Genomic DNA, 55,205 nt, shown 5'->3' on the forward strand with positions numbered 1-55,205 from the left:
TGTTCACTCATCTCTTCGCCTGTCATGCTTCCCGCCTCGCTTGAGGCTCAGAAAAGATACAGGCCCTACCTGAATCTGTCAACACCCCGCACCAGAGACTCCCTTGAGAGTCCGGGAAACGCGGTGGGGAAGTGGGTTGTGGGGAGTGGGAAGTGGATGGCCCCAACACCGAGATCAGACCACTGGGACGCCGGAGCAGAACAGACGCAACCTCAAACTCCTCTCTTCTCCCCTATCCGTCACGCGGAGCGAAGGCCGACCACCGAGCCCACTCCCCACTAACTGCAATCCCCGCCCCGCGCGCTGCGTCGCGCCTCCGTATACTGTTCTCTTGGCATATGAACCCGCGTCCCGCTCAACGGGAGTGCGCGGAAGGGAGGCACGCCCATGCAGGAACTGCTGGAAAAACTCGCGTCGCTCCGGGAGTACCTTTGACATTCCCGGAAAAACACGCCGCCTGAACGAACTGGACCGTGAACTGAGCGACCCGGAACTCTGGAACGACTCCGGCCGCGCCCGCAAGGTCACGCAGGAGGCCGGAACGCTCCGCCGTGTGGTGGAGGGGTACCAGACCCTGAACTCGGACGCGCAGGGCCTCAGCGAGATGCTGGAGATGGCCGACGCCGACGAGCGCGAGATGCTCATGGAGGAGCAGACGTCCATCGAGAAGCGCGTGGACGAGCTGTACAAGGAGACGCTGTTCACCATGAAGCACGCCGACACGGCGGCGATCGTGCGCGTGAAGAGCGGTGCGGGCGGCACCGAGAGCATGGACTGGGCCGGGATGCTCACGCGGATGTTCATGCGCTGGGCCGAGCGGCGCGGCTACAAGGTCGATCTGATCGATCAGGTGGACGGCGATCAGGCGGGCGTGATCAGCAGCGAGTTCATCATCCGCGGCGAGAAGGCCTTCGGGATGATGCTGCCCGAGCACGGCGTGCACCGCCTCGTGCGCGTGTCGCCGTTCGACAGCAACAACCGCCGCCACACGTCCTTCGCGTCGGTGGACGTCGTGCCGGAGGTGCCGGAGGAGGAGATCAACATCCACATTCCGGACAGCGACCTGCGCCGCGACGTGTTCCGCTCGCAGGGTGCGGGGGGGCAGGGCGTGAACACGACCGACTCCGCCGTGCGCCTCACTCACCTGCCGACGGGGATCGCGGTGGCGTCGCAGCAGACGCGGTCGCAGATCAAGAACCACGAGATCGCTCTGCAGATCCTCAAGCAGCGCCTCTACGACATCGAGATGCGCAAGCGCGAGGAAGAGGAAGCCAAGGCGCGTGGCGAGCAGAAGAAGATCGAGTGGGGCAGCCAGATCCGCTCGTACGTGCTCGACAAGCAGTACATCAAGGACCACCGCACGGGCGTCATGAAACACAACCCGGACGACGTGCTCGACGGGGACCTCGAGGACCTGCAGTGGGCGGGTCTGGAATGGATGGCCGGGAAGCGCGTCGCGGAGGAAAACAGCGACGACGAGTAACACGCAGCCGGTCAGGAGGCGCGCCACCCCTGGGGCCGCGCCTCCTTTCTGTTGACCCTGAGCTGGGGCTGTGGCGTTCGTGCTTGTCACGCGTAACGGAACGTGACACCCTGGGAAGTAAGCATGACCGAACCGAGCGCCATCACCGGGTACACCCTGCACCGCATACTCGGGCGCGGGAACACCTCGCTGGTGCGCCTGGCCACGAACAGCCAGGGACAACTGGTGGCCGTGAAGATCCCCCACCCGGAAACGCTGGCCGTGCAGGACGCCGCGGAACGCTTCGGGAACGAGGTCCGCCTGACGTTGCAGCTGCGCCACCCACATCTGGTGCGCGCGTATGGGGGCACGCCGTTCGGTCCGCATGCCTTCCTGGCCGTCACGTACTACCCGAAAGGCGCCCTGAATGAACAGCTGGCCGACCTGCCGGACCGGACCCTGCCGCTGAAGCAGGCGCTGCGGCTGCTGGCGGATGTCGCGTCGGCCCTGACGTACCTGCATCATCAGGGCGCGGTTCATCAGGACGTGAAGACCCAGAACGTGTACGTCACGGAGGAGGGCCGCGCGGCCCTGGGGGATCTGGGGAACACGTACTTCGTGGCGCAGGGGGGCAAAACCAGCGGCAGTCCGTTCTACATGGCACCCGAGGTCTACCAGGGAGAACTGACGAGCAGCGCCAGCGACGTGTACAGCCTGGGCGTGATGATGTACGAGCTGCTGGGAGGAGACCGGCCGTTCAACGGCAACAGCTACGAGGAGCTGATGGTGGCGCACATGACCCGCTTCGCCCCCTCGCTGACCCTGGTCAACCCCCTGGTGCCGCGCGCGGTCGGCCGCCTGGCAGAGCTGGCGCTGGCCAAACGCCCTGGCGACCGGCCCAGTGCCGATCAGATCCGCCGGGCGCTGCTCAGCGCCCTGGGTGAGGTGCCGGAGGACGAGGTGTACGAGGAGGACCTGAAGCCGGAAGCGGAGGTCGCGCGGCCCATGGGACGTCACGCACCCGCTCAGGTCCGTGCGGCCGCCCCTCCGGTGAACACTGAACCAGCCGAAGAGCCGGAAAAGAGCGGCCGCTGGAACCCATTCCGACGCCGCAAATAACGGCAGTCAGGGCAGCGGGCGGTGCATCTCGTACCGTCCGGGGAGCTGCTGGAAGCCCAGGCGGCGGTTCACGGCGATCATCGGGGCGTTCAGGGAGTGGTTGTTGGTGCGCATGGTGGTGAACCCCTCGGCCTGGGCACTCTGCACGGCCTGGAGTTTCATCGGCAGGGCCAGCCTGCGTCCGCGCGCGTCGGGGTGCGTGGCGGTCAGTTCGTTGTACACGAACGGCAGGTGCGCGAAGCGGACCATGGCAGTGGTGCCCAGCCACTCCCCGGCGGGGCCGACGGCGAGGATCAGCCAGTCGGGGCGGGGGTCGCGGTCCAGGCGCAGGGCCTCCCGCACCTGCGCGGCTGTCCAGCGGGGGTACCCGGCGAGATCGGGCGTCTCGGTCAGGCGGTCGGCGACGAATTCGATGTAACGGGCCATCGTGGCGTCGCCCTCGCCGCTCAGGTCGGTGAAGGTCACGCCCTGCGCGTGCGCGGCGTCCAGGGCCGGCTGGAAGTCGGCGAGGTTCACTCCGGTCAGGTTCAGTTCGGAGGCGTAGCGGTGGGTGCGCAGCGTGAAGCCGCGCCGCTCCGCCCAGGCGCGGTCGGCCGGGTCGGCATCTGGAACATCTACGCTCAGGCCCCGGGCACCCAGCTCCAGGGCCGCCTGCCGCGCCTCCTGCCACAGCGTCTCACCGGCCCCCTGGCCGCGCGCCTCCGGAAAGACCAGGACACTCAGGTGAAGGAAGTCCGGCGGGATGAACAGCGAGCGTTGCAGCTGCGAGCCGCCCAGCACCTGTCCGTCCGCGCCGACCAACAGGCGCCGCCGCGCGAGGTCGTCAGGGCCGAGCCGTCCGTCCGCAGCGATCAGGTCAGCGGCGTCGGTGCGACGGCCACCCAGGGACAGCAGCGCCGCAAAGACCCCGGCGTCCTCTGGAGTGTAGGGCCTCAGTCGGGTTCCGGTGTGGGTCACTGCACGCCCTTGATCAGCTGCCGGATGGCCCCCAGGTGGTACGCGACGTGTGCGACCGCGCCGGTCAGGCCGCCAGTCAACTCGCCGTCGGCCGGGCGGTCCTCGAAGGTGCGTGCGAACGTCAACAGTGCGTCGTAGGCGGCCCGCAGCCGTGCGCGGGCGGCGTCCCACGCGGCGTCGTCCACCTGCACCGGCTGGAAGCTGCCCGTCCAGTCGAAGGGCCCGCGGTCCCCGTCGCGCTCCCAGCGGATGATGACTTCAAGGTGGAAGGCGGTGTGCGCGGCGTGAGCGGCGACCGTGCTGCCCAGCACCTCCTGACTGGCCTGCGCGGCACTCAGGCCGTCCAGGGTGGCGAGCAGGCCGTGGTTGCCGCTGCCGTCGGCTTTCGTGCCGTCCAGGAAGGCGGTGCCCTGGCCGGGATGGCCGCCCTCCACGGCCTCGCGCAGGATGTCGAGGATGCCGCTGACAGCGGACTGCGGGGTGGGGGTGGGTTCGCTCATGCCTGCCAGCGTACGGTCCTGCACGGACCGGGGCATGCGTCATCTGACCGCTGGCATCCCCGGCCAGTCTCTGGTAATGTGGTGAGTTGCGCTGCCCGGCGAGGCCTGACCCTGTCAGGACACTGCGCCTGCGAGCGGCGACAGAGGAGGTGAACTATGAACCAGTACGACCTGAACCTGATCCTGAACCCCAACCTCAGCGCCGAGCAGGTGGGTATCGAGAAGGACTACATCGAGACCACCGTGAAGAACGCGGGCGGGGAAATCAGCAACCTGGACGAGCTCGGCAACCGCCGCCTCGCCTACGCCGTGAACAAGGACCGCGAGGGCTACTACCTGATGTACACCATCAAGGCCGCTGGCAACCCCGAAACGGCCATCGCCAGCACCCTGCGTCTGCGTGACCACGTGCGCCGCGTCCTGGTGGTCAAGGACCGCCCGGAGTGGAAGACCAAGAAGGCCTGATCTCCTTACGCTATTGACGTAACGAGATCGGGTTTGTTATCGTACGGTCACCCCGCAAGGGCCACACCCGCCAGCCAGCAAGAAGCTCAAGTACTTTCGCCAGCAACAAAGGAGACCCAGTCATGGCCCGAGGCATGAACCACGTTTACCTGATCGGCGCACTCGCCCGCGATCCCGAACTGCGCTACACCCCCAGCGGCACCGCCGTGTTCGAAGCCACCATCGCCGGTGAAGATCACATCGTCGGCAACGACGGGCGCGAACGCAAACTCCCCTGGTACCACCGCGTGTCCATTCTCGGCAAACCCGCCGAGTGGCAGGCCGAACGCAACCTGAAAGGCGGCGACGCCGTGATGGTCGAAGGCAGCGTGGAGTACAGCCAGTGGGAAGCCCCTGAAGGTGGCAAACGCAGCATGGTCCGCGTGAAGGCCCTGCGCATGGAACAGCTCGGGTACACCCCCGAACTCGTTCAGGACGCCGGAGGCGGCGTTCGCATGAGCAGCGGCATGAACGAAGTCATTCTCATCGGGAACGTCACCCGTGACCCCGAACTGCGCTACACCCCCGCCGGCGACGCCGTGCTCGGACTCGGCCTGGCCGTGAACGAGACCTGGAACGACCGTCAGGGCCAGCGGCAGGAGAAGACCCACTGGATCGACGTGACGCTGTGGCGCGAACTCGCCGAGAGCATGAAAGAACTCCGCAAGGGGGACCCCGTGCTCGTGCAGGGACGACTGGTCAACGAAGCGTGGACCGACCGCGACGGCAACAAACGCAACAGCACCAAAGTAGAGGCGACGCGAGTCGAAGCCCTGTCCCGAGGCGCAGGCACCGGTAACCCTGCAGCCACCCCCGCCGGACCTCGCACGCAGACCGCGAGCAGTGCGGCGCGCCCCCAGAGCGGCGGCTACAGCCAGCCGAACCGGGCAGCGAACACGGGGAACCGTTCGGGCGGCTTAGATATTGACCAAGGTCTCGACGATTTCCCACCGGACGAAGAAGACCTGCCGTTCTAACCCCGCTTGGGCACGGAACGCAGATTTCAAGGACTAACACATGACCCAGACCAACAGCGCCGAGCGTAAACCGCGCGGCAAGGGACCCAAGCGTCCCCGCAAGCCCAAGGTCGATCCGTTCTCCATCGGGGAACTGGAAATCACCGACTACAAAGACGTGAAGATGCTGCGCCGTTTCGTGAGCGACACGGGCAAGATCCTCCCCCGCCGCCGCACGGGCCTCTCGGCCAAGCACCAGCGCCGCATTGCGCAGACGATCAAGATCGCCCGCCAGCTGGCCCTGCTGCCCTACACCGAGAAGCTCGTCCGGAAATAAGGAGAATTGACATGCAAGTAATTCTTCTTGAACCCGGCAAGCTCGGCAAGACCGGCGACGTTGTCGCCGTGAAAGACGGCTACGCCCGCAACTGGCTGATCCCCCAGGGCATCGCCGCCCCGGCCACTGCCAGCAACATGAAGAGCCTCGAGGCCCGCATCCGCGCCCGCCAGAAGACCCTGGCGGCCGAGAAGGCCAGCGCCGAGGACCTCGCCAGCCGCCTGAACGGCGTCGCCGTGGAACTCAGCGTCCGCGCCGGCGAAGGCAAGATCTACGGTGCGGTCACGCACCAGGACGTTGCCGACTCCCTGGACAAGCTGGGCTTCGATGTGGACAAGCGCCGCATCACGATGCCGAAAACCGTCAAGGAAATTGGCGAGTACGACATCTCCTACCGCGCCCACCCCGAAGTGAGCATCCCCATGAAGCTCGTGGTGCACGCCGCGAAGTAAACGCCCCCGCGCGTTCAGACCCCCGCCCCCGTGGCGGGGGTCTTCTGCTTTCCTATCCTTTAACTGGTACATCCACACCTAGGGCAACATTCACCGGTCAGGGCAGATAGGGTCAGAGCATGCGTCCTGCCCTGCTGTCCACCCTCCTGATCCCTGCCTTGATCGGCTGCGCGCCGCAAGACGCACCTTGGCCCACGGAGCCCGCTGCGGCAGTCCTGACACTCAATCCTGCCGAACCCCAGGTCGGACAGACCCTCCAGTTCATCCTGCGCAGTCCAGTCAGCGGTGACGTCGCCCTGTTCGTCGAGTCCCCTGACGGCAGCGTCATCCAGCTGCTCCCTAACCGTCTGCCAGACGGTCAGGTACACCTGAATGCTGATCAAAACCAGCTGTTCCCGGCGGTCAGCAGCAGCTTCGCACTGCGTGCCAGTGCGCCCACCGGCGTCCACACGGCCCTGCTGTACATCAGCAGTGGCCCGCTGAACCTGAGTGGCGTCAGCGATTACACCAGTCCCAGTTCGGTGTTTGCGACGGTCCGTGCCCAGGGAGCGGGGGCACTGCTGGGCCCGGTCGCCGCGAAGGTGAAGCTCCTGAACCCTGGGGTGGCCGGTACCCTGACCTTCACCGTGCAGCCCTGAGCAGCGCCAACCTGCCGAAGCGGTTCTGAATAACCGTCGTTCCTGCCACCGACCCTGGCTGACGGGGCAGGCCTTCGCGCGCTGCCGGGCTTTCCCGCTACACTTGGGGCGAACGTCCCCACAGCGCAGTCACCGGAGGCGTTCGACCTCAGTTTCCCACCCCGGGGCGCGTGGCCACGCAGGCACGCTGCCTCATGCAACACACCATCAAAGGAGCGCACCGTGACGACCCCAGGACTTATCGGGATCATCGTGGCGCTGCTGTTCGGACTGGTCGGGGGGTTCCTGGCGGGGCAGAGTCGTGGAGCGCGGCAACGCGCCGAGATCGACAATCGCCTGCAGCAGGACGCCCAGCGCGACGCGGAACGCATCCGCGCGCAGGCCGACGCCGACGCCCGCACCATGCGGGCCGAGGCCGACCAGGACAGGCAGGACGCCACCCGCAGAATCAAGGAAGCCAGCGACCGCGAAGCCCAGCTGAGCGTGCAGGTCTCGCAGTTCGACACGCAGCTCGCGCAGCTGCAGGGTCAGCGTGAGCAGATCAGCGCGCTGCGCGCCGCGCTGGACCAGGAACGCGCGCAGGTCAAGCAGGACGCCGCCCGTGAACGCGAGGCGCTGAGCGGCGACCGTCAGGAGACCCGCCGCGAACGCGAGGAACTCAAGCGCGAGATCGAGCGGCTCAACCGCCGCGCCGAGCAGCTCGACGCGCGCGGTGAGAAACTCGACGCGCTGGAGGAACGCCTCGAGGACCGCGCGCGCCTCCTGGGCACACAGGAGCAGGAGATCGCGGCGCGCCTGCATCAGGCGGACCTGAAACTCTTCGAGATCGCCGGACTCTCCCCAGAGGCGGCCCGCGCGGACATCCTGACCCGCCTGGACGCCGAACTGGAAGAGGAGAAGGCGATCCGCGTGAAGGCCATGCAGGAACGCGCCACCGCCGACGCGAAACGCTCGGCGCGGCACGTGATCGCGCAGGCCATCCAGCGCAGCGCGTCCGAGACGAGCGCCGCCCTGAGCGTGTCGGTCGTGCCCATCCCGAACGACGCCATGAAGGGCCGCCTGATCGGCCGCGAGGGCCGCAACATCCGCGCCTTCGAGGCCCTGACCGGCGTGGACCTGATCATTGACGACACGCCCGAAGCGGTGATCCTCTCGAGCTTCAACCCGGTGCGGCGCGAGGTCGCCAAGCACGTCCTGGACGCTCTGGTCGCCGACGGCCGCATCCACCCGACCCGCATCGAGGAGATGGTGCACAAGGCGCAGGACGAGATGAAGGCCTTCATGCACGCCCAGGGCGAGGAGGCCGCCATCGAGGCGGGCGTGGTGGGCATCAAGCCGGGCCTCGTGCAGCTGCTGGGCCGCATGTACTTCCGCACCAGCTACGGGCAGAACGTCCTGAAGCACTCCATTCAGGTCGCGCACCTGACCGGCATCATGGCTGGGGAGCTGGGCCTGGACGCCGGGATGGCCCGCCGCGCCGGGCTGATGCACGACGTCGGCAAGAGCATCGACCGCGAGATCGACGGCACGCACGTCGAGATCGGCATCAACCTCGCCAAGAGGTTCGGGGAGCCCGCAGAGGTCATCGACGCGATCGCACACCACCACGACCCGGAGAACGGCGAGACGCTGTACTCCGTGCTGGTGGCCGCCGCCGACGCGATCAGCGCCGCGCGGCCCGGTGCACGCCGCGAGGAGCTGGAATCGTACGTGCGTCGCCTGGAGATGCTGGAGCAGATCGCCGTGTCGTTCCCCGGCGTGCAGCAGGCCTACGCCATCCAGGCCGGGCGTGAGGTGCGCGTGATCGTGCAGCCGGACAAGGTCACGGACGCCCAGGCGACCCTGCTGGCCCGCGAGATCGCCGGGCGGGTCGAGCAGGACATGGAGTACCCCGGCCAGGTGCAGGTGACCGTGGTCCGCGAGAGCCGCGCCGTGGAAGTCGCCCGCTGAGCGGAACCGGGCAGAGGAGGGCCGGGGCCATGCGCTCCGGCCCTGTTTGCTGCATACCGCCCGGAATACACTCGGAAAGGACCCGTCTGGCACGAGGTTTTTCAGGCCGCCGCGCGGGGATTGACACGCCCTGCATACCGCGCTATTCTTTCCTTATCACCGTCCGCGAAGGGCGGGTTTTTCGTTTTGGTCTGGGCCACCCTGCGTGAGCCACCACCGGGAGGCTCTCTCCCCTGCCGATCAGGCCCCCGCTGCGGCCAGTCCGACGCATAGCAGCTGCGACGGGGCGATCAGCACCGTGTAGGTGAACCCGGCTGCATACCTCTCGGCGTTGATTCCCGATGGAAGTTCGTCCAGCACGACAGGTTTCGGGTCGACGCGCAGGACTTGACCGGCCCTGCATACCGCGCTATACTTTTTTCATCACCGTCCGAGAAGGGCGGATTTTTCGTTTTGGCTCCCTGCGACTCCCCACAACCGGCTGTGCCCGTCGTCGGGTGCGCCGCCACCAACTCCTCCGGGAGCGACCGGGACTGCATACCCTCGCCAGAGCATCACCGAAGAAGCCTCTCCAAGACGGCGTTTTTCCAGTCATTCCGCGAGACTTGACGCCGCCTGCATACCGCGCTATATTGTTTCTATCACCGCCGAAGAAGGCGGGTTTTTTATTTTCTCTCCCCGGCCAGCCACGCGGCGGCACTCTGCGCGACGTGCAGGTCGTGCTCGGCGGCGCGCCCCGGGGCGGCCAGCGGGGTCAGGCGGGTGACGTCCGCCCAGACCTGCTGGCGCAGCAGCATGCCTCCCTCGCAGAGCAGCAGCGGGCCGTAGCGCAAGGCCGCCGCCTCCGGCAGGGCCGCGTAGGCCGGGTCGGGGCCGGCCCGGCGTTCCAGCCTCAACACCGGGTACCGCCAGAACCCCGGCGCGAGCACCTCCGCCGCGACGTGGTAGCCGCAGGTGCGCGCCCAGCGGCGCAGCGGTTCCGGACTGTCGTTGGGTTGCAGCACCAGCGCGTCCGGCACGCGATCCGGCGTGCGGGTCAGGACGCCCAGCATGGTCTGCGCGCCCATCCCGGTCATGCTCGCACTCTGCACCTCGCCGGGGGCCAGCGGGGCAAGGCCGTTCCCGGCGCGGACCTCCAGGCGATCCGTGAGGCCCGCGCGGGCGACGTTCACGCGGGCGTGTTCCAGCGGGCCGGGATTCACCTCGACGATCACGCCGCGCGTGACGCGGCCCAGCTGCGCCAGCCGGATGGGGAGGTGCGCGTGGTCACTGCCGATGTCCGCGTGAGTCTCGGCGCGGATCAGGTGCAGGGCCGCCTGGAGGCGCGCGTCAAGGTGCGGCATGCTGGTCATCGGGCGCGTCCGGGCGGTGGCCCTGGCGGGAGAGGATCACGGAGTACGCGCCCACGGCGAGAATCACGGCGGCGATGGCCGCGCCGTACACCAGGATGTCCGTCCCGCCCTTCCATTCCAGCGCGACGCTGAAGAAGTTCACGCTGAGCGCCACGATCACGATCCCGATCAGTTTCTGTTTCAGGTCGTCGAAGGAGTCGATGTGCAGCCAGCGGGGCACGTTCTGCACGCGGCCCACGAACAGCGCCTGCAAGCCGAACGAGATGATCAGCAGCGCCACGCCGACCAGCAGCGTGTCGGCCTGCTCGACCGCCGCGACGATCAGGGTCTTGGTGGTGTGCGCCTCGCCCAGGTCACCCAGCGCCGCGCGGATCGTGACGTACGCCTGCGCGATGGCGGCGACGAACAGCGCGAGGCTGAACGCGAAGGAACTCAGCACGCCCAGTTCCACGATCAGTCGCGTGAACCCGAACGCGCCGGCCAGCGTGACGCGCCGCGTGCGGCTCAGGGGCGGGGCGGGACGTTTGGGCATGCCGCCCAGCATACCGGGGCCCTTCAGGTGACGGGGCCGGGGAGGGGGCGCACCTCGTCCCCCAGGCGGATCACGCCGCCCCGGATCACGCGCGCCGTCAGGCCCCCGTGCCCGCGCACGGCGTTGTATCCGCCCTCGCCCAGCGTCTCCTCCATGCGGGAGCAGGGGTGGCACTCGCCGGTGCCTTCCAGGATCACCTCTCCGATCTGGAAGCGGCGGTCCTTCAGGGCCAGCAGGGGTATGCCGCGCACGGCGATGTTGCGGCGCAGCTGCTCCGGGCTCGCCTCGTCCAGTCCGGCCAGCGCGGCGATCACGGGCAGGTGCTCGGCCTGGATCAGCGTCACCTGCCGCCGCCCCGGCCCGCCGGGAATGGCGGGGGCGTTCGCGGGGCGCGCGGCCTCCCCGGCCTCGCCGGTCAGGGCAGTCAGGCGCGGCGGGGCGAGCTTGCCGTGATCGCCGACTAATCCCACCAGCGGGTGCGCCTCGACCTCCGTGACTGCCTGCACGGGCGCGCGGCGCGCGGGGCGCAGGCCCAGCCACTCGACGGCGCCGGGTCGGGGGAAGGTGTCACGCAACTCCTGAATGGTCTTCACAACGGGCATGCTAGCGGGCGGCGCCTGTTATGCTGGTCGGCATGAGGCGTCTGACCCGACGTGCGTATCCCTGCCCGCCGCCACCGGTGGGAGCAGGGTCAGTCACAGCCTGAAATCCAACCCCCGAGCGGCGCATCCGGACAGTCCTGGTGCGCCGCTCCCCTATGGAGTGAAGATGCAAGAACCCGCCCCCATCCGTTGGAACCTGCCCGTGGACGAACAGATCGACCTGCTGCGCCGCGGCGTCGTGGACCTGGTGTCCGAGGACGACCTGCGCCGCAAACTGGCGAAAGGCCAGCCGCTGCGCGTGAAGCTGGGCGCCGACCCGACCCGCCCGGACCTGCACCTGGGGCACGCCGTGATCCTGCGCAAGATGCGCCAGTTCCAGGACCTGGGCCACAAGGTGATCATGCTGATCGGTGATTTCACCGCGATGATCGGCGACCCCAGCGGTAAGAGCAAGACCCGCCCGCCGCTGACGCTGGAGCAGACCCGCGAGAACGCCAAGAGCTACCTGGAGCAGTGCCGCCTGATCCTGCGCCAGGAGCCCGAGGTGCTGGAAATCCGCTACAACGGCGAGTGGCTGGAGCCCATGGGCTACGCCGACGTGATCCGCCTCGCCAGCCGCTACACGGTGGCGCGCATCATGGAACGCGACGACTTCCGCAAGCGCTTCGAGGGCGGCGTGCCCATCGCCGTGCACGAACTCCTGTACCCCCTGACGCAGGGTTACGACAGCGTGGCGCTGGAGGCCGACGTGGAGCTGGGCGGCACCGATCAGCTGTTCAACAACCTGGTGGGGCGCGCGCTGCAGCGGGATTACGGGCAGGAGTCGCAGGTCGTGATGACCCTGCCGCTGCTGGTCGGCCTGGACGGCACCGAGAAGATGTCCAAGAGCCTCGACAACTACATCGGCCTGACCGACGAACCGCACGAGATGTTCGCGAAGCTGATGAAGGTCCCCGACCCGCTGCTGGACAACTACTTCACGCTGCTGACCGACCTGCCCCGCCCCCACATCGAGGAACTGCTGGCCGGGCACCCGGTCGCCGCGCACCGCGAACTGGCGCGCGAGGTCGTGGCGTGGTTCCATCCGGACGCGGACCTGGACGCCGCCGAGGCCCGCTTCCGCAGCGTCGCCAAGGGTGGCATTCCGGAGAACATCCCGACCGTGACGGTCCCGGCGGCGGATCTGGACGACAGCCTGGATACCGGGCGGATCAGCATGGTGAAACTGGTGGTGCTGGCGGGCCTGGAGCCCAGCAACGGCGCGGCCCGCAAGCTGATGCAGAACCGGGGTCTGAAACTGAACGGAGAGGTCTTCACGGACCCGCACGGCAGCCTGACCCGTGAGCAGCTGTCCCAGGAGGGCGGCGCGGTCATCCAGAAGGGCAAGGACAAGTTCGCACGGCTGGTGCTGGGGTCCTGATCCACCCGGCCCCTTCATGGGGCCTTCACGGGCCTCCCAGAGGCGCGGCGGCCCGGTCTTCATCCAAGCTTTAGTTCTGGAGAGGCTGGGAAAGTTATGCACAGGACGCTGTGGACAACTGTCCCAGCCTGTGGACGACCGCTGGGCGCCGATAAACCCTGTGTATAACCCAGCAGTTATCCACAGGGACGGTGTGGAAAAACCCCGTCCCTGTGGATAAAAATCTGACGCTCAGATGAAGTTTGCACCCGGACCAGCCGGAAACCGCCCGCCCCGGATCAGGGCTGCAGCAGGTCTTCACGCAGGCGCTCGACGCGCAGCATGTTCGTGGTGCCACGCACGCCGAACGGCACGCCGGCCGTGATCACGTACCGGTCCCCGACATCCGCCAGGCCGCTGCGGCGCAGCTCGTCGTTCGCGATGCGGACCATGTCGTCCGTGTTGCGCGGGTCCTCGCTCAGGACCGGCACGACGCCCCAGGACAGCGCCAGCTGATTGCGGGTCTGCTCGTTGGGCGTCAGTGCCAGGATCGCCAGCGGGGGACGGTTCTTGGCAATGCGGCCCGCCGCGCCGCCGGTGCTCGTGAAGGTCACGATCGCCGGGGAATCCAGCTTCTCGCCGATGCTGCACGCCGCCGACGCGATGGCGTCCTGGGCGAGTTCCGTGTCGATCACCAACGAGCGCTGCAGCATCTTGTAGTGCTCGCTGCCCTCGGCCTCGCGGGCGATGCGGGCCATCATGGCGACCGACTCGACCGGGTACTGCCCGGCAGCGGATTCCGCCGAGAGCATCACGGCGTCGGTCCCGTCGTAGATGGCGTTCGCCACGTCCGACGCCTCGGCGCGGGTGGGGCGCGGCAGGCTGATCATGCTCTCGAGCATCTGCGTGGCGGTGATCACGGGCTTCCCGGCCTCGCGGCACATGCGGATGATGCGCTTCTGGATGGTCGGTACCTGCTCGGGGCGCATCTCGACGCCCAGGTCACCGCGGGCCACCATGATGCCGTCCACTTCCTTCAGGATGTCCTCGAACCGGTCCACCGCCTGCGGCTTCTCGATCTTCGCCATCAGCTTGGCGCGGCTGCCGAAGCGGGACATGTAGTGGCGGGCCAGCAGCAGGTCGTCGCGGGAACGCACGAAGCTCAGCGCCACCCAGTCCACGCCCAGTTCCGCGCCGAACTCCATGTCCTGCACGTCCTTCTCGGACAGTGCGGGCACGCTCAGGTCCGCCTCGGGCACGTTGATGCCCTTGTTGTTCTTCAGGACGCCGCCGATCACGACGGTGGTCAGCACGTCGTTGCCACGCACGCCCTCGACGCGCAGGGCCATGTTGCCGTCGTCGAGCAGCAGGGCCATGCCGGGGTGCACGTCGCGCACGAGGTCCTTGTAGGTGGTGCCCACGCGGGTCTCGTCACCCTCGACGTCGTCCATGGTGATCGTGAACTTGTCGCCGGGGGCGAGGGTCACGCTGCCGTCCTTGAAGCGCGCCACGCGGATCTTCGGACCCTGGAGGTCCTGCAGGATCCCGATGGTGACGCCCTTCTTGGCGGCGAGTTCGCGGACCATCTGCACGGTCTGGCGGTGGTCCTCGGGGTCGCCGTGGCTGAAGTTCATGCGCACGACGTTCAGGCCGGCGTCGATCATGCGGCTCAGCACCTCGGGGGAGCGGCTGGCCGGGCCGACGGTGGCCACGATCTTGGTGGAACGGTCAATCTGTTTCATCTGGAATCCTTTCCAAGCGCGGGAAGAGCGGCGGGCGGTCAGGGTCTCCCCCGCCGCCCGCCCGCCGGGGTCAGCGCAGCGCCTTGCGGCCGGGGAACACCGCGCGGTCACCTAGGCTGTCCTCGATGCGCAGCAGTTGGTTGTACTTCGCGATGCGGTCCGAGCGGCTGGCCGAACCGGTCTTGATCTGCCCGGCGTTCGTGGCGACCGCCAGGTCCGCGATGAAGCTGTCCTCGGACTCGCCGCTGCGGTGGCTGATGATCGTGCCGTAGTGGTGCCGCTTGGCCAGTTCGATGGCGTCCATCGACTCGGTCAGGCTGCCGATCTGGTTGACCTTCACGAGGATGGCGTTGCCGACCTTCGTGTCGATGCCGCGCTGCAGACGCTCGGGGTTCGTGACGAACAGGTCGTCGCCGACCAGCTGCACGCGGTCGCCGATCTTGGCGGTCAGCTGCGCCCAGCCGTCCCAGTCGTCCTCGGCGAGGCCGTCCTCGATGCTCACGATCGGGTAGCGGCTGGCCCAGTCGGCCCAGAAGTCCACCATCTCGGCGGTGCTGAGGACGCGGCCCTCGGATTCGAGGTGGTACTTCCCGTCCTTGAACAGCTCGGTCACGGCCGGGTCCAGCGCGATGGCGATGTCCTTGCCGGGCTCGTAACCGGCCTTCTCGATGGCCTCGAGGAGCACGTCCAGCGCTTCCTCGTTGCTCTTGAGGTCCGGGGCGAAGCCGCCCTCGTCGCCGACGTTGGTGTTGTAACCCTTCTTCGACAGGACCTTCTTGAGGCTGTGGAAGGTCTCGGCGCCGTAGCGCAGCGCCTCGCGGAAGCTGGGCGCGCCGACGGGCATGACCATGAATTCCTGGAAGTCCACGCTGTTGTCGGCGTGCGCGCCGCCGTTGATGACGTTCATCATCGGGACCGGGAGGGTCTTGGCGTTGCTCCCGCCCAGGTAGCGGTACAGCGGGATGTTCAGTTCGGCGGCGGCGGCGCGGGCCGCGGCGAGGCTGACGGCCAGGATGGCGTTGCCGCCCAGGTTGCCCTTGTTGGGGGTGCCGTCGGTCGCCATCAGCGCGGCGTCGATGGCGGCCTGCTCACTGGCGTCCAGGCCGACCACGGCCGGGCCGAGGGCCTCGTTGACGTTCTTCACGGCCTGCTGCACGCCCTTGCCGAGGTAGCGGCTGCCGCCGTCGCGGAGTTCCAGGGCCTCGTGGGTGCCGGTGCTGGCGCCCGAGGGCACGATGGCGCGGCCCTGCAGGCCACTGTCGAGGTGAACTTCGGCTTCCACGGTGGGGTTCCCGCGCGAGTCCAGCACTTCACGGGCAATCACTTTCTGAATCTTCATCCCTGTTTCCTCCCGGATCACGGCCCTGTCGCCCGCAGGCGAGTAGGTGTACTTCAGACACTATAAGCGGGTGCCCCTGCAGAAAGATGCACCCGGTTCAACTTCCGGTGCAGACAGGTGAGGCCGCGCGCCCCACCCGCCCGCCGCCTCACACGCGCAGGGTCACCATCACGGCCATGTACCCGCCGCCGCCCGCCGCGCGAAAGATCGCCGGACTGGTCGAGCCCGAGAACAGCAGTTCCGCGTCCCCGTCGATCGGCCCCAGGGCGTCCAGGACGTGCCGGGCGTTGAAGGCGAGGCTCATGGCGGGCTCGCTGCCCCCCTGCACCACGTCCAGCGTGTCCTGCGCGCGGCCGTAGTCACCCTCGGCCGCCAGCCGCAGCTTGCCCTCGGACACGAGGAACTCCACGCGGTTGTTCGCGTTCTTGTCGGCCAGCACTGCCACGCGGTTTACAGCTTCCTTCAGGGCCGTCGCGGGCAGCGTGACCTGCAGGCGGATCTCCTTCGGGATCACGCGCTCGTAGTCCGGGAAGTCCCCATCCAGCAGCTTGAGGTTCATGTGCACGCGGTCGGTCGTGACGCTCAGCTGCCCGTCGCCGTACGTGAAGCGGGCCTCGCCGTCCTTGAGCACGCGGATCAGTTCGTCCACGCTGCGTGCCGGGATGATCAGGTTGCGGCCGTCCCCGCTGGCCGGGAAGTCCCGGATCGCCACGCGGTATCCGTCGGAGGCGACCACGCGCGCGCCCTCGGGCCGGTGCTCGAGCTTGATGCCGCGGAACACCGCCTGGAAGGCCTCGTTGCTGGCGGCGTAGCGGACGCTGGACAGCGCGCGGGCCAGTTCGGTCGCGTCGAGGCTCACGTCGGCCTGCGCGGGGAAGCTCAGCGGGGGATACGCGTCGATGTCGCCGGTCTGGAGTTTGAAGTCCGAGCCACCGGCCCGCACCGACAGTTCCGAACCGCTGAGCTCCAGTTCGACCAGTTCGCCGCCCAGGTTGCGCACGATCTGCGCGAACAGGTGGGCAGGCACCACGAAGTTGCGGGGGTCCTTGACCTCGGCCGGGACGAAGCACGACAGGTCGATTTCGAGGTTGGTGCCGGACAAGGTCAGGCCTGCTTCGCTGGCCTCGACCTTCAGGGCGGTCAGCAGGGGGTTGCTGCTGCGGCTGGGGATGACGCGTTCCAGAAGGCCCAGGCCTTCGCTGAGGATTTTCTTGGTGACGTGTACGTTCATGCGTGCCTCTCTGTTTGGTCCCTATCTTTTATCTGTCTTTATTCTAAAAAAAGATAGTAGTAGTAGTAATAGGTCCTGTGGAAACTGTGGATAAGTGCCTTGGGGCTGCGCTGGGCGCGGATGTGTCTTGTGGACAAAATTGTGGATAACTGGCACTTTCCTGTGGATAACCTGTGGACAACTTGGGGACTTATCCACAACCTCTCAGGGCTTCAGGTTATCCACAGACTTATCCACAGCAAAACTACCGGTTATCCACAGCTTATCCACAGGGTTATCCACAGCTCGTGAAATGCTGCACAGATGTTTGGAACGGAAAATGGAACTTATTCTGAGTGGGGAAGAAAGAACAGGAGGAATTACGCATCCGAATCCTCGTCTTCCTGACCCTTCATCCGGCGGCGCAGCAGCTCCACCGCCGCCGTCAGTTCACTGTCCTTCCCCATCTGCTCCGACACCTTGCTGATCGCGTGCATGACCGTCGAGTGATCCCGCCCGAAGAACTGCCCGATCTCCGGCAGGGAATGATCCGTCAACTCGCGGATCAGATACTGCGCCACCTGCCGCGCCTGCACCACCTCACGCACCCGCCCGGAACCGCGGATCACGTCGGGCGGCATGTTGAACTGCGCGGCCACCTGCCGCAGCACGTCCATCATCTCCACCTTCACTTCCTGCGGCGCGAACACGTTGCTCAGCGCCTTGGCCGCCACAGCCCGGCTAAAGGGCACGTTGTTCAGGCTGGAGAACGCCACCACCCGCATCAGCGCGCCCTCCAGCTCGCGAATGTTGCTCGTCACCTGCCGCGCGATGAGTTCCAGCACCTCCTGCGGGATGTCGATGCGGTTGTGCTCCGCGTTCATCTTCAGGATCGCCACGCGCGTCTCGTACTCCGGCGACTGGATGTCCGTGATCAGACCCCACTCGAAGCGGCTGCGCAGGCGACCTTCCAGCGTCTGGATGTCCTTCGGCGGCCGGTCGGAACTCAGGATGATCTGCTTGTGGCTCTCGTACAGCGCGTTGAAAGTGTGGAAGAACTCCTCCTGCGTGCGCTCCTTACCCGCCAGGAACTGGATGTCGTCCACCAGCAGCAGGTCCACCGAACGGTACCGGTTCCGGAACTGCGTCATCTTGTCGTCGCGGATCGCGTTGATCAGGTCGTTCGTGAACGACTCGGTGGACACGTACTCCACCCGCTTCCCGGGGAAGCGCTCGAGCATGTAGTGCCCGACCGCGTGCATCAGGTGGGTTTTCCCCAGGCCCACGTCCCCGTAGATGAACAGCGGGTTGTACGCCTTGCCGGGGGACTCCGCGACGGCCAGAGCCGCCGCGTGCGCGAGGTTGTTGTTCGGACCCACTACGAAGTTCTCGAAGGTGTACTTCGGGTTCAGCACCTTGCGGTTCTCGGTGAACGTCGGCGCGGCGCGCGGCGCGGGCAGGCTGGGCGGCGGGGGCGGGTCACTGGGCAGCAGCAGCGCGTCCTGCGCGGCGGGCAGCACCTGGAAACTCACCTGCGGATTCTGCGCGCCCAGGCTGCGCAGCGCGTCCTCGAGGAGCTTCAGGTAGTTCTTACGGAACCACTCCTGCGCGAAGGAATTGCGCACCCCCAGCACCAGCGAGCCGTCCTGCACGCCCAGGTTCTTCACGGGCGCGAACCAGGTGTGGTACTCGACCTCTGTAATGTTCTTGCGGACGTACCCCAGCACGTCCGACCAGATTTCCTGCGAGATAAGGCGCACCTCCCTTAAGGCACTCTTGAGCGGCAGCCAGCATACCACCGACCTCCTCTCTCCCGACGCGAGAAAAGGCGGGTCTCTCTCTCCCTGGTCTCAGGGCTGAGCGCGGATAGAAGCCAGCACCTCGGCCTCCCGCTCGGCACTCAACGCGTAGCTCAGGTCCGCCCGCTCACTCCAGGCCCGGGTGTCCCGCGCCGTGACCTCCGGCGCGGTCAGGGTCAGTCCGGCCGCCAGGGCTCGCTCGGCACTGATGTCCATCAGGCCCCCCTGCGGCGCGGCGTCCGGGATGAACAGCGGCAGCTCCCGGAAGCCCAGCTCCAGTGCCTCCAGCTGCGCCGCGTCCACCCACACCGGCTCCTGGATGCCCAGCACCTGCGCGAACTGCGCCCAGCTGAGGCGCGGCCCGGCCAGGTTGAACACGCCCCCGATCCCCTGCTCCACGACCTGCACCGTGAAGCGCGCCAGGTCCCGCCCGTCGATCACCTGCACGTGATCCGACCCGTCCCCCGGCAGCAGGGTCTCCCCTCCTCTGCTCGCCCGGTCGGGCCAGTAGGGGTAGCGGGCGGTGTGATCGAACGGCCCCGCCACGATCTGCGGCCGCAGGATCGTCGCCGCCTCTCCGAACGTGCCCTGCACGATCTGCTCGCAGCTGACCTTCAGCGGCCCGTACAGCGGCCCCGTCACCTCGGTCGTGTCCTCCGGCGCGGGCGGCAGCAGCGGATCATCCTCGCGCACCGGGTGCCGGTCCGGCTCGGCGTACACGCTGGCGGTACTGATGAACACGTAGCGGCCCACCCGGCCGCGCAGCGCCTCCGCGCTCGCCCGCACCGCGGACGGCAGGTACCCGCTGACATCCACGCAAGCGTCCCAGGAGCGGCCCGCCAGGGCGTCCAGCCCCCCCGCCTCGCCCCGGTCGCCGCGCAGCCGCTCGACGTTTGCGGGCAGCTCGTCGGCCGTGCGGCCGCGCGTCAGGATGCTCACGCGGTGCCCCGAGGCCAGGAACGCCATCACGATGTGCCGACCCACGAACTGCGTGCCGCCCAGAATCAGGATGTCCATGCGCCTATCCTGTCACCCATGAAGGTGAGGTTCACGCCGGGACGCGTCCGCGTCCGCATCGACGACCTGGAACTGGCCGCCCTGAACCGCGGCGAGCCGCTGCACGCCCGCGTGTCCTGGCCCGGCGGCGGCTGGACCCTGACCCTCGACCCGAACGGGCACGACGTGGCGGGCGGTGGGGGGACGCTCGCGGTGGGCCTCGCCCCACTGCTGGGGCAGCTGAGCGACCCCGCGCGGGAGGGCGTGACCCTGGGCGAGGGGCCGCGCGTCACGGTCGAGAAGGACTTCGGTCCGCAGCACGCGTAGACGCGCCGTCAGCGGCGCATCCAGCGGCCCCCGACCTCCTCGGCGAGGCCCAGCAGGTTCAGCATGACCAGCGCCGTCTGCACGTCCGGCAGCGGGAGGCCAGTGGCGGTCACGAGGTCGTCCAGCGTGACTGGTCCCGTCAGGGCCGCCAGCACCCGCGCCTGCTCGGGCGGGATGTCCGGCAGTGGGGCGTCCGGGACGCTGCCCCAGCCCAGCTCGGTCAGGACATCCGCCGCACTCTCGGTCAGGACGGCCCCGTCGCGGATCAGGGCGTGCGGCCCGGCGGCACGTGGATCCCCGGCGCGGCCCGGCACGGCGAACACCGTCCGCCCGCACTCCAGGGCGTGCGTGGCGGTGATCAGCGACCCGGACTTGCGTTCCCCCTCCACGACGACCGTCCCGGCGCTCAGCGCGGCGATCAGGCGGTTGCGGGTCGGGAAGTGATGCTGCGCGGGCCCGGTGTCCAGCGGGTACTCGCTGACCAGGGTCAGCTGCGCGGCCAGCCGGGTGTTCTCCCGCGGGTAGATGCGGTTCACGGCGCTGCCCAGCACGCCGAGACTGACCCCGCCCGCCTCGACGGCCGCGCCGTGCGCAGCGGTGTCGATGCCGCGCGCCAGGCCACTCACGACGATCACCCCGGCCCGGGCGAGGTCCGCCGCGAGCATCCGCGTGAACGCCTGCGCGTGCGGACTGGCCGCGCGCGTCCCCACAATGCCGATGGCGCGCGGCACGGTCGGCAGGTCCGGGAGCGGGCCGCGCACCCACAGGGCGGGCGGCGGGTCGCCCAGCGCGTCCAGCGCCGCCGGGTACCCGGGCAGGCCGCGCAGTAGCAGCGTCACGTCCTCCTGCGCCACCTTCGCCAGTTCCTGATCGGCGCGGGTCAACATGGCCGGATCACCGACCGCCTGCGCGGCGCGGGCGTCCAGGCCCGGCACCTCCCGCACCTGCCGCAGGGGGGCCTGCCAGGCGGCGCTCGCGGACCCGAAGTGGGCGCGGAGGGCCTCGATCCGGCGGGGGCCCAGACCCGGCGAGAACCGCAGGGCCAGGAGGGCCCGGCGCTCGTCCGGTGGAACGGGAACAGCGGGTTCGAACAGGGGACGGGTCACCCGGTCAGCATAGAAGCGGGGCCGGGCGGCCGTTGACTCAGCTGCCCGGCCCCCCGGCCGGGGTGAGGGGCGGTTCGTCCAGCAGGTCACTGTCGGCCAGGTCCTCGCCCTCGTCGTCGCTGAGGGCCACGCCCGGCAGCGTCAGCGTGAACAGGGCGCCGCCCTCCGGGTGCGTCGAGCCGGTCAGGTCCCCGCCGTGCATCCGCGCGATCTGCCGCGCGACGCTCAGGCCCAGGCCGCTGCTGCCTGCCCCGCTCACGAACGGTTCGAAGATCTGGTCTCCCAGCTCGGGCGGCAGGCCCGGCCCGGAGTCCCGCACGCGGAAGCACAGCTGCTCGGGCGTCTCGTGCAGGTCCAGCGTGACGGTGCCCTCGGCACCCGCGTGGCGGCGCCCGTTCGCCAGGAGGTTGCGCAGCGCCTGCGTCAGCCGGTCCGGGTCGCACAGGATGCCGCTGCCCCAGTGTCCGGTGAAGGTGGTGCCCGGCACCAGCCGGTCGAGCCGGTCGCGCAGCGTCTGCGCCGGGATGTAATGCCACGCGAGTTTCAGTTCCAGCTGCCCGCGGGCCAGCTGCATCAGGTCCTGCGTGGTGAACGTCAGTTCGTCCGCGACCAGCGCGGCCCGCGCGACCTCCGGATCACCCAGCCGCGCCTCGGCCCGCTGGAGGCTGGCCTTCAGCACAGTCAGCGGGGCGCCCAGTTCATGCACGATCTGGCCCAGCAGCTGCTTCTCGCGCGCCTGCTGCGCCTCGATGCGGCCCAGCAGGCTGTTGATGGCGCCCAGCAGGCGCTGCACCTCGTCCTCACGCGCCGGGAGGGGCAGCGGTTCGAGGCTGTGCGCCGGGTCCAGCCGGTCCGCCAGATTCGCCGCCTGCTCCAGGCCAGCTAGCGCGCGCCGTCCCACCCACCAGCCGGTCAGCAGCAGAATCAGCGGGGCGGTGACCAGCGCCAGCAGCAACGCGCTCAGCGCACTCTGCCGCGCGGCGATCAGGTCGTCCTCCGGCAGGCCGACCCACAGCGTGCCGAAGTTCCCCGCCTGGCGTTTCACGGCCCGCACGGTCGTATTCTGGATCGGCACGCGCGTCAGCGACCCGAACGGGTACCCGGCGTCGATGTAGTCGCGCAGCGCCGGGCTGGCGGCGATCACCTGTCCGTCCGGGTCGATCAGCAGGGTGTACGCGCCCGCGCCCCCTGCCGTACGGCCCAGCCCGCCAGAGTTGCGGGTAAAGGCCTCGGCCAGCGTGTCGGCGCGGTCGTTCAGTCGGTCCACGAACTGCTGGTCCATGCGGGACAGCAGCAGCGACACGACGCCCAGCGTGATCAGCATCAGCAGCACCGCACTCAGGGCGCTGTAGGTCAGGGCCAGCCGGAAGCGCAGGCTGTGTCGCCACGCCACCCGCGCCGAGTACAGGCCCGCGCCGGGCGTGAGCAGCGCGGCCCGCCGCGCCCCGGCCGGGGTCGTGACGGGCCGCGCCTCAGGCGTCATCAGGCCTGCAGCACGTACCCGACGTTGCGGATCGTGCGGATGCGCAGGTCACTGCCCGCCTGCTCCAGCTTCTTGCGCAGCTGCGAGATCCGCACCTCGACACTGTTGCTGTTCGGGGTCTCCCAGCCGTACAGGTGAGACTCGATGTCGGCGCGAGAGAACACCCGCTCGGGCGTGCGCATCATCAGTTCCAGGATGCGGGCCTCATGCTCGGTGAGGTTGATGTTCTTGTCGTTCACGCTCAGCAGCAGGCTGCTGGTGGACAGGCTGGTGTTGCCCAGATTCACGCCGGTTCCGGCGGCCGTACGGCGCAGCAGGGCCGAGATGCGCGCGTCGAGTTCCGGCATCGCGAACGGTTTGGTCAGGTAGTCGTCCGCTCCGGCGTTCAGGCCCGCCACGCGCTCCTGCACGCCACTGCGGGCCGAGAGGACCAGCACCGGAGTGGACGAGTACTGTCGCAGCGCCTGCACCAGATCCAGACCGTCTCCGTCGGGAAGGTTCAGGTCGAGCAGGATCAGCTGGGCGGTGTGGGTGCCCAGCCAGCCCTGCGCGTCTTTCAGCGTGGCGGCGTGATGCACCTGATAATCCCCGGACAGGTATTCCTTGAGCAGGGGGCCGAGGTGTGGATCGTCTTCAACAACGAGGATCTGAGCCAGCATGGGTCTCCTTGAAGGGCGGCCGTCACGGGGACGGACGCAATGACGTGATCCTACCGCCGCGCTCGCAGGACAGTCTTGATGAAATCTGGGTGCTTCCTGACGGTTCCCTTGCGTTGAAGTCGCCAGACTCAGCGGTTCTGGCCAGGCGCCGCGGACTTCCGCAGGCCCGGCAGACTGACCGCCGAGTTGGCCACCTGGACGTTGACGGTCAGCTTGAAGCCCGTCAGGAACTTCGTGATGGGCTGCGGCGCGGCTCGCTCCTCTGGCAGGAGGTTCAGCGTGCCGTTCGTCAGCGTGCCGACGTACCGGCTCTTCAGGCCGGGGAAGGCGCCGCGGGTCCGTTCCTCGTCACTGGGCGCGAACAGGACCACGACCGGTCCGCTGTAATCCCCGGCCAGTCTCACCGTGACGCGCCCGCCACTGCTCTCGCCGTCGCCCAGTTTGGTGGACAGGTCGCGGTCCCATACGATCAGTTGCAGGGCCGCGGCGGGCGAGGACAGCAGGAGGGTGGTCAGCAGGGCAGTCAGGTAACGCATGGGATCAGGCAGGCTCCGGGGGAAAGGGGGCGGAAGATGCAGAATCGGCAGGTCAGGGTTGACCTGTGATTGCCCAGCGTACCAAGCGCACCTGACGCCCGGCTGAACGCTCGCCGATCCTTCGTGACCTGAGCTTACCCCGGCCGCTCTTGCGCAGGTCTGACGCGTCCCACAGATGCGCGGGAGGCCGGGACGTGCGCACGCCCCGGCCTCCCGCGTCAGCTGGGCGCGGCTCAGCTGTGCGTCATGTCGAGCGGCACGACCCACTGCGCGAACTCGTCCTCGGTGACGTAGCCCAGGCTCAGGGCGGCCTCCTTCAGGCTGCTGCCCTCCTTGTGGGCCTTCTTGGCGATCGCGGCGGCCTTGTCGTACCCGATGTGCTTGTTCAGGGCGGTGACCTGCATCAGGTTGATGCTGAGGTTGTGCTCGATCTTCTCGTAGGCGGGCTCGATGCCGACGGCGCAGTTGTCGTTGAACGCGAGGCAGGCGTCACTGATCAGACGGATGCTCTCCAGCACGGCGTGCACCATGACCGGCTTGAACACGTTCAGCTGGAAGTTCCCCTGCGAGCCCGCAAACGCCACCGTGGCGTCGTTCCCGAACACGCGCGTGGCGACCATCGTCATCGCCTCGGACTGCGTGGGGTTCACCTTGCCCGGCATGATGCTGCTGCCGGGCTCGTTCTCTGGAATGACGATCTCCCCGATGCCGTTGCGGGGCCCGGACGCCAGCCAGCGCACGTCGTTCGCCATCTTCATCAGTGCGCCCGCCAGGGTCCGCAGCGCCGCGCTGGTCTGCACCAGGGCGTCGTGCGCACTCAGGGCCGCGAACTTGTTCTCCGCACTGCGGAACGCGAAGCCCGTCTCCTCGGCGTACTTCTTCGCGGCCAGATCACCGAACTGCGGGTGCGCGTTCAGGCCCGTCCCGACCGCCGTGCCGCCGATTGCTAGTTCCAGCAGCCCCTCGCCGGCGTGCCGCACCTCGGCCAGCGCGTAATCCAGCTGCGCGACCCAGCCGCCGATCTCCTGACCCAGCGTGATCGGCGTGGCGTCCTGCAGGTGCGTGCGCCCCACCTTCACCAGCCCTGCATGCTCCTGCGCCTTCGCGTCCAGGGTGTCGCGCAGCTTCCCGACACTGCCGTACAGCCGCTCGTTCAGTTCCAGCACCACCGCGATATGCATCGCCGTCGGGAAGGTGTCGTTGCTGCTCTGACCCCGGTTCACGTGATCGTTCGGATGCACCGGCTTCTTGCTGCCCAGCTCGCCGCCCGCGATCTCGATCGCGCGGTTGCTGATCACCTCGTTCGCGTTCATGTTGCTCTGCGTGCCCGACCCCGTTTGAAACACCACCAGCGGGAAGTGCTCATCCAGCGTCCCGGCGATCACCTCGTCCGCCGCCTGCACGATCAGGTCCGCCACGTCACGCGGCAGCTCACCCAGGTCCGCGTTCGCCTGCGCCGCGCCCTTCTTCAGGATGCCCAGCGCGCGGATCACGGGCCGACCCCACACGAACGTGTCCCGCCCGATCGGGAAGTTATGAATGCTGCGCTCCGTCTGCGCGCCCCAGTAACGGCTGGCATCCACGTCAAGGGTGCCCATCGTGTCCGACTCTCTGCGGTAGGTCGTCATACAGCGGCAAGTCTAAACGCCACCGGCTGTCACACGTCCGGGAACGCGGCCGCCCCGTCCGGCCCACCCCCCGGCAGCGGCTCGTCGCGCCACCCGTCCCGCCCACCACGCTTCGCGGCGTACAGGTGCTCATCCGCTCGCGCCACCACGCTCGGCAACGTATCCCCGGGCCGGGCCAGGGTCACTCCCGCACTGATGGTCACGATCCCCACCCCTTCCATGGCCTGCGTACGGAAGGTCTGGCACAGCCGCTCCGCCAGCGCCCCCGCCTCCAGCCGGTCCATCCCCGGCAGGGTCATCAGGAACTCCTCACCCCCCCAGCGGCCCACCCGACCACCCGGCGGCAACTGCGCCTCCATCAGCCGCGCGGCACGCTCCAGCACCTCATCCCCCACCTGATGCCCGAACGTGTCGTTCACGCGCTTGAAGTGATCCAGGTCCAGCAGCAGCGCTGCCCCCCCCGACGTCAGCAGTTCCTCCACCGCCGGGTACATGCCCCGCCGGTTCGGCAGATTCGTCAGCAGGTCCGTGTGCGCCAGCCGCTCCATGACCTCCACGGCGCTGCGCTGCGCCTCGAACTGCCCCCGGTACCACGACAGCGCATGCACGAACAGCAGCACGATCCCCAGCGTCAGCTGCACCCGCGGCAGGTCCGCCGACACCGGCCCACCATTGAGCGCCAACCCGGCCCACGGCACCACCACGGCCAGTACGAACAGCCCCGCGTTGTAGCGCCCCGCCACCCGGTTCGGAAACAGCAGATACGCCAGCATGACGTTCACGACCACCGACCAGTACAGCAGGTCCGACCCGCCCGTCAACGCCGGACGCTGCACCTCTTCCAGCAGCGCCTGCGCGAACACCTGCACATTCACCGTGAAGAACATCAGGCGTTCCACCAGCGGCAGCGGCTTCCCGAGCAGCAACCACACCAGACTGAACACCGCCGGGATCATCGTGACCGGCAGCACCACCTGCACGTACACATTCCGCACGCCCGAGGCATACGCCAGCACATTCAGCGTCAACGCCACCAGCAGCCCCAGAATCAACGCCAGCAGATACAGCGTCCGCCGCATCTGCTCCGGTGGACGCCACACGGGCGGCCCGGCAACTGGGCGCGACCGGGGCGGCGACATGAAGCCAGCGTACTCCTGGCCTCCCCGACCCCGTCAGCCCCCCAGTGGGGCCACCCCATACAATTTTGCTCAGGCGCGGGCACCTCGTCTCACTCTGCGCACCAAGGGCGCACGACGAACAGAAAAAGAAGAAGACGGCCACCTCTGAAAGTCAGCCGTCGAAAACGTCCGCAACACCGTTTCTGTGAATTGCACTCCTTGCGACGGGAGCGCATGTCCTCGCTGTTGCTCGCTCAATCTATCCTCTGCCCGGGCTGATTGAGTGAGTCTGGAGTCTCCACACGTATGACGGATACCCTCCCAATCGCACTTTTCGGACTGGTTGCCTTTCTCGCTGTCCTGCTTGCCCTGGGAACCAAGCTGCCCCTGACGGCTCTGCTGAACTTTCGGAGCTCCTCCGGGCATGAAATGGCCGTCGCCGCAGCATTCATCACGTTCCTGACCTTCCTCCTCAAACTCTGAATTCTGCGGCTAGAGCGGCGCTCCTCGGGTGAGGTAACGCCGCTCTAGACTGTCCATATGCGGCAGTACCTTGACCTGATGCGCCACGTTCTGGAGAACGGCACCGACAAGACCGACCGGACCGGCACCGGCACCCGCTCGGTATTCGGCGCGCAACTGCGCTTCGACCTCCGGGACGGCTTCCCCCTGGTCACCACGAAGAAGGTCCACCTGAAAAGCGTCATCTACGAACTGCTGTGGTTCCTGCGCGGCGAGAGTAACGTCACGTGGCTGCAGGAACGCGGCGTGAGCATCTGGGACGAATGGGCCGCCCCAGACGGCGAACTTGGCCCCGTGTACGGCGTGCAGTGGCGCAGCTGGCCCACCCCGGACGGCAGCAGCATCGACCAGATCACTCAAGTCATCGAGCAGATCAAACGCACGCCGGACAGCCGCCGCCTGATCGTGAACGCCTGGAACGTCGCACAGATCGAAAACATGGCCCTGCCCCCCTGCCACGCGATGTTCCAGTTCTACGTGGCGGACGGGCGCCTCAGCTGCCAGCTTTACCAGCGCAGCGCGGATCTGTTCCTCGGCGTGCCGTTCAACATCGCCTCCTACGCCCTGCTGACCCTGATGGTCGCGCAGGTGTGCGGCCTGGAACCCGGTGAGTTCATCTGGACCGGTGGGGACGTGCACTTGTACAGCAACCACATGGAGCAGGTGGAACGGCAACTGGCGCGGGAGCCGCGTGCACTGCCCGTCATGCACCTCAACCCCGAGGTCAAGGACATCTTTGACTTCCAGTACGAGGACTTCCGCCTGGAAGGCTACGACCCGCACCCCGGCATCAAGGCCCCGGTGGCCGTGTGAGCGGCTGCATCTTCTGCCGGATCGTGGCGGGGGACGCGACCGCCAGCATGGTCGCTGGAAACGAACTGGCCGTCGCGTTTCTGGATATCGGGGCATTCACGCGTGGGCACACGCTGGTCGTGCCCCGGCGGCACGCGGTGACCTTTACCGACCTGACACCCGAGGAGGCCGCCGCCATGACCGCACTGGCACAGGAGGTCGCGCGCGCTATCCAGAGCAGCGAGGTGCGGGGCGAGGGCTTCAACCTCTGGATGGCGAACGGCGCGGCAGCCGGGCAGGACGTGTTTCACGCGCACCTGCACGTCTTCCCCCGGCATGCGGAGGACGGCGTGAGGGTAGCTGTAGACGCCCTGTCCCCCACCCGCGCTGAACTGGACGAGGTGGCCGCCGGACTGCGCCGCGCTCTGGAGCCCCTGTGACCCGTCCGTCGTTCGATGAGCTGGGGCTGGCGACGGCGCGGCTCTGGGCGACGCGCAGTGCGGACAGCAAGGTGCGGGTGGGGGCGTGCATCCTGGACCGGCATCACCGGGTGGTGGGGGTGGGGTACAACGGGCGCGCGGCGGGTGAACCGAATGAACGCGAGAGCCTGTCGCAGGGGCACAGTGGGTTCATTCACGCGGAGGTGAATGCGCTGCTGGCCGCCAACTGGAACGGCGAGGGGCACACGTTGTACGTGACGCATGAGCCGTGTGCAGCGTGCGCGCGGCTGATCGTGAATTCGCGGCGGGTGGGGCGCGTGATCTTCGAGACGGCGTACCGCGAGACGAACCGCGTGGAATCGGGCCTGCCGAGCGGGGAGCAGATCCTGCGGGATGCGGGGATCGAGGTGCGGCATGTCCCGGCCCCCTGAACTGGGCGAGGCTGAGCGGGTTGGCCCGGAACTGGTCGGCATCGTCGCGGTGACCGAGAACGGCGTGATCGGGCGGGACGGGGGGATGCCGTGGCACCTCCCGGCGGATCTGGCGCATTTCCGGTCGCGCAGTCGCGGGAAGCCGAACGTGATGGGTCGCAAGGTGTGGGACTCGCTGGGGGGGCGGCCGCTGCCGGGCCGGGCGAACATCGTCCTGACCCGAAATGCGGCGTTCAGCGCGCCGGGCGCGCAGGTGGCGCACTCGCCGCAGGACGCGCTGGCGCTGGCCGGGGACGCGCCGGAGGTGGCGATCATCGGCGGGGCGGAGGTGTACGCCCTGTACCTCCCGCAGTTGACGCGGGTGGAACTCACGCTGATTCACGCGCGGCTGGACGGGGACACGTTCATGCCGGACCTGGGGGACGGGTGGGTCGTCACGTGGGAGACGACGCGCGCGGCGGACGACGCGAATCCCTTCGACCTGACGTTCCGCACGCTGACCCGCCACCCCTGATCGGCTCACCGTGCCTTGCCTGCAGACTCGGGCGGGGCGCGGCTGACAGAATGCCGCTCATGAGTCTGGTGGATGTCGCCATCGTCGGAGCGGGCCCGGTGGGCCTCGCCGCCGCCATCGCCTGCAAGCGTGCAGGCCTGAGTTACGTGGTGCTGGAGAAAGGTTGCGTGGTGAACGCGATCTTCGAGTACCCCACGTACATGTCGTTCTTCACGACCGCGCCGGAACTGGAGATCGGGAATCACCCCATGGTGACCGGGCACGACAAACCCGACCGCCGCGACGCGCTGATGTACTACCGGCTGGTCGCGCAGCGCGAAGCCCTGAACGTCGAGCAGTACACCGAGGTGACCCGCGTGCACGCCGCCCCGGCAGGCTTCACGCTGGAAGTCGAGAAGCGCGACGGCACGCCCGGCGTGGTCGAGGCGCGGCGCGTGGTGGTCGCCACCGGGTACTACGACAACCCCCTCGCGCTGGGCATCGCCGGTGAGGACGGCGAGAACGTCAGCCACTACTACACCGAGGCGCACCCGTTCATGGGCCTGAACGTCACCGTGATCGGCGCCGGGAACAGCGCCGCCGACGCCGCGCTGGACCTGTGGCGCAGCGGCGTGAACGTCACCATGGTCGTCCGCGCGCCCGAACTGAAGAGCACCATCAAGTACTGGGTGCGCCCGGATCTGGAAAACCGCATCAAGGAAGGCAGTATCGCCGCGCACTTTGGTTCCCGCGTGGTCGAGATCCACCCCGAGCATGTGGTCGTGCAGCGCGAGGACGGCACCACCTGGGAGCTGCCCACGCACTTCACGTTCGCGCTGACCGGGTACCGCCCCGACCTCTCCTTCCTGGACGGCCTGAACCTCGCCACGCAGCCGGACGAGTGCCTGGTGCTGGACGAGCACTACCAGAGCAGCGTGACGGGCCTGTTCGTGGTGGGCAGCGCGGGCTTTGCCGGGCGGACGAATCAAGTGTTCATCGAGAACGGCCGCTTCCATGCCGATCACGCCGTCGCGGAGATCGCGCGGCAGCTGGCCGAGCGGGGCGTGCAGCCCGCCTGACCCCCTTGCGGGGGCCGCCCGGTGAAGACTGCCGGGCGGCCCTTTCATGGAGCGGCCGGGGGGGGCGTGGAATACTCGCCGCATGATCCCCGCATCCCGGCGCGCCCTGACCCTGGGCGCTCTGCTGCTCAGTGGCCCCCTGCTGCCCGCGTCCGCCCAGACGGGCACGGAGCCCTCCCCTCCCCCACCGGCGCAGACCATCCCCGCGATCCCGCCCACGCCGCCCGCCCCGCAGCCCACGCCAATTCCGGAGCCTCAGCCGACCCCGGAACCCACGCCCACCCCGACCCCCGAACCCAGCCCGGTACCGACCCCGGCTCCTCAGCCCGCGCCGCCCACTCCCACCCCGGAGGTCACCCCTGCCCCGGCGAAGATCACTGCGCCTCTGCTGATCACCGTGGAGGCCCAGTGGCCCGCGCTCGTGAACGGCAAGAAGACGACCGTGCCCTTCAGCCGCACCCTGACCATTCCCGGCAAGCGAGTGGAGGTCATCCGAGCGCGCGGCGTGATCACCGAGAGCCTGGAGCAGGAACTGGCGAGCTTCCTGAAGGGACTGCCCACCACCGCGCAGGACGCCCGTTTCGAGCAGCTGTGGGATGGCTGGGCGGTCGTGCAGCGGAACGGGCTGAAGGTGGACGCCGCGAAGGCCCGCGCGAACCTGTTGGCCGCCATCCAGGATCCGAAGGGCCTCAAGGTGACCATCCCAGTGAGTGGGCAGGTCGCGCCGAAACGCACCCTGGAGTACTTCGCGTCCCGCGGCATCACCGCGCACCTGGGCACCGGGCAGACGAACTACTACGGCAGCAGCGCCGCCCGCGTCACGAACATCCATGTGGGCACCCGCCGCTTCCAGGACCGCCTGCTGGACGGAAAGACCGTGTCCTTCAACCAGATGGTCGGTCCGATCAGCACCGGCACGGGCTTCGTGACCGGACTGGTCATCGCCGGGGAACGCACGGCGAATGGCGTGGGCGGCGGCATCTGCCAGGTCAGCACCACCGTCTTCCGCGCGCTGTACGCGGCGGGCCTGCCCATCCTGCAACGCCAGAACCACTCCTATCAGGTGCACTACTACGACCCACAGGGCCTCGACGCGACCATCTACCAGCCCAGCCTGGACCTGAAATTCGCCAACGACACCGGGGGTTCGCTGTGGTTCCAGAGCGACTGGGACGACGCGTCCTCCACTCTGACCGTGACCGTGTTCGGCAAGGCCCGCGACTTCACGGTTGAGATCGGCGCGCCCCGCACCCTGAGCAGCACGCCCGCCCCCGCCGACCGCCTGATCCGCGACGCCAGCCTGCCCGCCGGGCAGCGCAAACAGGTGGACTGGGCCGCACCCGGCGCGGTCATTGAGGTCACCCGCAAGTTCATGCGGGACGGGAAGGCCTTCAAGCAGGACACCCTCAAGAGCAGCTACCGGCCCTGGCCGAACATCTACCTCGTCGGCACCCGCTGACTACGTGAACAAGAGGCGGCCCCGGTCACCGGGGCCGCCTCTCGCCTGTTGTGGTCTCCTGCTCCGTTATTCCTCGGCGGCGTAGCCCAGGATCTCCAGAATCCGGTCGAGTTCCTCACGGGACGCGTAGTTCAGTTCCACGCGGCCCTTGTCCTCGCCCGTGATGCGCACGCGGGTGCCGGTGCGGCGGCTCAGGTCGAGTTCCACCTGCCGGAACGCGCGCGGCGGATTCACCTTGATCGGCGTCGGCTCGCGCTTCTCGCGTTTCAGGGCCTCGGCCTCGCGGACGCTGAGGCTGCGGGCCGTGATCTGCTCCAGCGCCCAGGCGCGGTCCGTGTCGGGCTGCGCGAGGATCGCGCGGGCGTGCCCGGCACTGATCTGCCCGTCGTCCAGCGCCCGCAGCGCCGGGGCGGGCAGCGTCAGCAGGCGCAGGGCGTTCGACACCGCGCTGCGGCTCTTGCCGACCGCCTGCGCCACGCCCTCCTGATTCAGACCTTGCTCCATGAGCGCCTGGTACGCGCGGGCTTCTTCCAGCGCGCCCAGGTCCTCGCGCTGCAGGTTCTCCACGATCGCGATCTCCAGCGCCTCGCGGTCCCCGAGGTCGCGGATGATGACGGGCAGTTCGGTCAGCCCGGCCAGCTGACTGGCGCGCCAGCGGCGTTCCCCGGCGACGATTTCGAAGTGGTCGTCGCGCGGGCGGACCAGCAGGGGTTGCAGGACGCCCTTGTCGCGGATGCTTTGCGCGAGTTCCGCCAGGGAGTCCGGCGTGAACACCTGACGCGGCTGGTACGCGGCCTGCACGATCTTCTCGACCTTCAGGGTCTGCACCATGGCGGGGGCGCTCTCGGCGGGTTTGCCGAGCAGGGCGTCCAGGCCGCGGCCCAGGCTAGATTTTTTCGACACGCTGCATCACCTCCTCGCTCAGGCGCTTGTACGCCGCCGCGCCCGCCGACAGCGGCGCGAACGCGTTGATGGGCTTGGCGAAACTGGGCGCCTCGGACAGGCGCACGTTGCGCGGTACGACCGACCAGAACACCAGCTCCCCGAAGTGCTGCCGGACCATGCTCTCGACTTCCTGTGAGAGGTTCGTGCGCCCGTCGAACATGGTCAGCACGACGCCCAGCACCTTCAGGCGCGGGTTCAGGCCGCCCTGCACGCGCTCGACGGTCTCCATCAGGCCCGCGAGGCCCTCCAGGGCGTAGTACTCGGCCTGCAGGGGAATCAGCAGCGCGTCGGCGGCGGCCAGCACGTTCACGGTCAGTGGCCCCAGGCTGGGCGGCGCGTCGATCAGCACCACGTCGTACCCGCTGATGGACGCCAGCAGGCGCGTCAGGGCGTCCGGGTCCTCCGCGAGTTCCACGCCCGCCCCCGCAAGGTCGGGCGTGGCGGGCAGCAGGAAGAGGTTCGCCTGCACGGTCTCCACGGTGTACTCGGCGGCGCGGGCCGGTTCGCCCAGCGCCTCGTACAGGCCCTGCGTGGCGCCGCGCTGCCCCAGGCCACTCGTGGCGTTCCCCTGCGGGTCCATGTCCAGCAGCAGCACGCGTTTCCCACCCGCCGCGAGGTACGCGCCGAGGTTGACGGCGGTGGTGGTCTTACCCACCCCGCCCTTCTGATTGACGACGCCCAGGACCTTCACAGCGGCCCCCGCGTGTGTTCGTGTCGCATGCCGTTCACCGTGCCGTCCAGAATAGCGGCTGCTGGTTGGGAACACCCTCGCGTCTGGGGTACTTCTTCGGGGTGGGTCCGACCTTCTCGATCACAACCAGGGTGCGCGCGTCGCCCAGCACCGGCAGGGTGAAGGCGTCCACCTCGGTCACGCGGCCCCCGACCTCGTCCGCCGCGCGGCGACCGGCGTGCAGTTCCTCCTCGCTGATCGGGCCCTTTTGCGCCACGAGCAGCCCGCCGGGCTTCAGCAGCGGTAGGCCCAGTTCCGCCAGGATCGGCAGGGCCGCCACGGCGCGGCACACCACCCGGTCGTACGTCTCGCGGTGTTCCGGGTCGCGTCCCAGCGTCTCGGCGCGGCCCACCAGCGGCGTCACGCCCTTGAGGTTCAGCGTCTCGGCGGCCGAGCGCACGAAGTCGATCTTCTTGCGGATCGAGTCGAGCGGCGTGAACGCGGCGTCCGGGCGCACGATCGCCAGCGGCAGCGTCGGGAAACCAGCACCGGTGCCGATGTCCAGCACGCGCAGGCCCGCGCCGTCCAGGTGTTCGCCGCGCAGGCAGCTCAGTGAATCCACGAAGTGCTTCAGGACGATGTCCGATTCCGTCTTCAGCGCCGTGAGGTTCACGCGGCTGTTCGCCTCGACCAGCAGGTCCAGCAGCTGCTCGAACTGCGGCAGCTGTCCTTCGACGTTCAGGCCGAGTTCTGCCGCGCCCTGACCGAGGAGTGCCTGTCCCTCGGGCGTCACAGGCCGTACCTGACTTTCATATCCTGATACCTCTCGTAGACGTGTTCATCGATGTCCTCCAGCGGCAGCCGGTCCAGCAGGGGCAGCAGCGTCTCGCGCAGCACCTCGCCGCGCGCCATCCACTGAAAATAGCGCCTGCCACCGTGGTTGTACGGCCCGTACAGCTTCGAGCCGGGGCACAGGCGCAGCAGCGTCTCGAAGAGTTTCTGGTGGCGGGTGTGCATGCGCAGCGTGATCTGCGGCTGCTTGCCGTCCCCGCCGAAGTGGCCCTCGCCGATCAGGATGCCCAGCAGCAGGCCGTCCTCGAATGGGGTGTTGGTGGTGTTCACTGCTCCGGTCATCGAACCTCCATTGTTTCACCGTCAAGTTTCCCGTGAAACGCAGGTACGGTCAAGCGACGAAAAAATCGGAGGGAAGATCACCCTCCGATCCATATTGTTTCACCGTCAGGTTTCCCGTGAAACGTCCCCACCCCGCTGTTTCAGGTGCACCAGCAGCGCGCTGATATCCGCGTGTCGCACGCCGGAAATCCGGCTGGCCTGCTCCACGGTCCGGGGCTGCGCGCGGCCCAGTTTCTCGCGCGCCTCGTTAGACAGCGCCGCGATCCCGCTGAAATCAATGCCCTCCAGGCTCAGGCCACGCGAGCGGTCCTCGGCGCGCAGCTGCACCTCGGCCCGGCGGATGTACCCGGCGTACTTCACACGGATCTCCACCGCCTCGCGCTCGGCGGGCGACAGCTCGGGCAGGGTCACGCCCAGCGCCTCCACGTCCGGCAGGCTGAACTCCGGGCGGCGCAGCCACGCGTCCCCGGTCTGCCCCTGTGCCCGCTGCCCTTCCAGCGCCGCGATGCCGCCCTGCACCCGCGCATACTTGGCCTGCACCCGCGCCAGTTCCGCGTCGTCCACCAGCCCCAGCGCGTGCCCGATGGGCGTCATGCGCTCGTCCGCGTTGTCCTGACGCACCAGCAGGCGGTGCTCCACGCGGCTGGTCATCATGCGGTACGGCTCGTTGCTGCCCTTGAACACCAGTTCGTCCAGCAGCACGCCGATGTACCCGGTCTCGCGCCCGATGAACGCCTCCTGCTCACCCAGCGCGCGGCGGGCCGCGGCCGTCCCGGCGATCAGGCCCTGCGCGGACGCCTCCTCGTAGCCGCTCGTGCCGTTGATCTGCCCGGCGGTGAACACGCCCGGCATCAGCTTCGATTCGAGGTTCAGGGACAGTTCCAGCGAGTCCACCACGTCGTACTCCACGGCGTACGCGTACCGCTGGATGACCGCCTGCTCGAAGCCCGGCAGTGAGCGCACCAGCGCGTCCTGCAGGTGTGGCGGCAGCGACGAGCTGAACCCCTGCAGGTACACCTCGCTGGTCTGCACGCCGTCCGGCTCCACGAACAGCAGGTGCCGGTCGTGATGCGCGAAGCGCACGACCTTGTCCTCGATGCTGGGGCAGTAACGCGGCCCCAGACCCTCGATATCCCCGGAGTACATCGGGGATTCGTGCAGGTTCTCGTTGATCAGGCGGTGCGTCTCGGCGGTCGTGTGCGTCTGCCAGGTGGGGGACTCGGCGGCGCGCGGACCGGGCGTGCCGGTGAACCCACGCGGGTCGGGATCGGCGGGAATCTCCAGCAGCTCGGCGAAGTTCACCGCGTCCGCCCGCACGCGCGGTGGCGTGCCGGTCTTGTACCGCTTCAGGATGTGCCCGGCGCGGGCCAGCGGCGCGGACAGGAAACGCGCGGGCGGTTCGCCCTGACGGCCCTCGGCGCGGGACTGCCGCCCGTACCACGTCACGCCGCGCATGAACGTCCCCGCCGCGACCACGACGCTGCGAGCCGCCAGTCGGCGCCCGTCGGTCGTGACGACCAGCCAGCCGCCCCGACCGTCGCTTTCCAGATCGGCGGCCTCGCCGCGCAGGATGTCGATGTTCGGATGCCCGAAGATCACGTCCTGCGCGCGCTCGGCGTACGCGTCACGTTCGTTCTGCACGCGCAGGGACTGCACGGCAGGGCCCTTGCTGGCGTTCAGGGTGCGGGTGTGGATGGCGGTCTCGTCGGCCAGTCGGCCCATCAGGCCGCCCAGGGCCTGCAATTCGAACACAAGCTGGCTCTTGCCGGGGCCGCCCACCGCGGGGTTGCAGGGCATGCGGCCCACGGTGGCGGGGTTCCCGATCAGCAGGGCCACGCGGGAGAACTTCGCGGCGGCCCACGCCGCTTCCAGTCCCGCGTGCCCACCACCTATGACCAAGACATTCCAGCCGCTCATCAGCCCACCAGTGTACCCGCCCCGAGAATGGGAAACGGTGATCCCGTGCGGCACTGTGTGGACCCCGCCGGGGGTGACCGGCCCAGCCGATCAGGGCCGTTGAGCCGCGCTGACCGCCCGCCTACCATGGGGGGTATGAACTTCGAGCAGCTGCGCGCCGACCTGATCGGGACCGACACCGTGATCCGCACGCCCTTCGGGGAGCGGCGCGTCACGTACGCCGATTACGTCGCGTCGGGCCGCGCGCTGCGCAGCGTCGAGGAACGTGTGGCGACCCTGGCGCTGCCGCTGTACGCGAACACCCACACCGAGGACAGCGCCACCGGCGCGCACTCCACGCACCTGACGCATCAGGCGGCCGAGTACGTCAAGGGGCAGCTGGGCGGCGACGCCACCTGCAAGCTGGTGTTCTGCGGGTCCGGCAGCACGGCGGCCGTGCGGCGCATGCAGGACATCCTGGGCCTGACGGTGGGCGCACACCACCGCGCCGCGATCCTGGCGGGCATGGCGGTGGGGGAGAGGCCGGTCGTGTTCGTCGGCCCGTACGAGCACCACAGCAACGAGATCAGCTGGCGCGAGACACTGGCCGAGGTCGTGGAGATCCCCCTGTGCGAACGCGGGAACCTCGACCTGGACGCGCTGGTCGCCGCGCTGAAGGACCCGCGCTACGCGGGGCGGCCCAAGATCGGGTCGTTCAGCGCCGCGAGCAACGTGACCGGCCTGCTGACCGACACCCGCTCGGTGGCGCGCATCCTGCACGCGCAGGGCGCGTACGCGTTCTTCGACTTCGCCGCCAGCGGCCCGTACGTAACCATCGACATGAAACCGGGCCGCCCTGACGGGTACGACGCGGTGTTCCTCAGCCCGCACAAGTTCGTGGGTGGCCCCGGCACGCCGGGCCTGCTGTGTTTCCGCGAGGACCTGTACCGGCTGGCGGTGCCCAGCACGCCGGGGGGCGGCACGGTCCGCTTCGTGAACCGCGAGCGGCAGGTGTACGTGGAGGACATCGAGGCCCGCGAGGACGCCGGGACGCCCGCGATCCTCGGGAAGATCCGCACGGCGCTGGCCTTCCGCGTCAAGGAGGACCTAGGCGCCCGGCAAATCACCGACCGCGAGCACGAGCTGTTCGCCCGCGCCCTGACCCGCCTGGGCGCGAATCCCGGCATCCGGCTGCTGGGGAACCTGGAGGCGCCCCGGCTGGCGTTCCTGTCGTTCCTGACCTTCACGCCCGGCGGGCGGCAGCTGCACCCCCGGCTGGTCGTGCGGCTCCTGAACGACCTGTTCGGCATCCAGGCGCGCGGCGGCTGCGCGTGCGCCGGGCCATACGGGCACGTCCTGCTGAACGTGGACGACCAGACCAGCGAGCGGGTGCTGCAGTGCGCCCTGAACCACGTGGACAGCGTGAAGCCCGGCTGGACGCGACTGAACCTCGCGCCGTGGGCGACGGACGAGGAGGTGGAGTTCCTGCTGGACGCCATTGAGTTCGTCGCGGAGCACGGCGAGCGGTTCCTGCCTCTGTACGACTTCGACTGGGATTCCGGCGCGTGGACGCACCCGGCGGACGCCGCGCCGATGGACCTGTTCGGTGACGCCCGGCCCTGGACGGCAGCGGGCGCGGTGCCGTACGCGGACTACCTGCGCGAGGCGCGTGCCCTGGCGGCTGGCCTGAGCCCGGCAGGGGAGGGGAGGGCGGTGCCGCCGAACGTGCCGGAGGATCTGGTCTTCTTCGCTCACTGACACAGGAGATCGGGTAGCCCTCCGGCGTCCGGCTGGTCTGGACGCCGGAGGGCCTTCTGATGCAGTCGGCAGGGCTGGAACCGGTTCGGCTTGCGGGGCAGGATTCGCGCCTCATGGGTAAAGCGTCTAAAATGCCTAACGAGCGTTTGCTAGACAGATGAACTTCCGGTCCCTCCCCCGCCGCGCGGGTGGGGCGCACCGGTCAGGAGGCCCCAGCCCATGATTCAACCCTTCACCCCCGAACCCATCCGCTTCGTCGCGGAAGACGGGACGCCGGTCCAGCCCCTCCCGGAGCGTTACACGCCCGAGGTGCTGCGCGACCTGCACCGCCTGATGCTCCAGGCGCGTGAATTCGACCGCAAACTCATCACGCTGCTCCGGCAGGGCCGCACGACCTTCTACGCGCAGTCCAGCGGCATGGAAGCCACCCAGGTGGGCCTCGCCCGCTCGATCCGCGTCGGGCACGACTGGGTCTGGCCGTACTACCGCGACCACACCCTGGGCCTCGCCATGGGCGTCCCCATGGCCGAACTGATCAGCCAGTGCCTGGGCACGAACAGCGACTCCTGCCGGGGCCGCCAGATGCCGCACCACTTCGCCGCGCAGCGCCAGAACTTCGTGTCCATCAGCTCTTCCATCGCGTCGCAGGTGCCGCCCGCCGCCGGGAACGCCATGGCGCAGAAGTACCTCGGCGTGGACGAGATCACCGTCTGCACCTTCGGGGACGGCGCCACCAGCGAGGGCGACTGGCACGCCGGGATGAACATGGCGGGCGCCGCACAGGCCCCCGCGCTGTTCGTCTGCGAGAACAACCAGTGGGCGATCAGCACCAGCATCCGCGAGCAGACCGCCAGCGAAACCATCCACATCAAGGCCAAGGCGTACGGCATGCCCGGCTACTACGTGGACGGCAACGACATCATCGCCGTCATGGAAGTCTGCGGATACGCCGCCGAGCAGGTCCGCGGCGGCCAGGGTCCCGCCCTGGTCGAGTGCCTGACCTACCGCGTGGGCTCGCACAGCAACGCGGACGCGGACGCCGAGAAGCACTACCGCACCCGCGAGGAAGTCGACGCGTGGCTCGCCCGCGACCCGATCACCCGCCTGGAGAACCTCCTGGCGCACCTGGGCCACCCCGTCACCGCCGAGGACCGCGCCGCGATGATCGCGCAGACGCACCGCGAGGTGGACGAACAGGTCCTCGCCGCCGAGGCGACCGGGCAACCCGACTGGCGCATCATGTTCGAGGACGTCTACGCCGACTTGCCCGACCACCTGCGCCAGCAGGAGGCGTTCCTGCGCGCCGAGCAGACCGGAGGCCGCGCGTGACCGCCACCCAGACCCGCCCGGAGGCTGCCCCCATGACGACCGGCCGAACCATCAACCTCATCCAGGCCGTCACCGAGGCCATCGCCGAGGAGATGGAACGCGACCAGCGCGTCGTGCTGTTCGGCGAGGACGTCGGCGCGCGCGGCGGCGTGTTCATGGCCACCGCCGGACTGCAGGAACGCTTCGGTAGAAATCGCGTCTTCGACACGCCCCTCAGTGAGGCCAGCATCGTCGGCGCCGCCGTCGGCATGGCCGTGCGCGGCCTGCGCCCCATCGCAGAAATCCAGTTCGCGGACTACATGGGCCCCGGCTTCGACCAGATCATCTCGCAGGCCGCCAAGATCCGCTACCGGTCGGCCGGGCAGTTCACGGCCCCCATGGTCATCCGCACGCCCTCGGGCGGCGGCGTGAAGGGCGGGCACCACCACAGCCAGAGCCCCGAGAGCTACTACACCCACACCCCGGGCCTGAAGGTCGTCATGCCCAGCACCCCCTACGACGCCAAGGGCCTGCTGAAGGCCGCGCTGCGCGGCGAGGACCCCGTCATCTACTTCGAACCCAAACGCCTCTACCGCGCCGCCAAGGGCGAGGTGCCCGACCACGACTACGTCGTGAAACTCGGCGAGGCCGCCATCCGCCGCGAGGGGAGCGACCTGAGCCTCATCGGCTACGGTGGCGTGATGCCCGACCTGGAGAAGGCCGCCGACGCCCTGGCCGCCGAGGGCGTCAGCGTCGAGGTCATCGACCTGCGCTCGCTGGTCCCCTGGGACCGCGACCGCGTCCTGACCAGCGTCCAGAAGACCGGCCGGGCCGTCCTCGTCAGCGAGGCCCCACGCATCAGCAACTTCATGGGCGAGGTCGCTTACGTCATCCAGGAGCAGGCCTTCGATTATCTGACCGCCCCGGTTGGGCAGGTGGCGGGCTTCGACACGCCGTACCCGTACGTGCAGGACAAGGTGTACCTGCCCGGCGCGAACCGCATCGTCGCGGCCTGCGTGCAGGCCCTCAACTACTGACCCCACCCCCTGGCCCCTAAGCTGTCTCCATGCGACCTGACCTGCTGCGCCCCCTGCTGGGCACCCTGGGCCTGCTGATCGGCTTCACGCTGTACGCCCTCGCGGGCAAACTCGCCGAACCCTGGCAGAGCGTCGCCATCGGCGGCATGTTCGCCCTGCTGGGCCTGGGCGCCTGGGTGTATGCCCGCGGGGAACGCTGGATTCAGGGACTGGGCCTGCTGCTGCTCATCTACGGACTGCTGCGCGCCACCGTGCTGCGCTGAACCGACACACCACCGCGTTTCTCCGTTCCGTGGCCGTGAGGAAAGCACTCCCGTCCACTCCACTCCAAACCGCTGTGCATCACGGTTTCTCGCTCCGCTCGGGTCAGGGGCTTTCGGGAACACCGCCCTCAAGACCCCTGACCACCGATCAACGAGGTATTCCATGAAAGAAGTGCTGCTGCCCGAACTGGCCGAGAGCGTCGTCGAGGGCGAAATCCTGAAGTGGCTGGTGCAGGAGGGCGACACCATCGCCCTGGAACAACCCCTGTGCGAGGTCATGACCGACAAGGTCACCGTGGAACTCCCCAGCCCGGTCGCCGGGGTGCTCAGCAAGCGCCTCGCGGGCGAGGGGGACGTCGTGGCCGTGCACGCCGCCATCGCCCTGATCGACGAGACCGGCGGGGCCGCCCCCGCTGCCACCGCACCCGCTGCTGCGCCGCTGAGCACGCAGGCGCAGGAGGAACGCGAGCAGGTGGGCGGCAGCATCGTCGAGGCCGGACACCTTCAGAACAAGGCGGATGACGATTCCACCAGCCTCTTCAAGGCGTTCTCCAGTGACGAGAAGGTGCAGGTGCAGGGCCTCGGCGCGCGCCAGCCCGCCGCGCCCGCCGCACCCACCCAGCCGACCCGCGCGGACGGCCGCGTGCTGGCCGTGCCCGCCGCGCGGCAGCTGGCGCGTGAACTGAACCTCGACCTGACGCAGGTGCGCGGCAGTGGCCCCAACGGCCGCATCCGCGTGAGCGACGTGCTGGCCCACCAGGGCATCAACCAGGGTCAGGCCGCCCCCGCGCAGACGGCTGCCTCGGCTCCGGCCCCCGCGCAGGCCGCCCAGCCCGCCGCTGCCCCCGCGAAAGCCCCCGCCGCGGGCGGCATGCCCGTCGCGCCCGTGCAGTACCGCACGCCCAAAGGCTACGAGCACCTCGAGGACCGCGTGCCGCTGCGGGGCATGCGCCGCGCCATCAGCAACCAGATGCAGGCCAGCCACCTGTACACCGTCCGCACCCTGACCGTGGACGAGGTGAACCTCAGCAAACTCGTCGAGTTCCGCGCCCGCGTCAAGGAAGACGCCGCCGCGGCGGGCGTGAAACTCTCGTACCTGCCGTTCATCTTCAAGGCCGTCGCCGTCGCGCTGCGCAAGTTCCCCAGCCTGAACACCAGCTTCGACGAGGCCACCCAGGAGATCGTCCAGAAGCGCTACTACAACATCGGCATGGCCGTCGCCACCGACGCGGGCCTGACCGTGCCCGTCCTGAAGGACGTGAACCACAAGAGCGTCTTCGACCTCGCCCGGGAAGTCAGCGACCTCGCCGCGCGCGCCCAGGGCGGCAAACTCCAGGCGGACGAACTGGCGGGCAGCACCTTCAGCGTCACGAACATCGGCTCGATCGGCGCGCTGTTCTCCTTCCCGATCATCAACGTGCCCGACGCCGCCATCCTCGGCATCCACTCCATCCAGAAGCGGCCCATCGTGGACGAGTACGACAACATCGTCGTGGCGCACATGATGTACCTCAGCCTGTCCTTCGACCACCGCCTCGTGGACGGCGCGGAAGCCGCGCGCTTCTGCAAGGAAGTCATCCGCCTGCTCGAAAACCCGGACCGGCTGATGCTCGAAGCCATGTAAGCGAACGTCTGACTCTGCTGTGGACTGAGGTGGCAGGGGTCGGAGAGTCTGAAAGTCCAAGGGTCTGAAAGTCGAAGGGTTTAGGAAGCGCGTGCGGCAGCTCCTGTTCTCTGGGCATTCAGACCTTTGGACCCTTGGACCTTTGGACGCCCGCCGCTCTCTTCCTCTCGCATGAAGGGCTCCTGAGGCGCCTCGCATCTTCCCGCTGGCCGGGGCGGCGCAAGCTGAGGGCATGAGCGACGAGCAGAAGACCGGGTACGACCCCGCCAACACCAGCCCCGCCGAGGGCCAGAGCCACGCGATTCCCGAGCAGGCGAAAGGCAAGGACCCGAACATCGACCCGGCCGCGAAACCCGAACCTGCCGAGGGCGGCCGGGACGAGGTGGAGGGCGACAGCACGTCCGGCCAGTCCTGAGGCTGTGACCGAAACGACGACCCTGAACGTGGCCCGCCCGGATGACGAGCGGGCCGCGCTCCTCGTGTGGATCAAGGACACGCTGCGGCCCGAGTACGGCGAGCGGCCCCTGAAGCCCCGCCGGGAGCCGCTGCACGAACTGATCAGCACGATCCTCTCGCAGCGCACCACGCACGCCGACGAGGAAGCCGCGTACCGGGAACTGCGGACGCTGGGCGACTGGAACGCCATCATCGCCGCGCCCGTGGAGACCGTGGCGCACGCCATCCGCCGCAGCAACTACCCCGACAGCAAGGCCCCGCGCATCCAGGCGACCCTGGCCGCGCTGCGCGACTCGCCCGGCGGGTACGACCTGAACTTCCTGCGCGCCCTGCCCGTCAGGGACGCCCTGACGTTCCTGACGGACCTGCCCGGTGTGGGCATCAAGACCGCCAGTCTGGTGCTGTTGTTCAATTTCGCCCGCCCGGTCTTCCCGGTCGATACGCACGTGCACCGCGTCACGACCCGCGTGGGCGCCATCCCGAAGATGGGCGAACAGGCCGCGCACCGCGCCCTCCTGAAGCTCCTGCCGCCCGACCCGGCGTTCCTGTACGAACTGCACGTGAACCTGCTGCGGCACGGCCAGCGGGTGTGCTCGTGGTACGACCCGAAGTGCGGCGCGTGCGTGCTGCACTCCCGCTGCGACGCCCACGCGCAGTACGGGGATGGGGTGCCCGCCTGGAAGGGGTGAGGCAGCAGGTCTCTATCTGCCGTGTCACGCTGGGGGCATGTGGCGATGGCTGCTGCTCCTGCTGATCGTCCCGGCGACCCTGTACGCCGTGACAGGTGGGTCGGTGGGGCCCCCGCCGCCGCTGGAGGTGCACCACGTGACCCCCGTGACCCTGCCGGAACCCCGTGACCTTCCCGAACTGCTGGCCCGCCTGGACGCCTGGGTGGCGCGTGAGGTTCCCCGGCACCACGCCACGCTGCGCCCCGGCGTGACGGACGCCGCGCTGGACGCCTTCGAGGAGCGGCAGGGCGTGACGCTCCCAGAAGCCCTGCGCGCCCTGTACCGCTGGCATGACGGGGGCGCCCTGTTCGGCCTGCAGTTCCTGCGCCTGGAACGACTGGCCTCGGATCGGGGCCTCTATGCGGAAGTGGCGGCCGATCACATGACCGATCTGGACGAGGTCGTGGTGTCGCACCCGCCCGGCGCGATCCGCCTGCTGTACGCCACGGGCGACTGGCTGCCGTTCCTGCACGATGGGGGCGGCAACCACGTGGCGATTGACCTGCATCCCGGCCCGGCGGGGCGGGTTGGGCAGGTCATCACGGTCGGCCCGGACGAGGACGACCGTTACGTGCTGGCGTCCGACCTCGACACCTTCCTGCGCGAGTACCTGCGCCGCCTGGAAGCAGGGCAGGTCACGGTGCGCCGTTTGGGCGGGTACGCGACCGAGACCTGGGAGGTGCGCCTGCAGGAGCCGGGCGGGCGTGCCCCGGACACGTACGGGTTGCTGGCCCACCTGTTCCCTGGATTCGGCGCGGCTCCCGAGCGTATGGGTGCCCGCCGCCACTGAGCCGTTCTTCTCACTCTGGGTCGGTGTACCGGCGGAGTTCCTGGGGGGTGTGGCCGGTCCAGGCTTTCAGGGCGCGGCGGAAGCTGCGGGCGTCGCTGAAGCCCAGGCGTTGCGCCACCGTCTCGGTCGAGTCCGGGGTGTGGGTCAGCCACTCGCGGGCCTCGTCGAGAAGGACCCCGGCCCGGACCTCGCGGAAGGTGGTGCCCAGGCGGGACAGGCGGTGGCGGACCGTGCGGGGGTGCAGGCCCAGCAGCGCGGCGACGGTGCCCAGGTCCCGGTCGTGGGGCGGCTGGAGGCGCAGGCAGTCGCGCAGCTGCGCGTCGAAGGTGTGATCCGGCTGCGGGGGGGCCGTGTGGGTCAGGCGGCCGCACCACGCCAGGGCGTCGCGGTGCGTGGCGGGGTCGGCGCGCAGCAGGGGCAGGGTCAGCCACGCGCCGGGCAGAACGACGGTGCTGTGCGGCGCGCCGAACGTGACGGGGCCGAACGCGGCGTGGTAGCGCAGGCGCCCGTCCAGCGGTGGGGGCGGCCCGGTCAGGTCGGTGCGGTGGGGGCGCAGGTCGCGCCCGGTCTCCTGGCGGAGGATGCCGAGCAGGCTGGCGATGAATTCCTCGGTCAGGAAGCGTTCCACGTCGGCGTGCAGTTCCGCTCCGGCGCGCAGGTGCAGGTGCAGTTCGCCCGCGTGCTGGGTGGCGCGCAGGATCAGCGGCGTGCCGATCAGGTGCTGGAAGCGCAGGCCGATGTGCAGGGCGTCCCCGACGGTGGGGGCGGTCATCATGGCGAACCCGGCGGGGCCGAAGGCGGTCAGGGTCTGCGCGGCGCCGATCTCGATGCCGGGTGCGTGGGGGGGCAGGCCGGGCAGGGCCGCGCGGATCAGGGTGTTCACCTGCGGGGCGTTCAGTTGCGGTGGGGGTTGCGCGGCGTCCAGTTCCGCCCGCCAGTGCCGCAGCTGCCGCGTCAGGGGGTGCGTGGGGGGGAGGTCGCGCGTGGCGCCGAGCAGGGCGCGCCACAGGACGGGCGCGAACCGCAGCGGGCGCGGCGGCGCCTGGACTGCTGATGGCGGGTGCGGCTGGCTGTCCGGTCCGGTCTCCCGATCATTGCCCATTCGGTCCCCCTGGCGCTCCAGTGTAACCCTGGGCGCGCGCTGGGCCGCGTGATTCCATACCGGCACCCTCGCCCGGCCGGTCCGGGGAGACCGGAGGCACACATGAACGAACCCACGTACCTGATCATCGGGGCCGGACCCTGCGGCCTGTCCCTCGCGCGCGCCTTCACGCAGGCGGGCCTGTCCTACGAGCAGGTGGAACGCCACACCGACGTGGGCGGCATCTGGGACATCGAGAACCCGGGCACGCCCATGTACCGCTCGGCGCATTTCATCTCGTCGAAGACCACCTCGGCGTTCCTGGGGTTCCCCATGCCCGCCGACTACCCCGACTACCCCACCAACCGGCAGATCCTCGCGTACCTGCGGTCGTTCGCGCGGACGTTCGGGCTGTACGGCCGCATCCGCTTCGGGGTGGGCGTCCTGGACGTGCAGGAGATGCCCGGCGGCTGGCAGGTGGCCTTCACGGACGGACAGGTCCGCACGTACGCCGGGGTGATCTGCGCGACCGGCACGAACTGGGAACCGCAGATGCCGGAACTGCCCGGCGTGTTCGGCGGCGAGGTCCGCCACAGTGTCACGTACACCAGCCCCGACGAGTTCCGGGGGCGGCGCGTGCTGGTGCTGGGCGCCGGGAACTCCGGGTGTGACATCGCCTGCGACGCGGCCCGCAGCGCCGACGCGGCGTTCATCAGCATGCGGCGCGGGTACCATTTCATTCCCAAGCGGGTGTTCGGACGGCCCGCCGACACCCTGGCCGAGAATGGCCCGCACCTCCCGGCGTTCATCGAGCGGCCCGTCATGCAGGGCCTGCTGCGCCTCGTGACTGGTGACCTGACGAAACTGGGCCTGCCGAAACCCGACCACCGCCTGTTCGAATCGCACCCCATCGTGAACGACCAGCTGCTGCACCACCTCGCGCACGGGGACATCCGCGTGAAGGGCGACGTGGCGCGCCTGGACGGCCCGGACGTCGTGTTCCGCGACGGCACGCGCGAGGCGGTGGACCTGATCATCTGCGCGACCGGGTACACCATGAACATCCCTTACGCCCGCCGGTACTTCGAGTGGAAGTCCGAACGCCCGGACCTGTACCTGACGATGTTCAACCGCTCGCACCACAACCTCTTCGGGCTGGGGTACCTGGAAACCGACGGGTCCCTGTACCCCCTGGCCGACTGGATGGCGCACCTGCTCACGCAGTACCTGCTGGAGCAGCGGGCGTACCCCGGCGGGCCGCAACCCTTCGACACCCTGATCCGCGAGGACCGCACCGACCTGTCCGGCGGCGCGCACGTGGACAGCCCCCGGCACGCGCTGTACGTGCAGCGCCGCGCGTTCCTGACGCACCTGCGCGCCCTGTGCCGCCGCCTGAACTGGCCCGAACCGGATGAGGCGGCCCTGAGCGTCCCCGCCCGCCAGGCGGTGAGCGCATGATCCGCGCCGCCCTCACCCCCCGCTCTGGCCGCACCCCGCAGGGCGCCGTGGCTGTCGTGACCGGCGCCGCCGGGGCCATCGGCACCGAGATCGCCCTGGCCCTCGACGCCGCCGGGGCGCACTTGGCGCTGGTGGACCTGCACCGCGACGGCTTGGAGGCCGTGCAGGCCCGCCTGAGCCGCCCCGCGCAGCTCATCGCCGCCGACCTGACCCGCGCGGCGGACATCACCCGCATCCGCGAGGAGGTCATCCACTGGCACGGCGCGTGCCACCTGCTGATCAACAACGCGGGCGTCGTGATCGTCGAACCCTTCGAGGACAGCCGGACCGACACCATCGAGACGGAACTGAACGTGAACCTCCTCGCCCCCGCGCTCCTCAGCCGTGAATTCTTCCCGTGGCTGCGCCTGGGCCGCGACCAGGGCGGCGCGTGGCAGCAGGGGCAGATCGTGACCGTCGTGTCCATGGCGGGCATCATCCCCATCGCCGAGAGCGCCGTGTACACCGCCTCGAAATTCGGGCTGCGCGGCCTGATGCTGGCCCTCGCGCAGCGCTTCGCCGGGCAGGGCGTGCTCGTGAGCAGCATCCTGCCGGGCGGGGTGGACACCGGCATGCTGCGCCACGAGGCCACGCACGGCGGCAGCCCACTGAACTTCCTGAGCGAACCCCAGACCGCCCGGCAGGTCGCGCAGGCCGTCCTGGCCAGCATCCACCGCCCACGCCTGGAACGCTACGTGCCGTACGGCGACGGACTGTCCGGCCGACTGGCGATGCTGTGGCCCGGCCTGCTGCCCCGCCTGACCCCCCTGATGAACGTCCTCGGGGAACGCGGCCGCCAGCGGTACCTGAAAACGCGCGGCCTGACCGAGGTGATCCCGCACGATTCCGCCCAGACCCCCTGACGCGCCCCGGCCCCGCTGCCGGGACCTGTTGAGGCAGCGGGGCCGGGGTGGCGTGCCGGACGCCCGTCAGCGCAGGTGCGCGCGGGCCAGCGCCTCGCCGTCTTCTCGTGCTCGCGCCACGGCGTCGGTCCAGTCCTGAAGAACTGCTGGATCGAAGGGCTCATCTACGCTGTCGAGTTGCAGGTCGCCCAGGAGCGCACCGATCTCGTCGGAACCAGTGCGCTGGGAGTACGCCTCCAGAAAGGCGAACATGGAGAGGTACGCCAGCCGGTCGGGAATGCTCATGCTTACCCGCGTTCGCGTTCGCGCAGGATCAGCTGGACGAGGCCCATCAGGACCAGTTCGTCGTCCTGCCCGGCGCGCGGCTGCAACTCCTCGACGGTGAAGCGGCGGGCCATGAAGCTGCGTTTCTTGTGCACGCGGTACGCCGCCTGCCCGCCCGTGTCGGTCACGGTGTACGTGGGGTTCACGAGGTAGTCGAAGCCCATGGCGATGAAGTCCCCGATGAAGGGAATGGCGTCCAGTGCGCCCTCGATCAGGCCGAGCCAGGGGTGGTCGTCGCGGATGGCGAAGCGCGGTTCGCCGTTCGGGCCGAGCAGGTCGTACCCGGCGGCCCACAGGGTCCGCATGCCCTGCGCCTGGAGGGCGCCGACGGGCGTGCCGTCCATCCGTTCGATCAGGCGTGACGCCTTCCAGTCGAGTGCGCCCGCGAGGAAGCCCTTGGCTTTCATGCGGTGGGTCTGCACCTGTTTCTGCTCGTCGCGGTAGATGCGGACCTCGTCGCGGACGCTGAACGTCTTCTCCTTCACGACCGCGACGAGCTGGCCGCCTGCGTCGGTGACGCGCAGTTCGGTGAAGAGACTGAATTTGAATTCCAGCGTCAGGGGGAAGGCGAGGCTCATGCCCCCGGGTACGGGCCTACTCGCGGGTCGGTTCCCAGATGTCGAGGCGGGTGCCGGGTTTGATCCCCGTCCCCTGCGCCCAGGTGTGCGCGGGCTGCGCCTTGCGCGCCTCGGGCTGCACGGTGCGGATCAGCACGGCGCCGTCGCGCGCGGCGACCGTCAGGCCGCCTTCAGTGACACCCAGCACCTCGCCCGGCTGGCCGGACCCGGCGGTGACGCTCAGGCCACCGAGTTTCAGGCGCGCGCCGCCCAGGAACGCCGTGGTCTGCGGCCACGCGGCCACGCCCCGGGAGCGGTTCACGATCTGCGCGGCGGTGTCGCCCCAGCGGACGAAGCCGTCCTCCTTGACCAGCATGGGCGCGTGCGTCGCCTGCGCCTCGTCCTGCGGGGTGGGGGAGAGGCCGTCCAGGTTCGACAGCGCCTGCACGATCAGCCGCGACGCCTGCGCACTCAGGGCGTCCGCGAGTTCGAGGCTGGTCCAGTCGGGCGCGACCGGCAGCGCCTCCTGCAGCAGGACCGGGCCGGTGTCCATGCCCTCGTCGGTCTGCATGATCGTCGTGCCCGTCACCGCCTCGCCGTTGATCAGCGCCCACTGGATCGGCGCGGAGCCCCGGTACGCGGGCAGCAGGCTGGTGTGGGTGTTCAGGAACCCATAGCGGGGAATGTTCAGCACGCTGAGGGGCAGGATCTTCCCGTACGCGCAGGTGACCGCCACGTCCGCGCCGGACTCGCGCAGCGTCGCCTCGAACGCCGCGTTCCCCCGCAGCTTCCTGGGCTGCGCGAGGGGCAGGCTCAGTTCCGCCGCGCGGGCCGCGACGGGCGGCGGCGTCAGTTTCAGGCCGCGCCCCACCGGCTTGTCCGGCTGCGCGACGACCAGCACCACCTCGAACCGCTCGCGGATCGCGTCCAGCACCGGCAGCGCGAACGCGGGCGACCCGAAGAACGCCACGCGCGGCCCGCCGCCGGTCAAAGGCCCGCCTTGCGCTGCCGCTCGTGCGCGGCCAGATCGTTCAGGAACGTCCGGGACTTCTGCTGGATCGCCAGCAGCTCCTTGCGGTAGTCCTCGGTCACCTCGGCCGGCAGGCGGTCCAGGAACAGCACGCCGTCCAGGTGATCCGCCTCGTGCTGGAACACCCGCGCCAGGAAATCATCCGCCTCGACCACACGGGCCACCCCGTCCAGGTCCGTGTAGCTGACCTGCACGGCGCGGGCGCGCGGCACGCCCTCCTCGTAGATGCCGGGAATGCTCAGGCACCCCTCCTGGTACGAGCGGTCCTTCTTCTTGTCGATGACCTTCAGCACCGGGTTCAGCATCACGAAATCACGCAGCACGCGGGACTTCAGCGGCCTGTCCTGGCCCTCGTTCTCCTCCTCGTCGTCCTCGTACTCGACCGCCACGAACATCCGCACGGGCAGGCCGATCTGCGGCGCGGCCAGCCCCACGCCGTGCGCCTCGAACATCGTCTCCAGCATGGTGTCCGCCACCTGACGCACCGTCTGCGGATCGAAACCCGGCACGGTCAGGGTGTCGGTCGCCTGGAGGGGCTTGGCCTTGCGGCGCAGCACGGGGTCACCGTACAGGCGCAGCGGGTACACGCGGGGAGAGGCAGGGTCGCTCACAATACTCCTGTTTTACCAGACGCCCCCGGAAGCGACCCTGCCCTGACATCCAGATCGCGCCGGGCGGCGGGTGGTGAAAGCGTGAAGTGCGCCTTAAAGAAACCGGCCCACGCGGGTCAGGCTCAGCTGCTCAGATGACCGGACGACCCTCGCCCCCCCGTCCTGCCTTCAAGGAGCCCCTCATGCGACCCAACCTGCTGACCCTGACCGCCACCCTGGCCCTGACCGCGCCCCTGCAACTCGCCGCCGCGCAGACCGACACCACCCAGGCCACCACGACGACCCAGACGCCCGCCGCGCTCGCCGCCGACGCCCGCACCCTGGCCGACAAGGCCCGCGCCACCTACCCCAAAGGCAGCGCGAACATCGACCAGACCCTCTGGAAGCAGGCCGCCGCCGCCGCCGAGGCCGCCGTCGCCGCCGCGCCCGGCAACCCCGAGTACCTGAAACTCCGCGCGAACATCTACACCGAAGTCGGCTTCTGGAAACAGGCCGAGACCACCTGGACCGCGTACTTCCAGGCCGCGCCCAGCGCCGCGCAGAACACCCCCGAAGCGAAGAGCGCCGCCACGGTCCAGTACAACCTCGGGTACGCCGCGTACACCCGCAACCAGCCCGATCAGGCGGCGAAGTTCTTCGACACCTGCCTGACCTTCGACCCCGCCAGCGCCCCCTGCGCCACCTGGGCCGCCCGCACCGCACTCGAAGCCGGGCAGTACGCCCAGGCCCGCACGCTGTACGACCGGGCGCTGACCCTGAACCCCGGCGACAAGACCCTGGCGTACTTCCGCGCCCTGACCGACAAGGCCGCGCAGTACGGCCCCGCCGCCACCCGCGCCTTCAGCCGCGCCTACGGCGACCTGGACGCCGGACGCAAAGCCCAGGCCCTCGCCGGATTCCAGGAAGCCGCCCGCAGCGCCCCCAACTTCGCCGACGCGCAGCGCGAAGCCGGCCGCCTCGCCCTCGACCTGAACAACACCCAGGCCGCCCTGGACGCCTACAAGGCACTCAGCGCCCTGCCCGGCATGACCGCCAGCGACAGGTACAACCTCGCCCTCGCCCAGGAAGCCCAGACCTACGGCCTCCAGGCCGTCCGCACCTACCGCGCCGCCTACGCCAAGTACGCCGCCGGGGACAAGACCGCCGCCGAAGCAGGCTTCCAGGCCGCCACCACCCAGAACCCCAGGTACGCCAAAGCCTGGGCATGGCTGGGCCGCACCCGCTACGAACGTAAGGACTACCCCGGCGCGACCGCCGCGTACACCCAGGCCGTCACCCTGGACCCCACCGACAAGAGCAGCGCGTACTACCTGAAACTCGCCCAGCAGGGCAAATAACGTCGGAAGAAAAACGGCCCCCTCAGCGCAGGGGGCCGCTTCGCCGTTCAATCCGGGATGAGGTCGTGCGGGTCGGGCGTCAGGCACGCGGCCCACGCGGCCTCGAACTCCGCGCGGTCCAGGCCCCGGCCGATCACCACGAGTTCCGACGTGCCGTCGCCAGCCTCCCAGGCGTCGGCGGTGAACAGGTCCCGCACCGCCTGGAACAGGATGCGCTGCGGGTACCCGAACAGATCGAGGAACCCCTTGGCGCGCAGCACCTCCGCCGGGCGGGACAGCAGGTAGTCGGTCATGAACCGCTGCCACGCGTACGGGTCCAGGGAGCGGTCGGCGCGCAGCGTGAAGGACTTCAGGCCCGGCGTGTGCGCCGCGCGGGTATCCACGCCGTCCAGCACGCGCGGGTCGAAGTCGTCGCGGGCCAGCAGCGCTTCCGCGTCGATCTGCCCCTGCTCCACACGCTTGATGTCGGCCAGGGGGTTCACGCCGCGCAGCACGCCCTGCGCGTGATCCAGCAGGGCCGGGTCGGCGAGGTCGGTCTTGTTCAGCACGACCACGTTCGCGTACGCCAGCTGCCGCGCCGCCTCCGGATGCTCCCGCAGGGTCTGCAGGGCGTGCCGGGCGTCCACGACCGCCACGAGCGTCGTCACGCGGAACGCCGCGCGCACCGAGCGTTCCAGCAGCGTCGTCAGCACTGGCGTCGGGTCGGCCACGCCGCTCAGCTCCACGATCACCGCGTCCGGTTTCTGCTCTCGCATGGCGATCGTCACCAGCGCCCGCAGCAGATCATCCCGGCCCGTGCAGCACAGGCACCCGGCCGTCAGTTCCGTCACGTCATCCTGCAGCCGCTCGATCAGGCTGCCGTCCACGCCCTGCGCGCCGAACTCGTTCACGATCACACCCAGCCGGTGCGGCAGCGACCGGATCAGGTGATTCACCAGCGTCGTCTTCCCGGCCCCCAGAAAGCCGCCCACCACCACCACAGGAATCCGGTCATCCGGCCGCGCACTCGTCATGCCGCGCAGCATACGGGGTGACCGGCGCGGGAAATGGAACGGGGAAGGCGGGACTCCTCACAGGCAGGCGCGTGCGGGTGGCGTAGCCTCTGGCCCATGCCTGCCCCGAGTTCGTCCGTGTTGCGCCGCCTGTACGGGCTGCTGGGGCCCTACCGCCGCACGGTGGGCGCGGGGCTGCTGCTGTTGCTGGGGAGCGTGGCGGCGGAACTGTACCCGCCGCTCGTGTGGATCCGCGTGGTGGACCACGGGATTCCGAACCGCGACTGGACGTTCATCGGGTGGCAGCTGGTGCTGCTGGTGGCGGTGTTCGGCGTGCAGCAGGGCCTGTCGGCGTGGCGGGGGCTGCTGCTGGAGCGGGCGGGGCAGGCGTTCACGCGCGACCTGCGCCTCACGCTGTACCGGAAGTTGCAGGGGCAGTCGGCGGCGTACTTCGAGGGGCAGCGGACCGGGGACCTGATCGCCCGCGTGACCGGGGACGTGGACGCGCTGCAGGACGTGCTGGTGCGCGGCACGGACGCCGTGCTGGCGAACGCCCTGCGATTGATCGGCGTGATCGGGATCTTCATCGCGCTGCAACCGCTGCTGGGCGTCCTGACGACCCTCCCGATGATCGCCGTGGCACTCATGCTGCGCCGGTACGCGCGCACGGTGCGGCCCGCGTACCGCGCGGCGCGCGCCCGCCTGGGTGACCTGAGTGCGCTGATCACGGACCGCCTGAGCGGCATCCGCGTGGTGCAGGGCTTCGCGCGGGAGAACGCCGAGGCCGAGCGCATCCGCGCCCTGGGCGACGAGCTGTACGCCGAGGGCGTGAAGGCCGTCACCATCCGCAACCGCGCCTTTCCCCGCGCGCGCTTCGTGGGGAACCTGGGGAACCTGATCATGCTGGGCGGCGGCGCGTGGCTGATCATGGCCGGGCAGTTCACGCTCGGCGGCCTCCTCGCGTACCGCGGGTACGGGCGGTACTTCTACGGTCCGATCGACGACCTCGTGAACATCGGCGACCTGCTCCAGCGGGCCGAGGCGAGCGGACGGCGGGTGTTCGAGGTGCTCGACGCGCCCGTCCCCGTGCAGGACTGGCCCGGCGCGCAGCCCCTGCCGCAACCCGTACGCGGTGACCTGCGCTTCGAGAACGTCACGTTCGGGTACGACCCCGCCCGGCCCATCCTGCGGGACGTCACGCTGCACATCCCGGCCGGGCAGCGCGTCGCCCTCCTCGGCGAGAGCGGGGCGGGCAAGAGCACCCTGCTCGCCCTCGTCACCCGCACCTTCGACCCGCAACAGGGCCGCGTGACGCTCGACGGGCACGACCTGTGCGACCTCACCCTGCGCAGCCTGCGGAAGAACGCCGCCGTCATGGCGCAGGACACCTTCCTGTTCCACGACACGGTGCTGAACAACGTCCGCTACGCCCGACCCGACGCCACCGACACCGAGGTCGAGGCCGCCCTGCGCGCCGCGCACGCCCACACCTTCGTCCACGCCCTCCCGGACGGCCTCCAGACCGTCGTGGGGGAACGTGGCGTGCGGCTCAGCGGCGGGCAACGCCAGCGGCTCTCCATCGCCCGCACACTCCTGGCCCGGCCCAGCCTCCTGCTGCTGGACGAACCCACGAGCGCCGTCGACGCCGAGAGCGAAACCCAGGTCGTCGCCGCCCTGGACGAACTCACGCGCGGCCGCACCGCGCTGATCGTCACGCACCGCCCCAGCCTCGCCCGTACCGCCGACCGCGTCATCGTCCTCGCGGGCGGCGTGATCGTCGAGGACGGCCACCCCGACACCCTCCGCCGACGCGGCGGCGCGTACGCCACGCTGGAACGCCAGATGGGCGGCGAGCTCACGCCCGAGGTGACGGGCTGAGCCTTACAGCCCGCCTCTCGGGTTCACGTCCACTCTGATTTTCGCTTTCCAGGTGCGGGTGTCGAGGATGCGCAGGAGTTCGCCGAGGCGGGTGTCGTTCCGGGCGCGCAGGAAGAGGTGGTAGGGGTACACGCCGCGCACCCGGGCGACCGGGCTGGGCGCGGGGCCGAGGACCTCGTGCGCGGTGGCTCCGGCGCCGTGGAGGGCGTCGGCGAGGTCCTGCGCGGCGGCCTGGGCTTTGTGTTGGTCGCGGGCGCTGATTTCGATCTGCGCGAGGCGGGCGTGGGGGGGGTAGTTCAGGGCGGCGCGGGCGCGTTCCTCGGCGGCGGGGTACGCGAGGGTGTCGCGGCCGTCGACCATGACTTTCAGGGCGGGGTGGTCGGCCTGGAAGGTCTGCACGAGGATCATGGGGGCGCGGGTGGGGTGCCACTCGGCGAGTTGCCGCAGCAGGCGGTGGTAGCGTTCGCTGGCGCGGAAGTCGCTGACGTTCAGCCACGTGTCGGCCAG

The 55,205-nt window shown here is 69.2% G+C and carries 57 protein-coding genes (1 of these 57 running past the window's edge); 29 read left to right on the plus strand and 28 right to left on the minus strand.

Translation table 11 applies throughout. The annotated features are described in order from the left end of the window. The first annotated feature begins 387 nt into the window (after positions 1-387). Both prfB and IEY69_RS17240 read left to right on the plus strand, forming a co-directional pair. A protein-coding gene (gene prfB, locus IEY69_RS17235) for a peptide chain release factor 2 (protein ID WP_189074390.1) occupies positions 388-1,483 on the plus strand; the annotation gives its coding sequence in 2 pieces (ribosomal slippage) (positions 388-432 and positions 434-1,483; 1,095 coding nt in all). 123 nt (positions 1,484-1,606) lie between these two features. Next, a complete protein-coding gene (locus IEY69_RS17240; protein ID WP_189074391.1) occupies positions 1,607-2,581 on the plus strand; it encodes a serine/threonine-protein kinase in 975 nt (324 codons plus the stop codon). Between the two features lie 6 nt (positions 2,582-2,587). Here the strand turns inward: IEY69_RS17240 and IEY69_RS17245 are convergent, their stop codons facing one another. Beyond that, complete coding sequence (locus IEY69_RS17245) at positions 2,588-3,538, minus strand: GNAT family N-acetyltransferase (RefSeq protein ID WP_189074392.1); 951 nt, start codon at positions 3,536-3,538, stop codon at positions 2,588-2,590. After that, positions 3,535-4,038 (minus strand): DinB family protein, encoded by a 504-nt coding sequence (locus IEY69_RS17250; protein WP_189074393.1) that lies wholly within the window; start codon positions 4,036-4,038, stop codon positions 3,535-3,537. Before IEY69_RS17250 ends, IEY69_RS17245 begins: the two co-directional genes overlap by 4 nt. 156 nt (positions 4,039-4,194) lie before the next feature. On the opposite strand from IEY69_RS17250, the gene rpsF reads away from it, so the two are divergent. The 6 genes from rpsF (at position 4,195) to rny (ending at position 8,875) form a co-directional block, all read left to right on the plus strand. Next, a complete protein-coding gene (rpsF, locus tag IEY69_RS17255; RefSeq protein ID WP_189074394.1) occupies positions 4,195-4,503 on the plus strand; it encodes a 30S ribosomal protein S6 in 309 nt (102 codons plus the stop codon). Positions 4,504-4,625: 122 nt separating this feature from the next. Next, complete coding sequence (locus IEY69_RS17260) at positions 4,626-5,519, plus strand: single-stranded DNA-binding protein (protein WP_189074395.1); 894 nt, start codon at positions 4,626-4,628, stop codon at positions 5,517-5,519. Between the two features lie 40 nt (positions 5,520-5,559). Then, a complete protein-coding gene (gene rpsR / locus IEY69_RS17265; protein ID WP_046843750.1) occupies positions 5,560-5,835 on the plus strand; it encodes a 30S ribosomal protein S18 in 276 nt (91 codons plus the stop codon). Between the two features lie 11 nt (positions 5,836-5,846). Further along, the gene (rplI, locus tag IEY69_RS17270; RefSeq protein WP_189074396.1) at positions 5,847-6,287 is read left to right on the plus strand and encodes a 50S ribosomal protein L9; all 441 of its coding nucleotides are present in this window, start codon (positions 5,847-5,849) and stop codon (positions 6,285-6,287) included. Between the two features lie 119 nt (positions 6,288-6,406). Then, complete coding sequence (locus IEY69_RS17275; protein WP_189074397.1) at positions 6,407-6,925, plus strand: DUF4384 domain-containing protein; 519 nt, start codon at positions 6,407-6,409, stop codon at positions 6,923-6,925. 222 nt (positions 6,926-7,147) lie between these two features. After that, positions 7,148-8,875 carry a ribonuclease Y gene (gene rny, locus IEY69_RS17280; protein WP_189074398.1) on the plus strand — a complete coding sequence of 576 codons (1,728 nt, stop codon included), beginning with the start codon at positions 7,148-7,150 and terminating at the stop codon, positions 8,873-8,875. A 665-nt stretch (positions 8,876-9,540) separates the two neighbouring features. Here the strand turns inward: rny and IEY69_RS17285 are convergent. Genes IEY69_RS17285 through IEY69_RS17295 form a run of 3 tightly spaced genes read right to left on the minus strand, consistent with a single transcriptional unit; the run spans position 9,541 to position 11,352 of the window. Continuing rightward, the gene (locus IEY69_RS17285) at positions 9,541-10,218 is read right to left on the minus strand and encodes a class I SAM-dependent methyltransferase (RefSeq protein ID WP_229784071.1); all 678 of its coding nucleotides are present in this window, start codon (positions 10,216-10,218) and stop codon (positions 9,541-9,543) included. Next, on the minus strand, positions 10,205-10,759 hold the full coding sequence (locus IEY69_RS17290; protein ID WP_229784072.1) for a YqhA family protein: 555 nt from the start codon (positions 10,757-10,759) through the stop codon (positions 10,205-10,207). The genes IEY69_RS17285 and IEY69_RS17290 overlap by 14 nt, the downstream gene beginning before the upstream one ends. A 23-nt stretch (positions 10,760-10,782) precedes the next feature. Beyond that, positions 10,783-11,352 carry an MOSC domain-containing protein gene (locus IEY69_RS17295; RefSeq protein WP_189074401.1) on the minus strand — a complete coding sequence of 190 codons (570 nt, stop codon included), beginning with the start codon at positions 11,350-11,352 and terminating at the stop codon, positions 10,783-10,785. A gap of 175 nt (positions 11,353-11,527) precedes the next feature. Here IEY69_RS17295 and tyrS point away from each other — a divergent pair, with 175 nt between their 5' ends. Continuing rightward, the gene (gene tyrS, locus IEY69_RS17300) at positions 11,528-12,781 is read left to right on the plus strand and encodes a tyrosine--tRNA ligase (RefSeq protein ID WP_189074402.1); all 1,254 of its coding nucleotides are present in this window, start codon (positions 11,528-11,530) and stop codon (positions 12,779-12,781) included. 278 nt (positions 12,782-13,059) lie between these two features. On the opposite strand, the gene pyk is transcribed toward tyrS, so the two are convergent. The 5 genes from pyk to IEY69_RS17325 all read right to left on the minus strand — a co-directional run bounded on the left by pyk (position 13,060) and on the right by IEY69_RS17325 (position 19,867). Beyond that, on the minus strand, positions 13,060-14,502 hold the full coding sequence (gene pyk / locus IEY69_RS17305; RefSeq protein WP_189074403.1) for a pyruvate kinase: 1,443 nt from the start codon (positions 14,500-14,502) through the stop codon (positions 13,060-13,062). A gap of 70 nt (positions 14,503-14,572) precedes the next feature. Next, a complete protein-coding gene (gene eno / locus IEY69_RS17310) occupies positions 14,573-15,841 on the minus strand; it encodes a phosphopyruvate hydratase (RefSeq protein ID WP_119675145.1) in 1,269 nt (422 codons plus the stop codon). Between the two features lie 148 nt (positions 15,842-15,989). Continuing rightward, positions 15,990-17,072: a DNA polymerase III subunit beta gene (gene dnaN, locus IEY69_RS17315; protein ID WP_046843743.1), complete on the minus strand. Its 1,083-nt coding sequence runs from the start codon at positions 17,070-17,072 to the stop codon at positions 15,990-15,992. A gap of 359 nt (positions 17,073-17,431) precedes the next feature. Further along, positions 17,432-18,802: a chromosomal replication initiator protein DnaA gene (dnaA, locus tag IEY69_RS17320; RefSeq protein ID WP_189074446.1), complete on the minus strand. Its 1,371-nt coding sequence runs from the start codon at positions 18,800-18,802 to the stop codon at positions 17,432-17,434. Positions 18,803-18,901: 99 nt separating this feature from the next. Further along, entirely contained in the window at positions 18,902-19,867 is a 966-nt protein-coding gene (locus IEY69_RS17325; RefSeq protein ID WP_189074404.1) for an NAD-dependent epimerase/dehydratase family protein, read from the minus strand. Between the two features lie 18 nt (positions 19,868-19,885). Between IEY69_RS17325 and IEY69_RS17330 the strand changes: the two genes are divergently transcribed. Then, on the plus strand, positions 19,886-20,173 hold the full coding sequence (locus tag IEY69_RS17330) for a hypothetical protein (RefSeq protein ID WP_189074405.1): 288 nt from the start codon (positions 19,886-19,888) through the stop codon (positions 20,171-20,173). 8 nt (positions 20,174-20,181) lie between these two features. On the opposite strand, the gene dprA is transcribed toward IEY69_RS17330, so the two are convergent. The 6 genes from dprA to IEY69_RS17360 all read right to left on the minus strand — a co-directional run bounded on the left by dprA (position 20,182) and on the right by IEY69_RS17360 (position 26,724). Then, positions 20,182-21,279: a DNA-processing protein DprA gene (gene dprA, locus IEY69_RS17335; RefSeq protein ID WP_229784074.1), complete on the minus strand. Its 1,098-nt coding sequence runs from the start codon at positions 21,277-21,279 to the stop codon at positions 20,182-20,184. 37 nt (positions 21,280-21,316) lie between these two features. Next, positions 21,317-22,762: a sensor histidine kinase gene (locus IEY69_RS17340; RefSeq protein WP_189074406.1), complete on the minus strand. Its 1,446-nt coding sequence runs from the start codon at positions 22,760-22,762 to the stop codon at positions 21,317-21,319. Then, positions 22,762-23,421 (minus strand): response regulator transcription factor, encoded by a 660-nt coding sequence (locus IEY69_RS17345; protein WP_189074407.1) that lies wholly within the window; start codon positions 23,419-23,421, stop codon positions 22,762-22,764. Before IEY69_RS17345 ends, IEY69_RS17340 begins: the two co-directional genes overlap by 1 nt. Before the next feature lie 128 nt (positions 23,422-23,549). After that, the gene (locus tag IEY69_RS17350; RefSeq protein ID WP_189074408.1) at positions 23,550-23,957 is read right to left on the minus strand and encodes a hypothetical protein; all 408 of its coding nucleotides are present in this window, start codon (positions 23,955-23,957) and stop codon (positions 23,550-23,552) included. Between the two features lie 233 nt (positions 23,958-24,190). After that, entirely contained in the window at positions 24,191-25,585 is a 1,395-nt protein-coding gene (gene fumC, locus IEY69_RS17355; RefSeq protein WP_189074409.1) for a class II fumarate hydratase, read from the minus strand. A 29-nt stretch (positions 25,586-25,614) separates the two neighbouring features. After that, a complete protein-coding gene (locus tag IEY69_RS17360) occupies positions 25,615-26,724 on the minus strand; it encodes a GGDEF domain-containing protein (protein ID WP_189074410.1) in 1,110 nt (369 codons plus the stop codon). A gap of 285 nt (positions 26,725-27,009) precedes the next feature. Here IEY69_RS17360 and IEY69_RS17365 point away from each other — a divergent pair, with 285 nt between their 5' ends. The 7 genes from IEY69_RS17365 to IEY69_RS17395 all read left to right on the plus strand — a co-directional run bounded on the left by IEY69_RS17365 (position 27,010) and on the right by IEY69_RS17395 (position 31,919). Continuing rightward, complete coding sequence (locus tag IEY69_RS17365; protein WP_189074411.1) at positions 27,010-27,186, plus strand: hypothetical protein; 177 nt, start codon at positions 27,010-27,012, stop codon at positions 27,184-27,186. Between the two features lie 57 nt (positions 27,187-27,243). Next, positions 27,244-28,038 (plus strand): thymidylate synthase, encoded by a 795-nt coding sequence (locus IEY69_RS17370; RefSeq protein ID WP_189074412.1) that lies wholly within the window; start codon positions 27,244-27,246, stop codon positions 28,036-28,038. Further along, positions 28,035-28,457, plus strand: a complete 423-nt coding sequence (locus IEY69_RS17375; RefSeq protein ID WP_229784076.1) for an HIT family protein — start codon at positions 28,035-28,037, stop codon at positions 28,455-28,457. Before IEY69_RS17370 ends, IEY69_RS17375 begins: the two co-directional genes overlap by 4 nt. After that, positions 28,454-28,888: a deaminase gene (locus IEY69_RS17380; RefSeq protein WP_062159585.1), complete on the plus strand. Its 435-nt coding sequence runs from the start codon at positions 28,454-28,456 to the stop codon at positions 28,886-28,888. Before IEY69_RS17375 ends, IEY69_RS17380 begins: the two co-directional genes overlap by 4 nt. Beyond that, the gene (locus tag IEY69_RS17385; protein ID WP_189074413.1) at positions 28,872-29,402 is read left to right on the plus strand and encodes a dihydrofolate reductase; all 531 of its coding nucleotides are present in this window, start codon (positions 28,872-28,874) and stop codon (positions 29,400-29,402) included. Before IEY69_RS17380 ends, IEY69_RS17385 begins: the two co-directional genes overlap by 17 nt. 59 nt (positions 29,403-29,461) lie before the next feature. Then, positions 29,462-30,460, plus strand: coding sequence for a YpdA family putative bacillithiol disulfide reductase (locus IEY69_RS17390; protein WP_189074414.1), 999 nt, complete (start codon positions 29,462-29,464; stop codon positions 30,458-30,460). Positions 30,461-30,542: 82 nt separating this feature from the next. Then, complete coding sequence (locus tag IEY69_RS17395; protein WP_189074415.1) at positions 30,543-31,919, plus strand: VanW family protein; 1,377 nt, start codon at positions 30,543-30,545, stop codon at positions 31,917-31,919. Between the two features lie 66 nt (positions 31,920-31,985). On the opposite strand, the gene IEY69_RS17400 is transcribed toward IEY69_RS17395, so the two are convergent. From IEY69_RS17400 to mnmG, 5 genes are all read right to left on the minus strand, one after another. Beyond that, entirely contained in the window at positions 31,986-32,822 is an 837-nt protein-coding gene (locus tag IEY69_RS17400) for a ParB/RepB/Spo0J family partition protein (RefSeq protein WP_189074416.1), read from the minus strand. Next, the gene (locus tag IEY69_RS17405; RefSeq protein WP_229784078.1) at positions 32,806-33,555 is read right to left on the minus strand and encodes a ParA family protein; all 750 of its coding nucleotides are present in this window, start codon (positions 33,553-33,555) and stop codon (positions 32,806-32,808) included. The genes IEY69_RS17400 and IEY69_RS17405 overlap by 17 nt, the downstream gene beginning before the upstream one ends. A gap of 34 nt (positions 33,556-33,589) precedes the next feature. Further along, entirely contained in the window at positions 33,590-34,327 is a 738-nt protein-coding gene (gene rsmG, locus IEY69_RS17410; protein WP_189074418.1) for a 16S rRNA (guanine(527)-N(7))-methyltransferase RsmG, read from the minus strand. Continuing rightward, positions 34,324-34,668 (minus strand): hypothetical protein, encoded by a 345-nt coding sequence (locus tag IEY69_RS17415; protein ID WP_046843728.1) that lies wholly within the window; start codon positions 34,666-34,668, stop codon positions 34,324-34,326. The genes rsmG and IEY69_RS17415 overlap by 4 nt, the downstream gene beginning before the upstream one ends. Before the next feature lie 105 nt (positions 34,669-34,773). Beyond that, complete coding sequence (gene mnmG, locus IEY69_RS17420) at positions 34,774-36,585, minus strand: tRNA uridine-5-carboxymethylaminomethyl(34) synthesis enzyme MnmG (protein ID WP_189074419.1); 1,812 nt, start codon at positions 36,583-36,585, stop codon at positions 34,774-34,776. Positions 36,586-36,720: 135 nt separating this feature from the next. Between mnmG and IEY69_RS17425 the strand changes: the two genes are divergently transcribed. The 8 genes from IEY69_RS17425 (at position 36,721) to IEY69_RS17460 (ending at position 44,528) form a co-directional block, all read left to right on the plus strand. Further along, positions 36,721-38,322: an aminotransferase class V-fold PLP-dependent enzyme gene (locus tag IEY69_RS17425; protein WP_189074420.1), complete on the plus strand. Its 1,602-nt coding sequence runs from the start codon at positions 36,721-36,723 to the stop codon at positions 38,320-38,322. A gap of 219 nt (positions 38,323-38,541) precedes the next feature. Next, entirely contained in the window at positions 38,542-39,651 is a 1,110-nt protein-coding gene (locus IEY69_RS17430; protein WP_189074421.1) for a thiamine pyrophosphate-dependent dehydrogenase E1 component subunit alpha, read from the plus strand. Further along, positions 39,648-40,667: an alpha-ketoacid dehydrogenase subunit beta gene (locus IEY69_RS17435; RefSeq protein WP_189074422.1), complete on the plus strand. Its 1,020-nt coding sequence runs from the start codon at positions 39,648-39,650 to the stop codon at positions 40,665-40,667. Before IEY69_RS17430 ends, IEY69_RS17435 begins: the two co-directional genes overlap by 4 nt. Positions 40,668-40,696: 29 nt before the next feature. Next, entirely contained in the window at positions 40,697-40,930 is a 234-nt protein-coding gene (locus IEY69_RS17440) for a hypothetical protein (RefSeq protein WP_119675112.1), read from the plus strand. Between the two features lie 163 nt (positions 40,931-41,093). Beyond that, positions 41,094-42,554 carry a dihydrolipoamide acetyltransferase family protein gene (locus tag IEY69_RS17445; protein WP_189074423.1) on the plus strand — a complete coding sequence of 487 codons (1,461 nt, stop codon included), beginning with the start codon at positions 41,094-41,096 and terminating at the stop codon, positions 42,552-42,554. A 232-nt stretch (positions 42,555-42,786) separates the two neighbouring features. Next, positions 42,787-42,969: a hypothetical protein gene (locus IEY69_RS17450; protein WP_189074424.1), complete on the plus strand. Its 183-nt coding sequence runs from the start codon at positions 42,787-42,789 to the stop codon at positions 42,967-42,969. A 4-nt stretch (positions 42,970-42,973) separates the two neighbouring features. Continuing rightward, positions 42,974-43,699, plus strand: coding sequence for a monofunctional DNA glycosylase (locus IEY69_RS17455; protein WP_189074425.1), 726 nt, complete (start codon positions 42,974-42,976; stop codon positions 43,697-43,699). 37 nt (positions 43,700-43,736) lie between these two features. Continuing rightward, positions 43,737-44,528 carry an SMI1/KNR4 family protein gene (locus IEY69_RS17460; RefSeq protein WP_189074426.1) on the plus strand — a complete coding sequence of 264 codons (792 nt, stop codon included), beginning with the start codon at positions 43,737-43,739 and terminating at the stop codon, positions 44,526-44,528. 10 nt (positions 44,529-44,538) lie between these two features. Here IEY69_RS17460 and IEY69_RS17465 read toward each other — a convergent pair whose 3' ends face one another. Beyond that, complete coding sequence (locus tag IEY69_RS17465) at positions 44,539-45,630, minus strand: AraC family transcriptional regulator (RefSeq protein ID WP_189074427.1); 1,092 nt, start codon at positions 45,628-45,630, stop codon at positions 44,539-44,541. Between the two features lie 102 nt (positions 45,631-45,732). On the opposite strand from IEY69_RS17465, the gene IEY69_RS17470 reads away from it, so the two are divergent. Both IEY69_RS17470 and IEY69_RS17475 read left to right on the plus strand, forming a co-directional pair. Continuing rightward, the gene (locus tag IEY69_RS17470) at positions 45,733-47,067 is read left to right on the plus strand and encodes a flavin-containing monooxygenase (protein WP_189074428.1); all 1,335 of its coding nucleotides are present in this window, start codon (positions 45,733-45,735) and stop codon (positions 47,065-47,067) included. Further along, complete coding sequence (locus IEY69_RS17475) at positions 47,064-47,969, plus strand: SDR family NAD(P)-dependent oxidoreductase (protein ID WP_189074429.1); 906 nt, start codon at positions 47,064-47,066, stop codon at positions 47,967-47,969. Before IEY69_RS17470 ends, IEY69_RS17475 begins: the two co-directional genes overlap by 4 nt. 66 nt (positions 47,970-48,035) lie before the next feature. Here IEY69_RS17475 and IEY69_RS17480 read toward each other — a convergent pair whose 3' ends face one another. Genes IEY69_RS17480 through def form a run of 4 tightly spaced genes read right to left on the minus strand, consistent with a single transcriptional unit; the run spans position 48,036 to position 50,491 of the window. Beyond that, positions 48,036-48,254 (minus strand): hypothetical protein, encoded by a 219-nt coding sequence (locus IEY69_RS17480; RefSeq protein WP_189074430.1) that lies wholly within the window; start codon positions 48,252-48,254, stop codon positions 48,036-48,038. A gap of 2 nt (positions 48,255-48,256) precedes the next feature. Continuing rightward, a complete protein-coding gene (locus tag IEY69_RS17485) occupies positions 48,257-48,871 on the minus strand; it encodes an LURP-one-related/scramblase family protein (protein ID WP_189074431.1) in 615 nt (204 codons plus the stop codon). 16 nt (positions 48,872-48,887) lie between these two features. Next, positions 48,888-49,841, minus strand: a complete 954-nt coding sequence (gene fmt / locus IEY69_RS17490; RefSeq protein ID WP_189074432.1) for a methionyl-tRNA formyltransferase — start codon at positions 49,839-49,841, stop codon at positions 48,888-48,890. Continuing rightward, positions 49,838-50,491 carry a peptide deformylase gene (gene def / locus IEY69_RS17495; RefSeq protein WP_174367552.1) on the minus strand — a complete coding sequence of 218 codons (654 nt, stop codon included), beginning with the start codon at positions 50,489-50,491 and terminating at the stop codon, positions 49,838-49,840. The genes fmt and def overlap by 4 nt, the downstream gene beginning before the upstream one ends. Before the next feature lie 182 nt (positions 50,492-50,673). Between def and IEY69_RS17500 the strand changes: the two genes are divergently transcribed. Next, entirely contained in the window at positions 50,674-51,828 is a 1,155-nt protein-coding gene (locus IEY69_RS17500; RefSeq protein ID WP_189074433.1) for a tetratricopeptide repeat protein, read from the plus strand. A 47-nt stretch (positions 51,829-51,875) separates the two neighbouring features. On the opposite strand, the gene IEY69_RS17505 is transcribed toward IEY69_RS17500, so the two are convergent. Then, positions 51,876-52,841, minus strand: a complete 966-nt coding sequence (locus IEY69_RS17505; protein WP_189074434.1) for a CobW family GTP-binding protein — start codon at positions 52,839-52,841, stop codon at positions 51,876-51,878. A 96-nt stretch (positions 52,842-52,937) separates the two neighbouring features. Here IEY69_RS17505 and IEY69_RS17510 point away from each other — a divergent pair, with 96 nt between their 5' ends. Continuing rightward, positions 52,938-54,698 carry an ABC transporter ATP-binding protein gene (locus IEY69_RS17510; protein ID WP_189074435.1) on the plus strand — a complete coding sequence of 587 codons (1,761 nt, stop codon included), beginning with the start codon at positions 52,938-52,940 and terminating at the stop codon, positions 54,696-54,698. 3 nt (positions 54,699-54,701) lie between these two features. Here the strand turns inward: IEY69_RS17510 and priA are convergent, their stop codons facing one another. Continuing rightward, on the minus strand, positions 54,702-55,205 hold the final stretch of the coding sequence (gene priA / locus IEY69_RS17515; protein ID WP_189074436.1) for a replication restart helicase PriA. Its footprint extends 2,013 nt past the window's final position; 504 of the gene's 2,517 nt are visible here — the last part of the coding sequence; its start codon lies beyond the right edge, outside the window; it ends in the stop codon at positions 54,702-54,704.

The organism is Deinococcus sedimenti, from assembly GCF_014648135.1.
GTDB lineage: Bacteria > Deinococcota > Deinococci > Deinococcales > Deinococcaceae > Deinococcus > Deinococcus sedimenti.

What these genes read in the sequence shown, in the direction of transcription:
- IEY69_RS17240 (WP_189074391.1), top strand. Translation starts at nt 1,607, where the DNA reads ATGACCGAACCGAGCGCCATCACCGGGTACACCCTGCACCGCATACTC.
- IEY69_RS17250 (WP_189074393.1), bottom strand. Translation starts at nt 4,038, where the DNA reads ATGAGCGAACCCACCCCCACCCCGCAGTCCGCTGTCAGCGGCATCCTC.
- rpsF (WP_189074394.1), top strand. Translation starts at nt 4,195, where the DNA reads ATGAACCAGTACGACCTGAACCTGATCCTGAACCCCAACCTCAGCGCC.
- IEY69_RS17260 (WP_189074395.1), top strand. Translation starts at nt 4,626, where the DNA reads ATGGCCCGAGGCATGAACCACGTTTACCTGATCGGCGCACTCGCCCGC.
- rpsR (WP_046843750.1), top strand. Translation starts at nt 5,560, where the DNA reads ATGACCCAGACCAACAGCGCCGAGCGTAAACCGCGCGGCAAGGGACCC.
- rplI (WP_189074396.1), top strand. Translation starts at nt 5,847, where the DNA reads ATGCAAGTAATTCTTCTTGAACCCGGCAAGCTCGGCAAGACCGGCGAC.
- IEY69_RS17275 (WP_189074397.1), top strand. Translation starts at nt 6,407, where the DNA reads ATGCGTCCTGCCCTGCTGTCCACCCTCCTGATCCCTGCCTTGATCGGC.
- IEY69_RS17285 (WP_229784071.1), bottom strand. Translation starts at nt 10,218, where the DNA reads ATGCCGCACCTTGACGCGCGCCTCCAGGCGGCCCTGCACCTGATCCGC.
- IEY69_RS17290 (WP_229784072.1), bottom strand. Translation starts at nt 10,759, where the DNA reads ATGCCCAAACGTCCCGCCCCGCCCCTGAGCCGCACGCGGCGCGTCACG.
- tyrS (WP_189074402.1), top strand. Translation starts at nt 11,528, where the DNA reads ATGCAAGAACCCGCCCCCATCCGTTGGAACCTGCCCGTGGACGAACAG.
- pyk (WP_189074403.1), bottom strand. Translation starts at nt 14,502, where the DNA reads ATGAAACAGATTGACCGTTCCACCAAGATCGTGGCCACCGTCGGCCCG.
- eno (WP_119675145.1), bottom strand. Translation starts at nt 15,841, where the DNA reads ATGAAGATTCAGAAAGTGATTGCCCGTGAAGTGCTGGACTCGCGCGGG.
- dnaN (WP_046843743.1), bottom strand. Translation starts at nt 17,072, where the DNA reads ATGAACGTACACGTCACCAAGAAAATCCTCAGCGAAGGCCTGGGCCTT.
- IEY69_RS17325 (WP_189074404.1), bottom strand. Translation starts at nt 19,867, where the DNA reads ATGGACATCCTGATTCTGGGCGGCACGCAGTTCGTGGGTCGGCACATC.
- IEY69_RS17330 (WP_189074405.1), top strand. Translation starts at nt 19,886, where the DNA reads ATGAAGGTGAGGTTCACGCCGGGACGCGTCCGCGTCCGCATCGACGAC.
- IEY69_RS17340 (WP_189074406.1), bottom strand. Translation starts at nt 22,762, where the DNA reads ATGACGCCTGAGGCGCGGCCCGTCACGACCCCGGCCGGGGCGCGGCGG.
- IEY69_RS17345 (WP_189074407.1), bottom strand. Translation starts at nt 23,421, where the DNA reads ATGCTGGCTCAGATCCTCGTTGTTGAAGACGATCCACACCTCGGCCCC.
- IEY69_RS17350 (WP_189074408.1), bottom strand. Translation starts at nt 23,957, where the DNA reads ATGCGTTACCTGACTGCCCTGCTGACCACCCTCCTGCTGTCCTCGCCC.
- fumC (WP_189074409.1), bottom strand. Translation starts at nt 25,585, where the DNA reads ATGACGACCTACCGCAGAGAGTCGGACACGATGGGCACCCTTGACGTG.
- IEY69_RS17360 (WP_189074410.1), bottom strand. Translation starts at nt 26,724, where the DNA reads ATGTCGCCGCCCCGGTCGCGCCCAGTTGCCGGGCCGCCCGTGTGGCGT.
- IEY69_RS17365 (WP_189074411.1), top strand. Translation starts at nt 27,010, where the DNA reads ATGACGGATACCCTCCCAATCGCACTTTTCGGACTGGTTGCCTTTCTC.
- IEY69_RS17370 (WP_189074412.1), top strand. Translation starts at nt 27,244, where the DNA reads ATGCGGCAGTACCTTGACCTGATGCGCCACGTTCTGGAGAACGGCACC.
- IEY69_RS17385 (WP_189074413.1), top strand. Translation starts at nt 28,872, where the DNA reads ATGTCCCGGCCCCCTGAACTGGGCGAGGCTGAGCGGGTTGGCCCGGAA.
- IEY69_RS17390 (WP_189074414.1), top strand. Translation starts at nt 29,462, where the DNA reads ATGAGTCTGGTGGATGTCGCCATCGTCGGAGCGGGCCCGGTGGGCCTC.
- IEY69_RS17395 (WP_189074415.1), top strand. Translation starts at nt 30,543, where the DNA reads ATGATCCCCGCATCCCGGCGCGCCCTGACCCTGGGCGCTCTGCTGCTC.
- IEY69_RS17415 (WP_046843728.1), bottom strand. Translation starts at nt 34,668, where the DNA reads ATGACCGGAGCAGTGAACACCACCAACACCCCATTCGAGGACGGCCTG.
- mnmG (WP_189074419.1), bottom strand. Translation starts at nt 36,585, where the DNA reads ATGAGCGGCTGGAATGTCTTGGTCATAGGTGGTGGGCACGCGGGACTG.
- IEY69_RS17425 (WP_189074420.1), top strand. Translation starts at nt 36,721, where the DNA reads ATGAACTTCGAGCAGCTGCGCGCCGACCTGATCGGGACCGACACCGTG.
- IEY69_RS17430 (WP_189074421.1), top strand. Translation starts at nt 38,542, where the DNA reads ATGATTCAACCCTTCACCCCCGAACCCATCCGCTTCGTCGCGGAAGAC.
- IEY69_RS17440 (WP_119675112.1), top strand. Translation starts at nt 40,697, where the DNA reads ATGCGACCTGACCTGCTGCGCCCCCTGCTGGGCACCCTGGGCCTGCTG.
- IEY69_RS17445 (WP_189074423.1), top strand. Translation starts at nt 41,094, where the DNA reads ATGAAAGAAGTGCTGCTGCCCGAACTGGCCGAGAGCGTCGTCGAGGGC.
- IEY69_RS17450 (WP_189074424.1), top strand. Translation starts at nt 42,787, where the DNA reads ATGAGCGACGAGCAGAAGACCGGGTACGACCCCGCCAACACCAGCCCC.
- IEY69_RS17460 (WP_189074426.1), top strand. Translation starts at nt 43,737, where the DNA reads ATGTGGCGATGGCTGCTGCTCCTGCTGATCGTCCCGGCGACCCTGTAC.
- IEY69_RS17465 (WP_189074427.1), bottom strand. Translation starts at nt 45,630, where the DNA reads ATGGGCAATGATCGGGAGACCGGACCGGACAGCCAGCCGCACCCGCCA.
- IEY69_RS17470 (WP_189074428.1), top strand. Translation starts at nt 45,733, where the DNA reads ATGAACGAACCCACGTACCTGATCATCGGGGCCGGACCCTGCGGCCTG.
- IEY69_RS17475 (WP_189074429.1), top strand. Translation starts at nt 47,064, where the DNA reads ATGATCCGCGCCGCCCTCACCCCCCGCTCTGGCCGCACCCCGCAGGGC.
- IEY69_RS17480 (WP_189074430.1), bottom strand. Translation starts at nt 48,254, where the DNA reads ATGAGCATTCCCGACCGGCTGGCGTACCTCTCCATGTTCGCCTTTCTG.
- IEY69_RS17485 (WP_189074431.1), bottom strand. Translation starts at nt 48,871, where the DNA reads ATGAGCCTCGCCTTCCCCCTGACGCTGGAATTCAAATTCAGTCTCTTC.
- IEY69_RS17500 (WP_189074433.1), top strand. Translation starts at nt 50,674, where the DNA reads ATGCGACCCAACCTGCTGACCCTGACCGCCACCCTGGCCCTGACCGCG.
- IEY69_RS17505 (WP_189074434.1), bottom strand. Translation starts at nt 52,841, where the DNA reads ATGACGAGTGCGCGGCCGGATGACCGGATTCCTGTGGTGGTGGTGGGC.
- IEY69_RS17510 (WP_189074435.1), top strand. Translation starts at nt 52,938, where the DNA reads ATGCCTGCCCCGAGTTCGTCCGTGTTGCGCCGCCTGTACGGGCTGCTG.